This is a genomic window from Shewanella marinintestina (genome assembly GCF_023283845.1).
Taxonomy (GTDB): domain Bacteria; phylum Pseudomonadota; class Gammaproteobacteria; order Enterobacterales; family Shewanellaceae; genus Shewanella; species Shewanella marinintestina.
Window position 1 is genome coordinate 57,672 of record NZ_JAKILC010000018.1, and the last position, 56,704, is coordinate 114,375.

A 56,704-nucleotide genomic window follows, 5' to 3' on the forward strand; every position below is an offset into this window, starting at 1 on the left:
CACTGGTTTTGTTCGGCTTCGATTTTGCTGGCATCTACAAACCAAGTGGTATAACGGCCTTTAGATGAGCCTGTTATCGCTGATTTTTCACGCCAAAACTCGGCACCGAACCAACTTGGCTCGATATCTGATGGCGTGTGCTGGCAATATGCGATGCTGCCTTGAGATGTTTTTTTAAACTTCATAGGTAGAATTGTAAGTTAAACCGTGGAACCTGCAGGCATTCTACATTAAGATCGGTAGATTGCGCCAAATAACCTTCGAGCACTAATGAGCTTATCAACTTCAAGTGACAACCAGAACCCTAAATCAACGAGCATAGACTTAAGTAATGCTGAGTCGCTATGCCTTTTAAGGCTGTCTGCTATTGGTGATGTGTGCCATGCGGTTGCTATGGTGCAGGCAATTCAGCGCCGTTACCCGCAACTCAAAATTACTTGGATTTTAGGCAAAGTTGAGTACCAGCTATTGCAACACCTTGAGGGAGTTGAGTTTGTTATTTTTGATAAGTCTCAAGGCTGGCGTAGTTATTTTAATCTTAAGCGAGCGCTTAAAGGGCGTAAGTTTGATGTATTGCTGCATATGCAAATTGCTTTGCGTGCAACCATCGCCTCTTTAGCTATCCGCGCCAAAATTCGTATTGGTTTTGATCGTTTCAGAGCCAAAGAAGGTCAATGGTTAGTAACTAATCATGCCATTGAACCACAAGCTACACCGCATGTGTTAGAGGGCTTTATGGGGTTTGCCAAGGCGGTGGGAGTGACAGATTTGGCTCCAAGCTGGAATATTCCGGTACCAGCTACAGACACTGAATTTGCCAAAGCACTCATCCCAGATGAAAGCCAAGTATTGGTGATCTGTGCCGCCGCAAGTAAAGCTGAGCGCAATTGGCTATCAGAGCGATATGCTGCAGTGGCTGATTATGCAGTGACTAAAGGCTACCGAGTAATGCTATGTGGTGGGCCGACAGCTCTTGAAAAAGAATTAGCAGAGAAAATCCAAGCTGCCGCTAAGTCAGTCCTAGAAAATCAAGTCGGGAAGACATCCTTATTGCAATTGCTCGCCATCCTTAAACAGGCAAGCGTTGTGTTAGCGCCTGATACAGGGCCGGCGCACATGGCGGTAACCCAAGGTACGCCAGTGATAGGTTTATACGCCCACTCAAATCCAGGACGAACGGGCCCATATACCAGCCTTGACTCAGTTGTCAGTGTTTACGACAAAGTGATTCATGAGCAGAAACAAGGTGAAATCCCTTGGGGGACTCGTGCTAAAGGGGAGCATTTAATGGCTCGGATTGATGTTAATAGCGTGATTGCTGTATTTGAAAAGAGCCGTACACGTCCATAAATGTGTTGGGATTTTAGTTTTCCGTTACAATAAGCAACGATTGTGCGAGTTTTTATTTGTTGAATGATTACGCCGTTACGGCTGAATTATAAGAGAGTTGATGATATGCCATCTGCGCCAGTTTTTCTTTTTATTCCTGTATCTTCTAAAGAAGGTATTGGCGAATATATGCGATCAATGATAATTGCCAATGGTGTTAAAAAGCATTGGCCGGATGCCGTTATTCATTTTGCGTTAAGCAAACATGCGCCGTATGCGCAGTCATGTCCTTTTAATACTTTTATCTTAGAAAATTCAGCGACTAAGCAAGTTAAAGCTGTGAATGATATTGTTTCAGAACTAAAGCCTGACGTTGTCATTTTTGATGCATCGGGTCGTAAAGCACAGTTAAAGCATGCGCATGAATCCGGTGCCAAAGTTATTTTTATTAGCCAACATCAGAAAAAACGTAGCCGCGGGCTTAAGGTTGGTCGTAGCTTAGTGACTGATAGTCACTGGGTCGTGCAGCCGGAGTTTGCAATTGCGCCATTATCAGTATTCGAACGATTCAAGTTATGGCTAATTAACCGACCTCAGCCATTAGTTACGGGCCCTATATTTACTAACCCTGATGAAAGCCAAAGAGGTGCATTGTTAGCAGAATATGATTTGGCTGATAAGGCTTTTGTATTATTTAGTGCTGGATCCGGTGGGCATAAGTGTAACCAAGGTTATGCTGCAGATTTATTCCTAGATGTTGCTCTTTATGTGAGAGATCACCACAAGCTGAAGCCTGTAATTGTATTTGGGGATAATTATCCCAAGGAGTTACCTGAGATAGAAGGTGTGGTGTGTATACGATCACTCGCTAACGCGGACTTTATTAATTTGGTGAGCAGTGCCAAAGCCGCGGTATTAAGTGGTGGTGGCACTTTGTTACAGGCAGTTGCAATGCATGTTCCTACGCTTGGGATTGCCGTAGCAAAAGATCAACCTCCACGAGTAAAGGCCTGCTTGGACCGCGACGTTATCCTATCATCGAATTTAGATTTTTCGGAAATGTGTGGGGGGGTTGATCAATTATTAGCTCCAGCAGAGCTTGCGCGACTAATCAATAAAACGAAAGAAATTGACAGTGTGAATGGCTTAAAAGTCAGTATTGCCGATATTTCTCGTTTGTTAGAGGAAAAATAAATGGCTAATAAACGGATTGCTATCGTTATTGACAGCTTAGCTGGCGGTGGCGCAGAAAAAGTTATGCTTACGCTAGCAAACGAGTTGATAAAACAGGGACACGAGCCACATCTATTAGTGCTATTTGATCACTGTGAACATCATATTGAAAAGAATATTCCAATACACTTTTGTTTTGATAAAAAGCAAGATAAATACCTAGATAGCTTTTGGAACATCAAGAAATCAGCGCAGCGCTTAGATGAATGGATAGGAAAGGTAGAGATTAAAACTGGTAAGTTTGACCTATTTATCTCTAACTTAGATAAAACCAATTTATTGATGTCTCATTCTAAAGTGAGTCCTTTATATTTCGTGGTGCATTCTTCAATTGAAGAGCCGTTAAAGCGTAATAAAAAGCTAGGCCCCTTTGCCTACTTTAAAATGCTACGAGCTAAAAAAGCGCTAACAGGCAAACACCTGATAACGGTATCTGAAGGCATTAAGCAGGAAATTGAAAAGGTTGGTCGTATTGTTCCAGCCTCGATCACTACTATTTACAACCCTTTTGAAATAGAAAAGATTGAGCAACAAGCTCAAGAAGAGGTAACAGGTATACCCGAAGGTGATTTCCTTATCCATGTTGGGCGTTTCGCTAAGCCTAAACGGCATGATGTGCTTTTTGAAGCCATAAAATTAATGAAGCATGATATTCCTTTGGTTCTACTTTGTAATAACCCTAAAAAAGCGACAAGAGTAGCTAAGAAATTGGGCGTGCTCGATAGGGTGATTATCCCGGGGTTTCAGCAAAATCCATATCCTTGGATTAAGGCGGCCAAGTTAATGGTGCTGAGTTCAGATTACGAAGGTTTACCTACTGTTTTAATCGAGTCTTTAGTGTGTAAAACACCCGTCGTCAGTACTAACTGCGACCATGGCCCTAAAGAGATTCTTACAGGAGATTTAGCTCACTACCTTGTTCCTCGTCGCGATCCAGAATCTTTGGCATTAAAGATTGATGAGGCGCTAGAAAGTTATCCGCAAATTAGTAATATTGACCTACTGAAGCAAGTGGATGCACATCAAGTCTGTTTGTCTTATTTAGATTTAATTAACCTGAAATGATGATTCATTTTTGGCTTAGCTGTATTAAAAAGGTGTTTTAATGGATTTGTCTGCGCCTAAATTCTTATTTCTTCCAGTCTCCTCTGCAGAAGGTTGTGGAGAGTATATGCGCTCATTGATTATTGCTGATGGGATTATGGATAAGTGGCCGAATGCGACAATACAGTTTGCGATTAGCCAAGAAGCATCTTATGCGACGGAGTGCCCCTATTTCACTCATATTTTAAAAGATACGCCGACCAAATTGGTTGATGAAGTGAATGCTTTGGTGAGTGATTTTAAACCTGATGTCGTTGTTTTTGACGCCTCAGGGCGTAAAGCACAGATGCAACATGCTAAAACAATCGGTGCCAAGGTTGTTTTTATTAGCCAGCATAAGCGTAAACGAGCGCGAGGCATGAAGATTGGTCGAGCTAAGGTGACAGATAGTCATTGGGTTGCTCAACCTGAGTTTGTAATTGGGCCAATAAGTTGGCTGGATAAGCAAAAGCTACAATGGACTAAGTGCGCAGAGCCTATTGTAATTGGTAGTGTCTTTACTGCTCCTGATCTTATTAGAAAAAATGAATTACTAACAATGTATGGGTTGCAGAACCAAGATTATATTTTATTTAATGCAGGCTCGGGGGGCCACAAGGCTGCAACTGAGTTTGCTGCTGATGTTTTTTGGACTGAAGCAAATAAAGTAGCACAGCAAACCGGAATGAAATGTGTGATGGTATTTGGCTCTAATTACCCATATGCATTGCCGACATCTGATTCGGTTATTACTATCAAGAGTTTGGCTAATCAAGATTTTATTAGTTTACTTGAAGGAGCAAAAATAGCTGTTTTAAGTGGTGGAGATACATTATTACAAGCCATTAGCTTGGTTAAGCCCGTTGTAGCTGTTGCTGTTTCGAAAGACCAGCCTAAGCGGATTAAAATCTGCGTAAAGCACAATTTAGTCGTATCGTCTCAGCTTAATGAAAATATTTCCGAAAAAACGATGATGTTATTGAATGCTGATAACTTGCCTGCTTTACCGGCATTAGTACCGTCAAATGGTCTAGAATTAGCGTTGAAAGAATTATCCCGATTGCTAGCTTAATATTGAAGTTAGCAATTTATTTGAGGCGTTTGTTGATAAAAACAACGTAAGTAAAAAATGAATCGTACTAAAAAAATCACCCTAAAACACATGAGCAAGCTTAAGAAAGCCAATGCTAAACTGCAAAATAGTAATAAGCCTAAATACATTTCTAAGGCAGACAGAGCTAAGTTGGAGGCTTTAGAGGCTGAAAGTCCTGTGCAAATAGACAGCGAATAGGTTGTTTATTGCCCGAAAAGTCATTTTTCATGATCCAGATGCCATAATTCCGACACGGCTAATATTATTTACCCTAATGAATATGCCAGAATAGCCGGCTAATTTTGGTTTTGTAGGTTGTTTACTACAAAACCTAACGGATAGGAGTTTCATGAATACTGTATATTCAATCGGAGAACTAGAATCGTTTTTGGTCGCCATCTTGGTATTGTTTATCGGCCACACAGTCAATCGTCACGTTCCTTTTTTCAAAAAGTACAATATCCCAGAGCCCATTATCGGCGGCCTGGTTGTCGCAGCTGCTATCACAGTGCTTCATTTTCAGAATATTACCTTAGCGTTTTCACTGCCAATGCAAAATACGCTGATGCTGATGTTTTTCAGTACGGTTGGCCTTGCTGCCAGTTATAAACTGCTAGCCCGCGGTGGCAAAAAGGTCTTCATTTTTCTTGGTATTGCGTCAATTTACATCATTTTACAGAACGCGGTAGGTGTGAGCTTGGCAACTATGCTTGGCTTAGATCCCTTAATGGGTCTGGTTGCTGGCTCTATTACACTTTCAGGTGGGCATGGCACTGGCGCTGCGTGGTCGCAAACATTTGCAGACCACTACAATATGAACACCCTAGAGTTTGCTATGGCTGCTGCCACATTTGGACTAGTCATGGGCGGTATTATTGGTGGACCAGTAGCGCAAAAGTTAATTGATAAGAATAAGCTAGAGTCGTCATATGGTATTGGTGGCAACCACCATAAAGACCATCCAGATTTGGTGACCTATGATCAGCTTGAAGAAGATAACGTTACCGCTAAAAGTGTACTAGAAACCCTGTTTATAATTATGTTGTGTGTGGCGGGTGCCAGGTGGGTAGGGACTTTAGTTGCAAGCTTTGATATCAGCTGGTTAAAGATGCCTGATTTTGTCTATGCGTTATTTCTTGGGGTAATAATTACCAATCTAACAGAAATGACTCGTGGCTATAAGATGAATAACGAGTGCGTTGATATCTTAGGTACGGTGGCGTTGTCGTTGTTCTTAGCAATGGCGCTGATGAGCTTAAAGCTGTGGGAAATTTTTGATTTAGCCATTCCGCTATTGATTATTTTGATGGTACAAACTGTTGTTTTAGCTTGCTTTGCTTACTTTGTAACATTTAGAGTTATGGGCTCAAACTACGACGCAGCAGTTATGGCGGGCGGCCATTGTGGCTTTGGTATGGGGGCAACACCTACTGCAGTGATGAACATGGGGGCATTAGTTTCTCGTAATGGTCCGTCACCACAAGCGTTTATGGTTGTGCCTATCGTTGGTGCGTTCTTTATCGATATCGTTAACTTAATTGTGTTGCAGGGCTATATTGGTTTTATTCTATAAACCGTCAGTAGTCCAGAGAGAAGGCACGCTTAGCGTGCCTTTTTTGTTGTTCATTTTGGCTTAAACTAGATGGCGTCCGCCATCAATTTTCAAACTTTGTCCGGTCATATACTGACTATCAAGCAGGTACTTCACCGCTTTTAACGCTTCAGCTTCACCGCCTTCTTGCTGTATAAGCGCTTTTTTAAGTGCCTTTTGCTTATAGTGAACATCGTCATCGAGATTAAACATCAACATAGCAGGGGCTATGCTGTTGACCTTTATCTTAGGCGCCAGTTTGGCAGCAAAAGACAAAGTTAAGCTATGCAATGCTGCCTTACTCGCGGCATAGGCCGCGTGCTTCTTACTCCCTTTATCAACGACGTAATCGGTAATGTGAATGATATCGGCAAAAGGGGAAGCGTTATTGTGCAACAACGGCGTTAGCGCCTGATTAATGGCGTAGGGCGTGCTAGCGTGAATACGCATCATCTGTTCTATTGTGGCTAACGGATTGGCGTGATCAGTATCTGGTAGCCAGTCAGATGCATTATGGATAATGGCTCTGAGACTAGGGTATGACTGTTTGATGTTTGTTATCAGCTGCTCGGTTTGCTCTGGCTGATAAAAATCACAACTGTATAGTTGTACCCCCAGAGCTTCTAGTTGCTGCAACTCAGGGCGCAGGGTGCGATAGGTACCGATGACTTGATAGCCTTCATTAGTCAAATGAGTTGCTAAATAAAGCCCGACACGCTTACCAACACCGGTAATTAAAATTGTTTGCGCCATGTATTACCTATTTTGTCTGAGAAATTCACTACGGGTTGATGGATCGGATTTAAAACTTCCGCCTAGCGCAGTGGTTTGGGTTTGTGATTGGGTATCCATAACACCGCGAGATTTCACGCAGTAGTGAGTAGCATTAATGCTTACAGCCACATCATCAGTCCCAAGCAAAGTTTGCAAGGCCACCATAACCTGCTTAGTTAAGCGTTCTTGCACTTGGGGGCGCTGAGCAAAAAATCGCACGATACGATTGATTTTAGATAAGCCGATGATGTTATTTTTAGGGATATAGGCCACACTCGCTAAACCATCGATGGTAATAAAGTGATGTTCACAGGTGCTGACAACGCTAATATCACTTATTTTGACCATTTCATCGACACCCATCTTATTTTCAATTTGGGCTATTTTCGGAAAGTTAGCGTAATCAAGCCCAGCAAAAATCTCATTTACGTACATTTTGGCTATTCGATGTGGGGTCTCGCAAAGGCTATCGTCCGTAAGATCCAACCCTAGAGTGGATACGACCTCCGTCATTAAGCCTTTAATACGTTCATATTTTTGTTGGTTATCCATATCGGATGGAGTCAATGGTGTTTCCAACCCTTGAGAGATCAGGGCATTTCGTACTTGATCTGCTTGTGATAAATCCATAAGTACCTCCTAGCTTATGCTTGAATTTTTTGTGTGTTAGTCACGGTGATATTCAAGACTGAGCGATACTGAGTCGGCAAAACGTAAGGCGTGTGGCTTATCTACTGTTACGCGAGCAAACTGCACCCACGCATGATCACGGCTAATATCTAAAATGTCTGATACCAGCTTTTCTAGCAGTAGAAAACGACCTTCCTCCACATGTTGAATCACTGCTTTGGTGATTCTCTTATAGTTAAGTGCTTCTTCGACATTATCTTCGCGAATTGCGTTTTGAGCTGGGTAGTGAATCTCTATATTTATCACCACATCCTGCATTTTTTGTCTTTCTTCTAAGTTGAATCCAATAAAGGTCCGCAGACGTAAATTGGTTATTTTGATGATCGCATTGCTGGTGGTCATAGGCAGTCCTTTTCATTTAACTATAGGCCAGAGTACGCAATATTCAGTAATTTAGATCATCTGTTACCGTTTATTGCTCAGTAGTAAAGATCTAAATCGCTTGTTGATGCGTACTTATTTTTACTATTTAGGCTGAGATAAATGCAATGAAAAGTGAGAAAACAATTTGGCTAGGTTTAGGATACGCAGGATTGTTGCCCTTTATTATCACCACAGTAATGAGTTGGGCTGGCTGGGTGACACCTTGGCTGGATCCTAAATTTGCATTTATCAGTTACAGCGCCACCATTTTGAGTTTTTTGGCCGGTACGCTCTGGGGCCGAGTTCTGTCTTTGTACGCCAGCAATAACATCGGCAACTTGCTTATCTTAAGTAATCTTTATGCATTGCTGGCGTGGTTTTCATTATTGTTAGCGGTTCCTGCTGTGGGATTGGTAACTTTGTCTTTCGGTTACTTTAGTTTGCTTAGCATCGAAAAAAACTGTCAAAACTTACCTGTCGATCAAGAGTATCGCCGTATGCGAGTGAGGTTGACTAGCGTGGCACTGTTGACGCATTTTTTGATGTTGATAAATATTCTGTTTGGAGGGTAAAGATGAAATTAAGAATATTCTACGACTCATTGTGTCCGCTTTGTGATGCTGAAATGCAGCAGATAAAAGCACTCGACCATAACGATGATATTGAGCTACAAGATCTCAATCAAGATGACTTTTCTGAGAAATACCCCTATATCGATTTTATCCTCGCTAACCGTATTCTGCATGGTGAACTGGCTGATGGTACCTTAATCAAAGGCTTAGATGTGACTTACGAGGCGTGGGCTGCTGTAGGTAAGGAACGCTACGTAAAATTACTAAGGTGTCCACTGTTTAAGCCCGCAGCTGATCTCGGCTACCGTTTTTTTGCCAAACATAGATACCGCATTTCTTACCTTTTAACCGGAAAGCAGCGTTGTGAAGGGGGGACTTGCCCGCGTTAATTTCAGGTTCGACTAGAATTACTTTTGACTGTGATGCAATCAATAGCCCGGTTCATTCGTTATAGCTATTGAACATCTTACCAATCAAAAGGATTACTAACATGAAATCGACTAATACGGCAGTTGGTGCAACGGTGGCGGGTATTCTGGCGGCGAGTATTTCAATCGGCGCCCAAGCTGTGCCCGATCAGCCTAAAGAGTGGGAAAAGTGTGCAGGCATTGCAAAAGCTGGCGCTAATGATTGTGGTGCGTTAGATGGTAGCCATGGTTGTGCAGGGCAAGCCAAAGAAGACAATATGCCTACAGAGTGGGTGTACGTTCCAGCGGGCACCTGCGACAAAATAACCGGTGGTGAAGTTAAAGCGGTTAAACCGGCTAAAAGCTAGTGCTTAAGTCTGAGATATCGGGTGCAGGCATTGGCCTGCGCTTACCTCATGCGCAACAACTATTGGCCGATGAAAGTATAGAGGTACCGTGGCTTGAAGTGCTTGCTGACAATTGGCTGGTTGCTGGTGGGCTCAATCAACATTTATTACAGGCTGTAAGTGAACGATTCCCTATCGTATTGCACAGTGTTGGTTTATCTCTAGGCGGCCCAAACCCGCTCGATGTTAATTACCTGCAACAAATCAAAACGCTTAAACAGCAAACCGGTGCTCACTGGTATTCTGAGCACGCCAGTTTTTCTGGTAACGAAACATATAAAGTGGCAGATCTATTACCATTGCCATACACCCAAGAAGCTGTGATGCATATTAGCCAAAGGATTAGGCAAACCCAGGATTTTATGGGTGAAAGGATTTTATTAGAAAATGTGTCTACCTATATGAGTTGTCGTTACAACGAGCTTAGTGAAGGGGAGTTTATTGCTGCAATCGCAGCAGAGGCGGATTGTTATTTGTTGCTCGATATCAATAATGCCTTTGTCACTAGCGTTAACTTACAGCAGTCAATGTCGTCATTTTTGCAGACAATCCCAATCGAGCGAGTTAAGCAGATCCATCTTGCAGGATTTCACGATAAAGGGGATTACTTGCTGGACGCTCATAACCACCCTATAGACCCTAAAGTTTGGGCGGTATTTAAGTCTTATATTAATCAACATGGGGCCATACCTAGCATGATTGAATGGGATAGTGATTTGCCAACGCTAGCGCGATTACTACAAGAGCAGCAAGTTGCTGCAGGCATCTTGCGAACTGCAATTACGTCCGGTATTAGAGATAACAACGCTGGTGATGAACAATGCGCCTAACAGATTGGCAGTCGGCATTTATCGATGCTCTGGAGTCGAAAGGAAATGCTAACAGGTTAAATCAGCTTGTTAATGAGCGGGAGCTAAAGCGGGTAGATATCTATCGCAATAACACCTTCCAAGCGTTAGTGGGAGCCTTACAACTGGTGTTTCCCGTTTGTAAAGAGGTGGTAGGTGACATCTGTTTTACGCAGTTCGTTAAAGGTTATTGTCAACAATATCCGCTCAAGGATAGTAATTTAAATCGTTATGGTCGGGATTTTCCCCGCTGGCTAGCTGATGAAGTTAGCCAGCACTCAGCCTTTGTAGATTTGCCATATTTACCTGAACTGGCCGAGTTGGAGTGGCAAATAAATCAAAGTTATTACGCCATGGATTTGCCCACTTTTTTACAAGCCCCGCACTATCATTTAGATGCGTTGGCTGAGCTTAGCGAAAAAGTGCAGCAGCAAGCGATACTGTTGCTGCGGCCAGATCTGGCACTACTGAGCTGTCAGTACCCAGTGCAACAGGTATGGATTAGGCATAAAGAGTTACAAGGTATAGAAACTCCTGCAGGGGAGCCTTGTCATTATCTACTAGTCCATCGCGACCGATTTAAAGTTAGCTTGAGTGCTACAACTCAAGCAGAGATGCAACTGTTACAAGCAGTACAAGCAGGGCAAAACCTAGCGCAAATTACCCATTCCGAGCACGATATCAGCTTGTTGCCTAAGTTGATTGGGCGTCAGTGGATTTGTGGTTTCTATTTACCTACTCCTCAGAAGTCGGAACGTTAACATGGACAGAGAGTTGCTGCAGGCGCTGTATCGCTATTGTTACTGTCTAACGGCTCACTCCTCTCAAGCTGAAGACTTACTGCAAACCTCTATCGAGCGTTGGATCAAATGTCGAGCTAAACCAGCAAATCCACGAGCTTATATTAGAGCGATTATCCGTAATCAATTTATCGATGACTGCCGTAGGTTAAAGGTGGTGGACTTTGAATCATTAGATGAAAATGCGCCAGCATTGCTGGATGAAAGGTGTTTAGAAGAGATTTTTATTCAACATGACTTAATTGAGCATTTGTTTGACAGGCTAAATGCTGCAGAAAGAGAAGTGCTTTACCTATGGGCCGTTGAGGGGTTTAGCACCGCAGAGATTGCAGAAGATTTGGGACAACCTAGAGGCAGTATATTGTCGCGCTTACATCGTATTAAATTAAAGTCAGTTGCTTTAGAGCTAGATCAATCATCAAAGTTGGTAAGGGGGCAGACGAAATGACTAACAAACCTGATACCCCTGAAATCAATTTTAAAGCCAAGATAAAGCAGCATATAGAAAACCAATCATTAAGTGACAGCGGCATTGCAAGAGTGGAGGCGCTACTGACTGATATTGAGCAAAGTGAGCTTTTATCTGTAGGCATAAAAAACGGCGCTAAAAATTGCGATAATAAGAATACTCAAGCTGATACTGCTGCTGAGTTAGCAAATGAGCCCAGAAATAGAGGTTGGCATAGTTATCGATCAAAGCCGCTGCTGACAGTGGCAGCAAGTATTTTTTTATTGATAGTACTGGGTGCGCAGTTTTATTCGCATATTATTTGGCAATCGAAATTGGGGAATCCTTTTGGTAGCGCTAAGTCATCGTTGATACGGCAGACAATGGATTGGAAGATTGCCGAGGAAGTGGCAAAAAACCATATCAAGATGAAGCCATTAGAGGTGCAAACGCAAAGGCTATCCGATTTACGAGATTATTTTATCCAATTAGATTTTAAATTGGTTAGCTCAAGACTAATAACTAACAATAGTCAGATGTTGGGGGGGCGTTATTGCTCTATTCAAGGTTTGACAGCTGCGCAAATCCGCTTTGTCGAACAAGATAAAGCCATTACCTTATACGAGGTGCAATATGACCAAAGCTTATATGGCAAGCTGCCAATGATTGAAGCGGGTGATAAGCCCATTGAACATATTGTTAGGGGCGTCTTAGTGTCTATTTGGGTTGAAAAGGGCTTATTGATGGCCTCGGCTCGTTCAATTGAGTAACCGCTTTACTAGAACATTTAAACAGGGGCTGAGGCAATAGTGTTAAAGCCCCTGTTAAAATAAGACCTGTTCATTATTCTATTGTTGTGCAGCACCTGTATCTCTGCGGTATAGCTGCCACTGCTCGATTTGCTCTCCACTCGGTAAGGTACAAATGCTAGTGGTTAAGTCCACAGTACCACCTTGTTCGATACAGTTTTTAGTTGCCGGGTTCGGCAAACCGACCTGAGGCTTATGTTCTACGCTCGTTGTTGCTGCTTCTGTTCTTTGTGGATGATCTTTACGATACAAGGTCCACTCCTCTATACGTTCGCCACTTGGTAAGCTGCAATAGCCTACTTCACCCTGAGCTTGCTTCTCAATATCCACTGTTCCGCCTAGCGATACGCAGTAAGTTGAAGCGGGATTGGCAAGCTGAACTTGGCTTTTGACTTCTACTGAGTCTACCGGTTCTTTAGGGGCGGGATTACAGCCAGCTAGCAGTAGGATGGCTGTTGCGATAGCAGTGATTTTTACATATTGAGTTTGTAGTATACGAGTATTCATTAGCGACTCCGTGCGAGTTTTAGCAGGCTTGATATTAGGTTGATAATGTTACTAACGTAATAACAGCCTAAAAGGGTTATTCCATTGAATATTAATTTACGGAAGCTTTTTCTCGAGTTCAAGTCAGTCGTTGTAACCCATTTGTCTTAACTGTAAGTATAAAAATTGAAGTTTATTATGTTTATTCGCTATAACGACTTCACCGTTCTCTTTGGATAATTATTCTTTTTTATAGCTGGTTAGTAATATTTGGTATTGACGTAATAGGTTTTTGCGATATATCCAATCGATAAAGACCGCTTCTTTTAACTGACAATATCGCTCAAACTGTTTTTGGGCAGAAAGAGCGTACGTTGTTAATTAAGAGAATACTCATGGAAATAGTAAAAAAAGCAGGCTTCGCCCTATCACTGGGTTTAGTTGCTGTTAATGCCCAGGCTGACACCTTAACTCGTGATAATGGTGCTCCAGTTGGAGATAACCAAAATTCAATTACGGCAGGTAGTCATGGCAGCGTATTGCTACAAGACGTCCAATTAGTCCAGAAGCTACAAAGATTTGCGCGAGAAAGGATCCCTGAGCGAGTCGTGCATGCTAGAGGAACTGGTGTTCATGGCGAGTTTGTTTCTAGCAGTGACTTGAATGAGTTGACCCAAGCAGCACCATTTGCGAAAGAAGGCAAAATCACACCGGTTTTTGTTCGATTTTCTACAGTTATTCATTCAAAAGGCTCTCCTGAAACACTGCGTGACCCTCGTGGATTTGCTACACGTTTTTACTCCGAACAAGGTAATTGGGACCTAGTGGGTAATAACCTGCCCGTTTTCTTTATTCGAGATGCGATAAAGTTTCCCGATATGGTGCATTCACTAAAGCCATCGCCAATTACTAACCTTCAAGATCCAAACCGTTTCTTTGACTTTTTTAGTCATGAATCGACGGCTACTAACATGCTAACGTGGGTTTATACCAACTTGGGTACCCCTTCTAGCTACCGAAAAATGGATGGCTGGGGAGTACACGCTTACAAGTTCATTAATGATGAGCATCAAGTTAAATACGTTAAGTTTCATTGGAAAAGCCAGCAGGGGGTTGAAGGCTTACGCCCAGATGAAGTAGTTAAAATTCAGGGGCAAAACTTCAATCACCTAACAGAGGATCTGTATAGCGAGATCAATCAAGGCAACTACCCAAAGTGGGATCTTATGGTCAAGGTATTGCGCCCAGAGGATCTCAACAAGTTTGATTACAACCCGCTTGATGCAACAAAGATGTGGCTAGATGTGCCTGAAACCAAAGTCGGAACTATGACGTTGAACCGCGTACCGACCAACTTCTTTCAAGAAACAGAACAAGCCGCTTTTGCACCTTCTAATTTAATTCCCGGAATTGAACCGTCAGAAGATAAGTTACTTCAGGGACGTATTTTCTCTTACGCCGATACACAGCTTTATCGACTAGGGGCTAATTTGTCTCAGCTACCTATTAACCAGCCTAAAGTGCTGGTGGCTAATCATAACCAAGAAGGGGCGGCTAACTATGGTTACACAAGCTCTGATGTGAATTACCAGCCAAGCAAGCAGTTAGCGTTAGTTGAAGAACCGCGATACCGCGCAGTGCAGACACCGCTTTCGGGCACTGTGCAGCAAGCTGTGATAGCTAAGCAAGATAACTTTACTCAAGCAGGTGTTTTGTATCGTAGTTTGAGCAAACAAGATAAGCAGGATCTGATCACTAATCTGTCGGGTGACTTAGGTAAGGTGCAAGACACCGATGTTAAGCATCAAATGCTGAGCTACTTCTATCTGGCCGATAAAGATTTTGGTAAACGTTTAACCCAATCTGTATCGGGTGATTTAGGTGAAGTGAAAAGGCGGGCCAATATTTAACCGTCATTAATACCTATAGGGCTGGTGTTAACTATTTTTAAAAAAGTCCCGTGAGGCGCGTGTTGCTCTGTTCTGCCCAGTTTAGAGTGCGTCTTGCGGGCAACCATAATACCGATAACTCAGTTGATAATGGTGATTCATCGGCAGTCTATTGGGTTTAGGTCTGGACTATGGAGATCTAGTTTATGTATCAGTATTTTTCAGTGAAACAAAATCTTGCTTTGGTTTGGCTGACGCTTGTAGCCATTTTTTTTAGCACCAGTGATGTGCTGGCCAAGTCTACAGTTACTGTTCAGCCTAGTTTGGCAGACAAGTATGTTGGCGTAGATAAGGCTGTTACGACAGAAGAACGCAGTGATTTAGAAGAGAAGTATCAACTTGGCTACACTCAGCTTTTAGTGAATTACTTTTTCGCGGCCGCAAGAACGGGCGACGTTGAAGTGCTAGCTCATTTTGTTGACTCAGGGTTTCCAATTGATCAGCGTAATAGCGAGAGTTATACCGCTCTAATGGTTGCGGCTTATCATGGGCAACAACAAGCTACTGCAGTCTTATTGGAGCAAGGAGCCAATGCATGTTTGCAAGATAAGCGTGGCAATACTGCTATTATGGCAGCAGTTATTAAGGCTGAATTTGAAATTATAACGCAACTATACCGCCAAGAGTGCGAAGCTGGGCTAACCAATAAATCGGGAATGACGTTAGAAGAGTTTGCTAGATACTGGGGGCAAGGAGATAAGCTTAAGGATGCGAGCATCGCAGCAAAAAAACAAACGCAACCTTAAGGCTGCGTTTTTGATTTATCTCGTCGGTGGATATAGGAAGACCCCGACGGGTTAAAATAAAACTAAGTGGTTAGCCGCATACCTTACATTGTGGCATCTTCGGTAGTTTCATTTCGCGAAATTCCATGGTCATGGCATCGATCATCAAAATACGTCCCGCTAAGGTTTTCCCCATATTGGTGATCACTTTAATGGCTTCTACCGCTTGGAGACAACCAATCATACCCACCACAGGTGCCAATATGCCTGATTCAACACAGCTAAGCTGTTGCTCACCAAATAGTTTACTGAAACAATGATAGCAAGGTGTGCTGTCTTGATAGTCAAATACAGTGACCATGCCTTCCATACGAATTGCGGCTGCTGAAATCAACGGTTTTTTATGCTTAAAGCAACTCTGGTTGAGTTGTTCCCGCACTGCAACGTTATCGGTGCAATCCATAATGATGCTGTGCTGCTCTACAAGCGCTTCGATTTCATGATCATCGAGAACTGCGTTGATAGTATTAATTTCGATATGTGGATTTAGCGCCGTTAAGCTCTGTTGCGCTGAATCGACCTTTGCTTGGCCTACATTGGCATCTTGATGTAAAACTTGTCTCTGTAAGTTTGAGATCTCAACGGTGTCAAAATCCACTAAGGTCATTGAACCTGCACCAGCCACAGCTAGATACTGGCTCGCTGCACAACCTAAACCGCCAGCACCAATGATCAATACCTTGGCTTGCTTAAGCTTTTCTTGGCCGTCGAAATCCATCGATTTAATCGATATTTGGCGGCTGTAACGTAAAATCTCAGCGTCAGATAATATTTCATCCGTTGCCGGTTGTTCGGTAGACATCAATTGGGTCTCTTCAACTAAATCAGTACAGTGTTTGCGTTAGCAAAGCACACCATTAAAAGGTTCTACAGTGACTTGAGCACCATTACTTAGGCCATCACAATCTTGCGCTAAGATAATAAAGCAATTTGCCAAGGTCATTGAGGTCAGCATGCCTGAGCCTTGGCCACCGGTAATTGCGACTTCAGCTTCACCTGCTGCGTTATAACTTAAAATGGCACGTTGGTATTCTACACGACCTGCGTGTTTGCGGATCTCGCCTTTTAAGGTTGCCGTTAGAGTTACTGGTTTTGTTTGTGGTAAGCCCTGCATTTTGGTTAATAATGGCCATACTAGTTTATAGAATGTCACCATTGAAGATACTGGATTCCCCGGCAGTCCGCAGAATACGGCGTTACCTAAGTGACCAAAAGCAAAAGGTTTGCCTGGCTTAATAGCCAGTTTCCAAAAAGTAATTTCACCCTCTTCGTCTAAAATCTGCTTAGTGTAATCAGCATCACCAACTGATACACCGCCAGATGTCAGCACCATATCGGCACACTCTGAGGCAGTCTTAAAGGCTTGGCGAATGGCTTCTTTGTCGTCTTCAATAACGCCCAAATCGATCCATTCAATATTGCCACGGCTCAGCAGACCTTGAATACTATAGCGATTAGAGTCGTAGATCTGGCCTGGGCCCAGTTCGCTGCCAACAGGGCGCAGTTCATCACCGGTTGAGAAAAATGCCACTTTAACAATACGTTTAACACGTAACTGGCTAGCGCCGATAGTTGCCAGTACGCCCATTTCTGCGGCACCAATTAAGGTGCCAGCGGTTAATACTTTGGTGCCACTTGTAAGTTCTTCACCACGGTAGCGTACATTGGCACCCAGCTCTTTAGGGGCTTCAATACTGATTTGGTCACCATCAGCACTGACTTTTTCTTGCATCTGCACAGTGTCATAGCCACTTGGTAGTGGTGCGCCAGTCATTATACGAACGCAGCCACCTGCAATGCACTTACCTGTAAAAGGGTGACCCGCAAAAGACTGGCCAATAAGTTTTAGCGGAGAACCTGCATTAAGATCGGCAAAATTAAAGGCGTAGCCGTCCATCGCAGAGTTGTTAAATGGCGGGAGATCAATATGTGAGGCAAGATCTTCGGCGAGAACTCGGCCTAACGCTTGCGGTAATGTCACGACTTCAGAGTCTGTGATTGGCTTAACTTGTTCTAATAGTTTAACGATAGCCTGATCGGGATGCATGAGGCTAGGTTGAGAACATGGATCTGCATGAGTCTGCATCTATCTATCCTTGGGACGTTAATCGGAACGTTAAGTAAAAACGAATATAGTGCATTATGCCATGGTGATTACAGATGGCTATGATCTGCGCGGCAGTTTTTAAACACAATTAAAATAGAATAGTCATTAATGGCAATCATTAAGTTAGGGCTATTTGAAGTCTAACAAGCGCCTTAAGTCTGATTTAACTGACTTTTTTGTTAAAAAAGATCGTAATCAAGGTAACTTGAAATGCTGTAAATGAAAACTATTATTATTTAATTAACAATCACTTAAGTAAATTTTATTGCAATTATTAACTAGCTTGATAACAATGTGCGATAAACCGAAAGCATTAAGGATTTGATATGTTGGCCCAGAAGATGATTGACCAGTTAAATGACCAGATCAATATGGAGTTCTTCTCCTCTAACCTTTACCTGCAAATGAGTGCATGGTGTGAAGATAAAGGGTTTGAAGGTGCAGCTAAGTTCATGCGCGCTCATGCTGACGAAGAGATGGGCCATATGCAGCGTTTATTTACTTACGTGAGTGAAACAGGTGGTATGCCATTACTAGGGACGATTGAAGCTCCGCAAGCTGAATTTCCGTCATTGCTAGCGCTTTTTGAATACACTTATGAGCATGAACAATTAATCACTAAGAAGATTAATGAGCTTGCTCATGCAGCATTCACTAACCAAGATTACTCAACTTTTAACTTTTTACAGTGGTATGTGTCAGAGCAGCATGAAGAAGAAAAGCTATTTAAGTCTATCGTAGATAAAATCCGCCTAGTGGGTGAAGATGGTAAGGCGCTATTCTTTGTTGATAAAGACTTGGCACAAATGGCTGTTGAAGAATCAGCAAGCGTAATGACTAGCGCTGCAGAGTAAGCGTTAGCTTTTGTAAAAAATAGCAGCCACTGGCTGCTATTTTTTTATCTATGGTTGTATTGCTACTGCACTACTGCTAATCCAGTTGGCAAGGTTAAGTAGTCAAACGGTTTTGCTTGTTGTAAGTGCGCTAATAGCTTAATGCTTGGTAATGGCTTGGACATTAAGTAGCCTTGGGCATAGTCACAGCCTAAAGCATTCAAGAATCTCCATTGTTCAATTGTTTCAATCCCTTCTGCGACTAGAGGCAAATCGAGATTTTGCGCCATCATTACAATTGCTCTAATCAGTTTTTCGTCTGACGGATCGATAAGTATTTTATCAATAAAGCTTTTATCTATTTTGATGACGGAAATCGGGCATTTAGTTAGATAGCTTAATGCTGAGTACCCCGTGCCAAAATCATCAAGATAGATCTCTACGCCTAGTTCCTTGATCGCTTCTAAGACTTTTAGGCACATAGGTTTATCTTCAATGAGTATGCTCTCGGTAATTTCAATATGTACATATTGCGCGGCAATTGCGTGCTGCATTAATGCATCATTGAGTACATCGTAAAAACTAATACCTTTGGAGTTTATACATTGGCGGCCAGATACATTTATGGCCATATTAATCATTAACCCTTGGCTATGTAGCTGATTCAAGTCGGTTAGGGCTTGATGTAAGATCCATTCGCCCAAGGGTTCAATTAGTCCGGTTTCTTCTGCAATGGGAATAAAGTGTTCTGGTGAAATTAAGCCGTACTCAGGATCTTGCCAGCGAATTAACGCTTCAACACTGGTAACTGCGCCGCTACGCATATCGACGATAGGTTGATATTCAAGGTGAAACTCTGATTGCTTTACTGCTTTGCGGAGTCGTTGCTCAAGCTGCATTCTTGCGAGCATTTCAACGTTCATTTCTGGGGAGAAATACTGGTAATGCGCACGACCATCACGTTTAGCTTGGTACATGGCGGTTTCAGAGTTGTGCAATAGCATCTCAATGTCTTGACCATCCTCTGGGTAGAAGGCAATACCGAAGCTAGATGAAATATTAATTTCTTTGCCATCTAATATGAAGGGGCGAGATAGGGCGTCGCTGAGCTTTTGTGCTAAAGGCTCTGCACCTACACTTGTATTATTAAGTGGTGCGATGACAATGAATTCATCACCGCCAATGCGAGCAATAGAGTCTTGAATACCAAGTACGGCTTCCAATCTGGTTGCTGATTGTTTTAGTATTTTATTGCCAGCAGTATGACCATGTAACTCGTTGACGTACTTAAATCTGTCTAAATCGATAAAGAAAATAGCGACTTGAGTATTTTGTTGAACAGCTGCATCTATTGCATGTTGTAAGCGCGAAGAAAATAAGTGTCGATTGGGTAACTTTGTGAGTGAATCGTAATTACTCTTATACCAAATATCTTGCTCATACTGCTTGTTATTACTGATATCTAAAAATAATCCAATATGTTGTATCGTTTCATTGTGGCTATTTTTGACCGCCGTTATTTTTAGGTATTCAGGATATATTTGCCCGTCTTTGCGTTGGTTCCAGATCTCACCTTCCCAGCTACTATTATCTGACAGTGATTGCCATAGTTGTTGATAAAACTCTGGCGTGTGGTGCCCTGAGCTTAAAATACTAGGCTTTTTTCCTTTTACATCTTCAAGGTTGTAACCGGTGATCTTGGTAAAAGCTGGGTTAACTAGTTCAATGCAATTATTGGCATCAGTAACCATAATGCCTTCAGCTGAGTGGCTGAATACGGCTGAAGCTTGGTGTAGTGCGCGTTTGGACTTCATTCGCTCTGACATCATTTGGTTTATGGCCTTTGATATTTGAGTCAGTTCGTCGTTGCCATTTAGTGCGAGGTTGAGTTCTAAATCTGGATCTTTTGCTAGCTTTTCAACATCGTCAACTATGCAGGTCACAGAATCTATAAGATTGTTAGCAATGCTTCTACCTAATAAAAATACTAAATAGAAAAATAGCATTCCAGTAAATAAGCTGATGTAGAGATAATAAATAATCTGCTGTTTTTCTATCTCATTCTGACGGGCAATTTTTTCAGTCAGTTGTAGGTTGAGCTGATGTAGCTTATCGATGGCCACACTAGCAGATTGCCACCAAACTTGGCTGTTAACGACAGGGACTTGTCGTTGCAGTCGATATAAACTGCTATGTAAGGCCATATCTAAGCCTAGGAACTTGAGAGTTACATCGGCTTTAGGTTGACCAGTTTCTTCAGCATGAAGCACAAACTCCTGATAATTTTCAGCTGTTTGTCGTAGGGTATTAACTAAGAGCTGTTGGTTGGGGCTGAGTGTTTGATTGTGGCTTAAACTTTCTAAGGCAGCTTGCAGCGTAAAGTAGTTTTTCTTAAAACTTGCCAAATAGTCAGGGTTTAGAGTGGTCAAATAACCGTTAAAATTGTAATTAAGCCCGCCATAGCCAACTAAATCACTGATGAGTTCTGCTTGCTTTACTAAATGAATCTGTTGTTTTAGTTGAGCTCGGTAATCGGAAATTTGTTGTATTTGAGGGCTATTTAATAATTGACTGAAATTATCACGGTTATCGAGTGTCATCATAGTGAAAGCGTTTTCAGCAGCGTTATCGAGCTGAAGGCTGATTTGAGTCACTCGTTCGAAATACTCAGGTTCTAATATAGGTGCAGATAAAAGCTGATTAATTAATCCTCGCTCTTGGCCTGCTAACTCCTGCACCTTTAGCATATTAACTAAGTCAGATTGCACTAGTACTTGATAGGATTTATCGCTTTTAAAGCGCAGCTGCGACACAAAATTAATCAGGTTTAAGGTCTGTTGCGAATAGAAATCAAAAAATTCAGGGGTATTAAGTTTAATGATATCTTGCCGAGCAGCATCTAAATTCCGTCGCTCTGCGCTGGCTTTGCTGATGAGTTCTTGTAGAGCGTTAAACAGGTTTATATCGCTTTTAACGGTATTTATAGTTTCTTCAAGTGACGAGTTTACTAGTAACTGTTGAAATGCTTTATCAGTAGCAAGCCACTGCTGTTGAAGCTCCTGTTTATACAGAGTACCGCTGCTGCTATGGTAGCCCGCTGAGAGTCCACGCTCTTTTTGTAGTTCAAAAATCACCTTTTCTATACCCAAGGTAACTTGAGTTGTTAGCACGTTTGCCGATGCATCCTGATATTGCTTTAGTAAGGTCGCCGCGCTAACAATCGCAAGCAATACCAATATAAATACAGGTAAAGCTGCAGATAGAAGGAGTTTACTCCTTAAGCTTAATCGGCTTAATACGGATTGCATTCAGCGTTGACCCTCCACAGGGTATGGTTATGGCAGGGCTATGCCGTACTGATGAAATGTAAAAGAAAAGCGCGATGAATAATAACCATATAAAACCAAAGCTGTCCTACTTAATTAACTAAAGTCTAATCTAGGTCACGATTTTTAACGAATATATCAATTGTGTTTTTAATCAAGAGTTTGATTGATGTAGTTCTGGATTTTGTATGCAAGATCGCCTTAATTAGTTGACGATTAACCTAAAAAAAAACGGCAGTGATTACTATTAATCATTGCCGTTATTGCACAGGTGTTACGTATTACTGACTATTACGGTAAGCCACGATATCTTCAATCGTCAGTACTGGCATATCGTGTTGCTGACCAAAGTCGATAATTTCTGGCAAGCGCGCCATAGTGCCATCAGGTAATGTCACTTCACATAACACCCCAAAAGGTCTTAAGCCGGCAAGCTTCATTAAGTCTACCGTGCCTTCAGTGTGGCCGCGACGTTCTAATACTCCGCCTGGACGAGCACGTAAAGGGTATACATGGCCTGGACGAGCTAAGTCATCAGGTTTAGCGTTATCTGCAATCGCAGCCTTAATCGTGGTAACACGATCAGCCGCTGAAACACCGGTAGTGACACCTTGTTTGGCTTCGATACTCACTGTAAATGCGGTGCCGTACTGGCTGTTGTTGTCGCTGACCATTGGCGGCAGTTGTAACTGCTCGATTCGTTCGTCAGTTAAACAAAGACACACAATACCGCTGCACTCACGAATAAGCAGCGCCATTTGTTGGTTGGTAAGCGTTTCGGCTGAATAGATAAGATCGCCTTCATTTTCTCGATCTTCATCATCTACGACTAGTACACCTTTGCCTTGGCGTAGTGCCGTTAGTGCAGCGTTAACACGTTCGATTGGATTGCCATAAGCGGCAAGTAAAGACTGATTCATGGATAACATCCTTAAAATACGACATTGGGTTGACCAGAATCAGGGCGTACAGAAAATGGCACATACCTATAGCCAAAGGTGGCATTAAGGGATGCGCATAATAAGATCAACGCAGAGCCCCATAAAGCCAACCATAGCTTAAGGTTCTCTGGTTTTTTCTTATATTCTCTTTCATCCGGACTCAGTGTACTGACTTACATCAATACTCATTACCGTCGGCTCTGGAGTAGGTACAACCTTAGAAACGACGGGCGTCGTAGTTAAGGTCTGTTTACCAGATCTGCTGACCCTAGTTGATATTCAGCGCTATTTATATAGCGTAAACTAGGCGCTCGCGGGCTTTTATATGGTGATTTATCACTAAATAACTTACCGCCGGTGGGGAATTACACCCCGCCCTGAGAATTATCCCGGTTAATGCTCATTCAAGGGAAGAGTCATTAACCAAGTGGCGCTATGTTGCCCCTTATTGAATAAAATGACAAGCTGACGTGGCAAAATGGCGCGCTAGCGCAATAAACGAACAAAAATATCGATTAAAGTGTACTAACACTTCGCGCGTCAACTCCACGCGATATGACTATTTGGATGTAATGATATGACCTCGAAACTCCCAGTAATGCCACCTCAAGCGGCTAAAGTGCCTCACAGCATGACACTTCATGGCATCACGCGCGTTGACGATTACTACTGGATGCGGGATGACGAGCGTAAAGCTGACAATGTTATCGCCCACTTAAATGCGGAAAATGCCTATACCCAACAAGAGTTCCAGCCGTTTGCTGCTCTTAAACAACAGTTGTTTGATGAGCTGGTGGGACGTTTAGATAAAGATGAATCTAGTGTGCCTTATTTTTGGCATAAGCACTGGTATTACCGTTATTACAAACAAGGCTTTGAGTATCCGATTGTTGCCCGTAAAGCAGAGCTTGATAGTGATGACGAACAGATCATGCTTGATGTGAACGAACGCGCCGAAGGAGAAGACTTTTATGGTCTAGGCCAAGTGTCGGCCAGCCCTGATGAAACTAAGCTGATCTTCGCTGAAGACCTACTGAGTCGCCGTATCTACACCTTGTATTTTAAAGATCTAACCAGCGGCGAACTATTACAAGATAAGCTCGAAGGCACTGATGGTGGTGTGGTTTGGGCTAACGATAACCAACATGTTTTTTATATCGCTAAAGATCCACAAACCTTACTTGGTTATCAGGTGTTCCGCCATCAGTTAGGTACGCCGCAGTCTGCCGATGTTTTAGTGTATGAAGAGCAAGACGATGCGTTTTACATTGGCTTAGGTAAGTCACTAGATGAATCTAGTATCGAGCTATATGCCGAAAGCACAGTGACCAGTGAAGTCAGCGTGCTTGATGCCAATCAACCTTTAGGTCAATTTGCGGCTATTTTGCCAAGAGAAGAAGACCATGAGTATTCAGTTTCTAAGCTAGGTAACAGTTACTACATACTGACTAACTGGCAAGCGACTAACTTCCGTCTAATGAAAGTGGATATCGCTCAAGCAGCAGATAAGAATGCTTGGCAGGACGTTATTGCCCACGATATCAATTCGCGGATTGAAGATGTGTTGCTGCTAAATGACTATATGGTGGTGCAAACTCGCGAGCGTGGTATTAGCCGCATTCGGGTTTATCCGTTTAATGGCCAAGCATCATTTGAGTTAGCCTTTAATGATCCCGCCTATGTGGTTGGCTTTGATGTTAACCCAAGCCAAAGTAGCGATAAATTACGCCTTTATTATTCGAGCCCAACCACACCAGAGTCGGTATTTGAATATGCTCTAGCGCAGCCTAATGAGCGTAAATTGCTAAAGCAAGAGCAAGTGCTGGGTGAGTTTAATGCCGATGACTATCAAGCGGAGCGACTTTTTATTGAGGCTCGTGATGGTAAACAAGTGCCAGTAACTTTGGTGTACCGCAAAGCCTTATTCAATAAGGATGGTAGCAATCCTTTGTATCAATACGGCTATGGCTCTTATGGTTACACTATAGAGCCTGACTTTAGTTCATCAGTATTGAGCTTACTCGATCGCGGCGTGGTGTATGCCATTTCTCATGTTCGGGGTTCAGAGATGCTTGGCCGCGCTTGGTATGACGACGGCCGCATGTTGAATAAGCAAAATAGCTTTAACGATTTTGTTGATGTAACCAAAGCCTTGGTCGCGCAAGGCTATGGCGCTCGAGATAAGGTCGTTGCTGCTGGTGGCAGTGCAGGTGGTTTGCTAATGGGTGGGGTGATTAATCAGGCACCAGAGTGTTACTTTGCGGTGGCTGCCCATGTACCGTTTGTGGATGTGGTCACCACCATGCTTGATGAGTCGATCCCATTAACCACCAATGAGTATGACGAGTGGGGTAATCCTAACGAAAAAGCTTATTTTGACTACATGCTTAGCTATGCACCTTATGACAATGTCAGCACTCAGGCTTATCCGCATTTGTTGGTGACAACAGGTTTGCATGACTCACAAGTACAGTACTTTGAGCCAGCTAAGTGGGTTGCCAAGCTACGTGAATATAAGACAGACAGCAACATGCTGTTGTTTGATACTGATATGGAATCGGGTCATGGCGGTAAGAGTGGTCGTTATCGCCAATATGATGATACCGCCAAAGAGTACGCTTTCTTTATCGGCTTGTTAGGCTTAGATGCTGAGATAATTAAACAATAGCGCTAAGGGGTAATGTGGCTAAAGTTATCGATGCTGCAGAGCAATGTACAGAGGTGTTAGCAGCTGCCAAGGTACAAGGTAAAGCTAGTGCAGTGAAACAAAGCACGACTAAAGTAAATACAGCATTGTGGTTCCTGTATATGGTGCGCTGCGCTAAAGGCCAGCTATATACCGGGATCACTACGGATGTGGCTCGGCGCTTTAGCGAACATCAAAGTGGTAGTGCTAAATCAGCCAAGTTTTTACGCGGCAAAGGGCCATTAACCTTGGTTTATTCTGAAACCGTAGGCAGCCATTCTGATGCACTAAAACGAGAAATCGCACTTAAGAAATGGCCCAGGGCGCAGAAGCTAGCCCTTATTGCTGCAGTCGAGTGAGCGATAGTTGTTGTATTGGCTTGAATAAGAATGGCGTAACTAGTTTGTTTAACCAAGCGAGCTTACGCCATTTGTTTAAGTGCTGTGATGAAGCTATTCAGCGTATAAACTGGTAAAAAACCGGTCTTTCCTCGGAAGATAGTAGTCATCATAATCTACCGAGAATGCAATGCTGGTTGCTTTGCCTTTTAGTTCGTCTCTAGGCACAAAACCATAAACCCGAGAGTCGGCGCTATTACGGCGGTTATCACCCATCACCAGGTAGTGATTATCTGGCACAGTGACAGTATTAAACTGGCTCAGTTTATCGCTAGCCGCTTTTTCAATGCGAATATCGTGGATTAAGCCAAATAGGTTTTCTTTGGCGAGCAACTGCTGAGTGTCGTTCGATATCACGGCATAGTCTAAGGCTTGATCATTAATAAACAGTATTTCATTACGTAAGCTCACCGTATCACCAGGTAGGCCGATAACACGTTTAATTAAGCGTTTGTTGGCCGCAACCGATTCAAATACCACTATTTCGCCGTGATTAGGTTGACCAGTTGCTAGGATGGAAACATCAGTAAACGGCACTCTAAGATCATAAGCCATTTTATTTACGACGATGCGGTCGCCTTCTTTGATAGTCGGTTGCATAGAGCCTGTTGGTACCGAGTACCAATCAGCAACAGCGCTTCTGAAAACCGACATCAATAGAATGAATAGCACTAGCTGACGATTAGTTTTCCAAAGCTGTTTGAGTTTATTCATAAAGGCCTCGACTTAATGGGGTGGGCAGGGCACTACAGCAGGTAAATAGATAAAATGTTAGTTCGATCTGTCTTGCTGCTGTAGTGCCTGCGCCGGGAAGATGTTTGCTGTTATGTCAGTGTTTAATGCATGCTGACAGAGCCGTTGATGTTATCAACACTAAGGTCGCCAGAGCCAGACTCGATAATGCTTAGGCCAAGGGTGTTTTCAACGTCGATATCACCGGAACCATCATCAATTACAACTGTGCCATTTACATTCGCAACGCTTAAGTCACCAGAGCCGTCGTCAATATGGGTGTCGCCACCAATTCCCTGCAGACTAATTGAGCCAGAGCCATCTTCAAGGGTTAGCTTGCCTGTGGTGTTGCTAATATCAACTGAGCCTGAACCATCTTGGATATCGAGATTGTTACCGCCTTTAATCCACACATCACCTGAGCCATCATCGACTTTGATGTTAGCGGCAACGCCTTTGATTTCGATATCACCTGAGCCATCATCAATGTCTAACATCATGCTGCTAGGAACTTGAATGGTAAGGTCAATATAGGGGGAGCGCTTAAAGTTAATACTGCTGTCAAAATCAGCCACTAAGGTTGCGGTTGAACCATTCTGCTTGAGGCTGAGATTAGTGTCGATATCGCCATAGGTATAGATATCAGCAGTTACTTTAATTTGAGTTAAGCCATCAACACCTTGAATATTGAGATCTCCAGCACCAGTTTCGGCGACTAAAGTTTCAATTTGGTTAGCATCGACCTGTAATTGCTTTTTTTGATGATTTAGGGGGCCTGAACTGGTGCCGTTAACATTAATAATGCAGCCAGAAAGTGACATAGCGATAACGCCGGCAAGCAAGGTAGATGTTAGTTTCATCGGGTAACGTCCTTTTATTATTTTTGGTTGGCAGCATGGCAAGCTGCTTAGTTTTGATATTGATGAATAAGCAGAAAGCGTGCCAATAGGTTATCTGATTGTTTTAACTATGTTATCTTTATTTTTTGTTAGGCAGTGATTGTCGATAGTGGTGAATTAGCTTATTAATTTACGCTGAACGTTTATTTATTAGTGAAATTACTCAATGACTTATATGTGGCTTAATCGTGGGTGCTAAACCGTAAACATATAAGGTAGAAATCTTAGGGACGACCAAATATGGATTATTTATCGGTTAACCAGCAAAGCTGGGATAAGCGGGTGCAAACCCATGTGACTTCTGAGTTTTATGACGTTGCAGGCTTCTTACAAGGTAAAAGCTCGCTGCAAGAGATCGAGATGGCGCAACTTAATGTCGTTGGCAAAAGCTTATTGCATCTGCAGTGTCATTTTGGTCTCGATAGCTTGTCTTGGGCAAGAATGGGAGCAGAGGTCACTGGTGTTGATTTGTCTCCCGCAGCTATCACTCAAGCCAAGTCGTTGGCTGAGCAAGCGGAGCTAACGGCTGACTTTATCTGTAGTGATGTTTATAGCGTGCCCGAGACGGTCAAAGGCGAATTTGATGTGGTTTTCACTTCATACGGCGCCATCGTTTGGTTACCGGACCTTGATAAGTGGGCACAGGTTATCGCCAGCAAGTTAGTGGCTGGTGGTCAGTTTTATATGGTGGAGTTCCACCCTGCTCAAGCCGTATTCGAGGGCTATAACTATTTTCATCAGGATGCGCCAGATGTTGAAGATGAAGCGACCTATACCGAAAATGCCAACGACGACACCCATACTTTTATAAGTTGGCCGCACTCGTTAGCAGACGTGATTAATGCATTGATTAAGGCTGGGCTCGAGATCAATCGTCTCGATGAATACTCTTTTAGCCCATACAAGTGTTTTGCGGACTTAACTGAAGAAACGGTAACAGTCGAGTTAGCTGGTGGACGGCAATCATGTAAGCGCTACTTCGTTGAGCATAAAGGCCAGCGACTACCGTTAACCTACTCAATATCGGCGACGAAGAAAGCTATATAAAGCTTAGAAATAAAAACAGCGCTTAAAGCGCTGTTTTTTTTATGAGTAGCTGAGGGTTATTGATTGCCCCTTAATACAGGGTACTTCAAATATTGATTGTCGTAGTAAGGGCAGCGCTCATAAAACCAACGCAGACGGGCTTTAGGGTCAGCAGCAAATGCTTCGTCACTCAGCGCTTTATCAAACTCGGCCTGTAAGCTTGGATCATTGGCTAACATTTGCTGGGCCAAAGGCTCTACCGCATAATTTTCAATGTACTCGGTGCGAGTAAAGATAGGATTGAAAAAGCCCCATTGAAATAGCGAGTCTGGCGATTGTGGCTCTAATAATAAGATGGCGAGATCGCCTAATGGCTGCTTGGTATCAATGCGCACAGTGCCAGCTGGCAAAGTCATATTGATCGATTCTTTTTGCACTGTTGCGTTGACGCGCTGACGACCTTCGTAATCTTTGGTGGCAAACTTCGGCTCGCTAAACTGATATTGCTGCAAAGTTTGTTGCTGCGGTTTAGTCAGTGTCGTCATGCGTACTCCATGTACGCTTAAGCGTTCTATCACCTCTTGCCATTGCGGTGGAATGTAATAAGCCGCTGGGCGGTTGATGGTTACATCCGCTTTAGTGCCACCAATAACCGGCAGGTTAGGGTAGAGTTTAGGCTCGCCATTCCAACGCACAATCTCATTCCCACTGATGGCACTTTGTTCTAGCGTATAACCTATGCCTTTAAAGTCCCAGCCTTGTGCTTGCTGCTCTTGTTGCCATGACAAAGTCACTCGAGGCGAATAGCGATATTTATCTTGTTGAATAGCTGAGGTGAGCTTTGTACTGTCATCTGCAATTGCTTTCAGACTCGACTCGAGCATTACATAGGTGCCAAGTACACGTTGCTTATAAGGCTTAAGGCTATGATTTTCAATTAAGATAGTCGGCAGGTGGCGGGCATCGCCGTAACCGTTAGAGAACCTAGGACTGGCATTCCACAATGACATACCTTTAGTCATATCAGTGTTATCAATGGCAAAAACTAATGGCCCCGGAACATGGCCTTGCTCAGTAAGCGCAGACTCGATGCTTGGGCGATAGCGATTTTCTAACCATTGGTAGATAGCGGGGCTTTGTCCCTCGGCAAGGTTATAGCCAAAGGTAACGTCATATTGATAGTCGATACCGTCGGTGACATGCACATCGATATACAGGTCTGGCTGCCAAATATTGATGGCGCGCAGCATATGCTGCATCTCAGGTGCATCGGCTTTGGCGTAGTCACGGTTTAAATTGAGGTTTTGCGCAGTGGTGCGCCAGCCCATTTTCACTGGCCCACGTTGATTAACACGGTTATATTCAGTTGAGCGTTCATGACCATCAACACTGAAAATCGGTACAAAAAGCAGGTTGGCGTTATCAAGTAACGAGGCTTTGCCGTTAAATACTATGTCACGCAGTAACATCATCCCGGCATCTTTGCCGTCGATTTCGCCAGAGTGAATACCGGCTTGTACTAACAAGGTAGGCTTGTCATTGCGGGATAAACTTGCTGCATCATCAGCGCCTTCTTTGGAGGCGACAATCATCCAAATATCTCTTCCTTGCGGGCTTTTGCCTATGCTCACTTTTTTAAGCATATCGCTCTGGGCAATCAACTTATCTAGCCAGATAAAGGTTTCCTCATAACTAGGGCTAGTTTTAAGGCCATTTTGCTCAAAAGGCGTTGCCCATTGTGCATCTGCTGCAACGACAAGCGATTCGCTTTCACCTTGCCAAGGTTTGGTCAGCGGCAAAATTGCATCGTTCACAAAGGTGGTTGCTCGCTGAGGTGTGCTAGCGGGCATTGGTTCTGCGGCTAGGCTGAAGTTGCTTGTGCTGGCAGCCACTAAAGCAATAGCTGATAAGGGGATTAAGCGCATTGTAAGGTACCCAATTTAGAGATCAGATTTGAATTATTATGAGTCAGTTATATTTAATTAAAGCTGGGTCAAGTGCAATAGAGGAACTGTTTCTAAATATGCGCAAAATATCAGACTTGATGAGGTTACACTGAGGGTTTTAGTGACAGGTCTTGGTTGGTGCTTTTAAGTTTTAAATAGAATTGACGCGCACTGCACGCCAATTTATCACTTAGATTGGGCTCACTTCTACTTCTGTTTCATCTTCAAAAATCGCTTCAATGGGTATCGCAAATAATCGAGCGATTTTAAAAGCTAAAGGCAGGCTTGGGTCGTACTTGCCTTTTTCAATGGCATTGATGGTTTGGCGTGATACTTCTAGCTTTTCTGCTAAGTCTGCCTGGGTCCAGTCGCGCTCGGCTCTAAGCACTTTCAGACGGTTTTTCATCGGTAGTTAATCCTTCCTTTAATAATACCTACCATGTAGGTCAAGGCCATCAATGCAATGAGATAAGCGGCATTGAGAGGAGGCACAATAGCGCCATTTTCTAAAATTGAATAGCTGGAAAAACTAATAATTGTTACACCTACGGATAAAGCCAAAGCATCTAACTGCACTTTTCGCTCCATTTCATCTAGCTGGATTAAAAAGTGACGATAACTAACCAACATGGCGATACCAATTAGTGTATGTAGGCTAAATGTGCCGATAATGAAGATACTATTAGGCTGTTCACCTTTAGTTAGATAAGTGCTGAGCATTAAAGTGCCCGCCCACAACAGAGCGAGTAAGTTTACGCGGTTAGCATTTTTTAAATCGCGCTTGGGTAATCCTTTAGCACATATCGCATCGAGTATCTTCATGTTGCTGTTCCTTGTATTTTGATTAGGTGTTTCATTCAATGTAAATCAAGCTTGACTTAAAACTTAGTTTAGTATTTGAGAGGAGTCAAGCTTGCTTTACTTTAAGTTTATGAGACTTTACATGATGTGGGCAAGGAGTAGGGCTGGATAAATATTTAATTTTTATTATTTTCTCAGAGCACTTCTAGCCTCGAACTAAACAAAAAATCCCAGCCTAAGCTGGGATTTTTATGGGCAAAACGAGTCTCGTTCAATACAACAGGTTGGCTGTTGCCTGAGAATTATTGACTATGCGTTTGGGCCGGCGTCTTTAATTGAATCTGGTACCTGGTACTTTTCAAAGTTTGCTTGGAAGCTTTCAGCAAGGTGCTGTGCAAACTCAGCATATTTAGCTTTATCTTCCCAAGTGTTAATAGGGTTAAGTAGTTGGCTATCTACGCCAGCTACGGCAACGGGTACGTGTAAGTTAAGTTTTTCTAGGTACTCAGTTTCAACATCTTTTAGCTCACCCGACACAATAGCATCGACAATGGCACGAGTGGTTGGGATATCGAAACGCTTACCAATACCGTGTGGGCCGCCAGTCCAGCCTGTATTAACTAGGTAAACTTGGCTACCGAAAGACTCGATACGTTTCATCAGTAGCTCAGCGTAAACACCTGCTGGGCGAGGGAAGAAAGGTGCGCCAAAGCAAGTCGAGAAGGTTGACTGAATTGCTGCTGTTGAGCCCATTTCAGTTGAACCCACTTTAGCTGTGTATCCCGACAAGAAATGATAAGCCGCTTGCTCTTTGGTTAGCTTAGATACTGGTGGTAAAACGCCAGACACGTCACAGGTTAAGAACACCACTGCATGCGGCTCTGCACCGCAGTTATCGAGTTTACGTTGGGCGATATGCTCAAGCGGATAAGCTGCACGAGTGTTTTCAGTCAAGCTAGAGTTGGTATAGTCAGGTACGCGATTGTCATCGGTAACTACGTTTTCAAGCACGGTACCAAAGCGAATTGCATCCCAGATAACAGGCTCGTTCTTCTGGCTTAGGTCGATACATTTGGCGTAGCAACCGCCTTCAATATTAAACACGCCGCCTGGTGCCCAGCCGTGTTCATCATCACCGATAAGGAAACGTTTAGGGTCAGCTGAAAGGGTTGTTTTACCTGTACCTGAAAGACCGAAGAACAATGTAGTGTCACCATCAGCACCGACGTTTGCCGAGCAATGCATCGGCAGTACGCCTTTAGCTGGCAGTAAGAAATTCTGTACAGAGAACATCGATTTTTTCATTTCACCAGCGTATTTAAGGCCTGCAAGTAGTACCTTACGTTCAGCAAAATTGATAATAACCGTAGCGTCAGAGTGAGTGCCATCACGCTCAGGTACACATTCAAAGCCTGGAGCGTTCATGATCTGCCAAACAGGCTTGTCTGCTTCATTAAACTCTTGTGGCACGATGAATAAGTTACGTGCAAACAGTTGGTGCCAAGCATATTGAGTGGTGACTTTAACTGGTTGGTAATGCTCTTGGCTTGCACCTACTTCGAGTTCAGATACGAAAGTATCCTTGTCGGCTAGGTAAGCTTCAACTCGCTCCCAAAGAGCGTTAAAAGCAGCGGCTTCAAAAGGCTTGTTAACCGGTCCCCATTCAATATCGGCTTCTGAGCTTGGCTCTTTGACGATAAAGCGGTCATTAGGAGAGCGACCAGAGCGTTCCCCTGTTTTAGCGACTAAAGCTCCGTTTGCAGTTAGCTCGCCTTCACCACGAGCTAATGCAAGCTCGACAAGTTGGCCAGTTGAAAGGTTTAGGTACTCGCGGTTTGATCCATCCGCCATAGGTAAGGTCTCCATCTTTGAGGTCATAGTCAGTTGCTGATCTTTAATGCCAGCTTAATTTATTAGCGATTGTAACTTATGCAGCCACGAATATGTGTTCTTGATCAAAAAAAACGCGAAAAAGTGATTTTTAGCCACAACTGCAGACATGATATTTTGTTAGATGCAGAGGAAAAACTGAAATTTGGTTATAAAAAAAGCGCCAACTAAGGCGCCTTTAAATTAACTAAGCGGTAAGCTTACTGAGTCACATCGTTGCTTGGTGCGTTCGCGTAGATAGCTTCGATATCGATAGAATCAAAAATATACTTACTATTGCAGTATTCACAGCCCATTTCGACTTTGCCTAGTTCAGCAATAATTGCGTCGACTTCTTCTTTTGAAACGGTACGGATAGCTTTAGCACTGCGTTCTTTCGAACAGGTACATTTGAAAGTAACGGCAACAGGTTCGTATAGACGCACTTCTTCTTCGTGATACAAGCGGTGCAATACTTCTTCAGCTTCAAGGGTAAATAGCTCTTCTTGTTTAACGGTTTCAGTCAGAATTGATAAGTGATCAAACTCTTCGTTGTGATTACCGTCAGTTGGCAATACTTGTAAGAACATACCTGCTGCTTGTTTAGTATCGGCAAATAGCTTGATCTTAGTGGGTAACTGCTCTGACTGATGGAAGTAATCTTCTAAACATTCGGCTAAGGTATCTTTTTCTAAACCGACTACACCTTGGTAACGCTCACCGTCATTTGGAGTTAGCGTGATAACCATGTAGCCCTTACCAAACATTTGCTGCAGGCTTGCATCGTCAGCGATTTCTCCTTCCCAGCGTGATACGCCGCGAAGTTGCTGCAGGTTATTACCGTTAATAACTGCAAGCGATACAGGACCATCACCTTGTAGCTGGATGCTAATGTCACCGCTAAACTTTAACGTTGCAGTTAATAGTGATGTTGATGCCATTAGCTCGCCCAATACTTTTTGAATAGCTAATGGGTATTCGTGAGCAGCAATCACTTCTTGGTAGCTACTTTCTAGTTGTACTAATTCGCCGCGAACGCTGGCATTTTCAAATAAGTAGCGGTATAGGTTGTCTTTATTCATGGTTTCGGTCATTACATTTTCCAATTTTTAGCTCGCTTTAAAGCGCATAATTTGACGACGTTGCTTCTTATCTGGCTTCTGTTCCGGAGCCGGATTATTAAGAATATTCAAACGTCGTTGCTCGGCATAGGTTGCTCGCTTCGCTATGCTTTGCGGTGTCTCTTCATAAAGGGTTTGTGCTATAGACCCTTTTTGGCGATATTCTGATAATTGTTTTATGACGATCTCTTTTTCGTCATGTCCTTGCCTTAGTTTAATAGTGGCACCGACTTCAGCAAATTTACTCGATTTGGTTCGTTGGCCGTTGTAGTGTACTTTACCACCATTAATCATCTCTTTTGAGATGGCACGGGTTTTATAAAAACGTGCGGCCCAGAGCCATTTATCAAGCCTTACTTTAATAGCTTGTTGCTCGTTGTCGTTCATGAGCGACTCCAATGGTAAATTAACTATTAGTAAAGTAGGGGTAACTTCACAAGCTCAGCAAGAATATACAAAACTTTACGCTCTAGCTGGCAAAATAGTGGCAAGCTTCACACCCTTTTTAGGCGCGTAAAGTTAGCATATTTGACCAAATATCGCCAACATTGCTGCTGTTATGGGCTTGTTGCAATAAGCTGTGTGGGTTAGCATGAACCAGGTTTTGCAAAATTACTATAATCAGAACAGAGACCTGTACAGAGGGTCCACATAAATATGGATTTATTAGATAAATTTTTAACTAAAGCGGCCGGAGTGCCTCAAAAGCCAGTGAGTACGGCTGCGTTCAGTATTGGGCTGCTTATCGCTCTGTATTTGCTCGCGCAGATCACCTGGAAACTTGTGCCCGATAACTCAGCTTCTACGCGCTGGGCACCTACCCCTGTCACCACTAATTCTAGCGGTCAAGTTAATGTGCTTGGTTTGCAGCAACTCTCTTTATTCGGTAAACCAGATGCTGAAGGTGCTAAACCTAAAGCGGCGCCGGTTGAAGAGATTATTACTGATGCGCCTAAAACCTCACTGTCGATTCAATTGACTGGTGTCGTAGCATCGACAACGGAAAAGAAAGGTTTAGCGGTCATTGCTTCAAGTGGCAGTCAAGACACCTATAGCTTGGGCGACAAAATAAAAGGGACTTCAGCTTCATTAAAAGAAGTCTATGCCGATCGCATTATTATCACTAATAGTGGCCGTTACGAGACCTTGATGCTTGATGGCCTTGAATACAACACTAATGGCGCGGCTAATCAACACCTGCAAAAAGCCAAGAGTGCATCGAAAGGTAAAACTATCGATAACCGCCAAAACCGTGCGGTGGCAGCTGAGCTGAGTCAGTCGCGGGAACAAATCTTGGCTGATCCAAGCAAAATTACTGATTACTTATCGATCTCACCAGTTAAAAGTGGCGGTGAACTTGCGGGTTATCGTCTCAATCCAGGGAAAGATCGTGAACTGTTCAAGCAAGCTGGGTTCAAAGCAAACGATTTAGCTAAATCAATTAATGGTTATGACCTAACGGACATGGGTCAAGCATTAGAAGTGATGGCTCAATTACCAGAGATGACAGAAGTTGCCTTAATGGTAGAGCGTGATGGCCAGCTAATAGAAATAATGTTTAGTCTGCCAGAGTAATTTGAGCAGAAATAACAATAAAATTTGCAGTGATACCCATTGGTATTTGCAGCAACGAAAGGGTTTAGGGGAAGTATAATAATGAATAATAAGCGAATTAGACGCAGACTAATCGCCGGTATGGTTATGGGGGCTTCTCTGTTAGCGCCTCAACTTGCTTGGTCTGAACAATATGCGGCTAACTTTAAGGGCACCGATATTCAAGAGTTTATCAATATTGTTGGTAAAAACCTGAATCGGACTATTATTGTCGACCCGACGGTTCGCGGTAAAATCAATGTACGTAGTTACGATCTACTTAACGACGAACAATATTACCAATTCTTCCTAAACGTACTGCAAGTTTATGGTTATGCCGTTGTCGAAATGGACAACAACATCATTAAAGTTATCAAGGATAAAGATGCTAAAACTGCTTCTATCCGTGTAGCGGATGATAACGCGCCAGGGCTTGGTGATGAGATGGTCACCCGTATTGTCGCACTTTATAACACTGAAGCTAAACAACTTGCGCCTTTATTACGTCAGTTAAATGATAATGCCGGTGGTGGTAATGTGGTTAACTACGATCCATCTAACGTATTGATGATTTCTGGCCGTGCCGCTGTGGTTAACAAGTTAGTTGAAATTGTTCGTCGTGTTGATAAACAAGGTGATACAGCGGTTGAAGTGGTTAAGCTTGAGTTTGCCTCTGCGGGCGAAATCGTGCGTATCGTTGATACTCTTTACCGCTCTACTGCTAATCAAGCACAAATGCCGGGTCAAGCACCTAAAGTGGTTGCCGATGAGCGTACCAATGCCGTTGTTGTTAGTGGTGATGAGAAAAGTCGCGAGCGCGTAGTTAAGCTGATTAAAAAGCTTGATGCTGAGCAAGCAAATACGGGTAACACCAAAGTTCGTTATTTACGTTACGCCAAAGCGGAAGATCTGGTTGAAGTATTAACCGGTTTTGCTGAGCAACTTGTTGATGATAAAGGCACCCCACAAGCGGGTAGTGGCAGCAAGCGTCGTAATGAAATTAATATTATGGCGCACACAGATACCAATGCCTTGGTGATCAGCGCTGAGCCAGATCAAATGCGCACAATCGAAAGTGTCATTAATCAATTAGATATCCGTCGTGCACAGGTGCTTGTTGAAGCGATTATCGTTGAAGTGTCTGAAGGAGATGACGTTGGTTTTGGTGTGCAGTGGGCAACTGAAGGTGGCGCCGGTACTCAGTTTAATAACTTAGGCCCAACCATTGGAGAAATTGGTGCCGGTATTTGGCAAGCACAGGGTGAAGAAGGTTCTACTGTTTGTAATGACGGTACCTGTACCGAAAACCCAGATACTCGTGGCGATATCACCTTGCTAGCGCAGGCCCTTGGTAAAGTTAATGGTATGGCTTGGGGCGTGGCAATGGGTGACTTTGGCGCGCTGATCCAAGCTGTTTCGAGCGACACTAAGTCAAACGTACTTGCTACACCATCTATCACTACCTTAGATAACCAAGAAGCGTCTTTTATTGTTGGTGACGAAGTTCCAATTCTTACCGGTAGTCAAAACTCAAGTAACGGTAATAGCAACCCTTTCCAAACCGTTGAGCGTAAAGAGGTGGGTGTTAAGTTAAAAGTAGTCCCTCAAGTGAATGAAGGTAATGCGGTTAAGTTAACCATTGAACAAGAAGTGTCAGGTATTAACGGTAAAACAGGCGTTGACGTAACCTTTGCAACTCGCCGTTTAACCACCACTGTAATGGCGGATTCAGGTCAAATCGTTGTGCTTGGTGGTTTGATTAATGAAGAAGTACAAGAGTCAGTACAGAAAGTGCCTTTCTTAGGCGATATTCCAATTATTGGTCACCTGTTTAAGTCTTCTTCAAGTGGTAAAAAGAAGAAAAACTTGATGGTATTTATTAAGCCAACGATTATCCGTGACGGTATCACTATGGAAGGCATTGCTGGTCGTAAGTACAACTACTTCCGAGCATTGCAGCTTGAGCAGCAAGATCGTGGCGTTAACTTGATGCCAAACACTGATGTACCAGTATTAGAAGAGTGGGATCAAGAAGCGTATCTGCCTGATGATGTTAACGAAGTACTTAATCGTTACAAAGATGGTAAAGGCTTAGATACTAAGATGCGTCAAACAGATCCAACGTTGAAGAGCATCTCAAATAGCAAAGATAGCGATGCTGAAGCAGCGACAGATAAAGATTCTGCCGATGAGTGAAAATCAAATACCAGCCGATGAAGAGCTAGCTAAAGTTTCAAATGAACTTGGGTTAGTATCTGAAGAAGAGGCCGATCAGGTCTTTCATTCAAGCAGCAAAGAACGTTTGCCGTTTGCTTTTGCTCATCGTTTTAAGGTGGCATTAGCACCTGATGAAAATGAAGAACTATCGTTATACCATGCGCAAAGTACGCCGCTAAGCGCGCTACTTGAAGTTCGTCGTTACTGCGGCAAAGAGCTGCCACTGATTAAGCTAGAAGACGCGGCATTTGAGTCTCGCTTAACTCAAGCTTATCAGGCTAATTCGTCAGAAGCGCAGCAGATGATGGAAGATATCGGTAACGAGATGGACTTGTTCACGCTTGCCGAAGAGCTGCCGCAGACAGAAGATCTGCTTGAAGGTGATGATGATGCACCGATTATTAAGTTAATCAATGCCTTGTTATCTGAAGCTATTAAAGAAGAAGCCTCTGATATCCATATTGAAACTTACGAAAAGCAATTAGTCGTACGTTTCCGTGTGGACGGTATTTTGAAAGAAGTACTGAAACCGAATCGTAAGTTATCATCGTTATTGGTATCACGTATTAAAGTGATGGCGCGCCTAGATATTGCTGAGAAGCGTGTGCCACAAGATGGCCGTATTTCACTACGTATCGCGGGTCGTGCAGTTGATGTACGTGTATCAACTATGCCATCGAGTCATGGCGAGCGTGTAGTGCTGCGTCTATTAGACAAAAATGCCGGCAACTTGGATTTAGAACAGCTTGGTATGACCGAGTCAGTGCGCCATAAGTTCGATGAGCTTATCCGCCGCCCGCACGGTATTATTTTGGTGACCGGCCCAACAGGTTCGGGTAAGAGTACGACCTTGTATGCTGGCCTGACAGAGCTAAATTCAAAAGACACTAACATTCTAACGGTTGAAGACCCGATAGAATATGAACTCGAAGGTATTGGTCAAACCCAAGTAAACACTAAGGTTGATATGACGTTTGCCCGTGGTCTACGTGCAATTTTACGTCAAGATCCAGATGTGGTAATGATTGGTGAAATTCGAGATCTTGAAACTGCACAAATCGCGGTACAGGCATCGTTAACTGGTCATATGGTTATCTCAACCTTGCACACCAATACCGCTTCGGGTGCGATTACTCGTTTGCAAGATATGGGTGTTGAACCTTTCCTTGTGTCTTCAAGTTTGCTTGGTGTGCTTGCGCAGCGACTTATTCGTACCTTATGTCCAAGCTGTAAAGAGGAGCACACGCCCGATGATCGTGAACGTGAGTTACTCGGCATTACAGCTGACGACCCACGGGTGATTTTCCGTGCAAAAGGTTGTCAGGCTTGTGGCCACAATGGCTACCGTGGTCGTACTGGTATTCATGAATTATTGGTTGTTGACGATAACGTGCGCGAGCTGATCCACACTGGTCGCGGTGAGCTTGCGATTGAAAAGTATATTCGCCAGTCAGTGCCGAGTATTCGTCATGACGGTATGAGTAAAGTGCTTGCGGGTAAAACCACCCTTGAAGAAGTGCTGCGTGTCACTCGAGAGGAGTAAGCCATGCCAGCATTTGAATATAAAGCGTTAGATAAAACCGGCAAACAGCAAAAAGGTGTGGTTGAGGCTGATACTGCCCGTCACGCTCGAACTCAGCTCAGAGAGCAACGTTTAATGCCATTGGAAATTACACCAGTGGTAGAAAAAGAAAGTAAGGCTAAATCTTCGGGGTTGAGTTTTCTTAAGCGTGGAATTTCTACCGCTGAGTTAGCACTGATCACTCGTCAAATCGCTACCTTAGTCGCAGCAGGCTTACCTGTCGAAGAGGCACTAAAAGCGGTTGGACAACAGTGCGAGAAAGATCGTCTCGCCAGTATGGTTATGGCTGTACGTTCGCGTGTTGTTGAAGGTTATAGCCTTGCTGACTCTATGGCAGAATTTCCGCATATTTTTGATGAGTTGTACCGCGCGATGGTGGCATCGGGTGAAAAGTCAGGCCATTTAGAAGTTGTGCTTAATCGCCTTGCCGATTACACCGAGCGCCGTCAGCAACTTAAAAGCAAAATGACCCAAGCAATGATTTACCCAATCGTGCTTACCGTTGTAGCCATCGGTGTGATTGCTATCTTGCTTGCCGCAGTAGTGCCACAGGTAGTTGGTCAGTTTGAGCATATGGGACAAGAACTGCCTTGGACTACCGAGCTACTAATTGCATCGTCAGATTTTATCCGTGATTACGGTCTAATTGTATTAGGTGTGATTGTTGGATTGTTCTTTATGGCTAAGCGCTTGCTGGTTTCGCCGAAAAATCGCATGAAATACGACAGTATGTTGTTGCGTTTGCCTGTGATCAGCAAGGTCAGTAAAAGCCTTAATACCGCCCGTTTTGCTCGTACGTTAAGTATCCTAACTGCCAGCTCTGTGCCACTGCTTGATGCTATGCGTATTGCTAGCGACGTACTGGTCAATGTAAGAGTGAAAGCGGCTGTAGAAGATGCAACATTGCGAGTGCGCGAGGGCACAAGTTTGGGCGCTGCTTTGGCCAATACCAAACTTTTTCCGCCAATGATGCTCTATATGATTACCTCTGGTGAAAAAAGTGGTCAACTTGAGCAAATGCTTGAGCGCGCCGCGGATAACCAAGACCGGGAGTTTGAGTCTAATGTGACGATTGCTCTTGGGGTGTTTGAACCTATGCTGGTTGTTAGTATGGCCGCAGTGGTTCTATTTATTGTTCTAGCTATTCTTCAGCCAATTTTGGCGCTGAATAATATGATTAGTGGTTAATACTCACCGCTAGCGGCAACGCAGTTGTCACTTGGGGTATGAGATTTTTAGTTTAAGGAATTTGTTAATGCAAACACGTAATAAGCAAAAAGGTTTTACCCTTTTAGAAGTCATGGTGGTTATTGTTATTTTGGGGATCTTAGCTTCTATGGTGGTACCTAACTTAATGGGTAACAAAGATAAAGCTGACCAACAAAAAGCAGTTTCAGATATCGTTGCATTAGAAAATGCGTTGGACATGTATAAGCTAGATAACAGTGTATATCCAACAACAGAGCAGGGTCTTGAAGCATTAGTGCAAAAGCCAACTATCTCTCCTGAGCCACGTAACTACCGCGCTGACGGTTATGTTAAGCGTTTACCACAAGACCCATGGCGCAATGACTACCTGCTACTGAGCCCAGGTGAAAACGGTAAGTTAGACATCTTCAGTTCAGGCCCAGATGGTCAACCTGGTACTGAAGACGATATTGGTAACTGGAACCTCCAGAACTTCCAATAAGATGATCTTGCCGCGAACTAACTTAGCGCGCCAAACCGGCTTCACCTTAATGGAGGTGTTGCTGGTTGTTTTGCTTATGGGGCTAGCGGCAACGGCTGTCACCCTAGGTATGGGCGGTGCAGGTAAAGAAAAAGCACTTGAGCGCACTGCACAGCAGTTTATGCTCGCTACTGAAATGGTGCTCGACGAAACAGTTCTTAGTGGCCATTTTGTCGGTATTGTGGTTGAAGACACTAGCTACAAGTATGTGTATTACGACGAAGGTAAGTGGAAACCGCTAGAACAAGACCGTTTGCTGGTTGAGCGTGAAATGGAGCCAGGTGTTGAGCTTGTTCTAGTTCTTGACGGTTTACCTTTGGTGCAAGAAGACGAAGAGCAGGACTCTTGGTTCGATGAGCCTCTGATTGAAAAGTCAGCTGAAGATAAGAAGAAGTTTCCTGAACCACAGATTTTACTTTTCCCAAGTGGTGAAATGAGCGCATTTGAATTGTCATTTGTAAGCGAAGACGAGTTACAAAAAGATATCGAAGTGATGGTCGTTGGTGACGCACTTGGGCGCTTGCGCATGGGTTTTGAAGATGAAGAAGTCTTATAACCATGTCGATTAAGCAAAAAGGCATGACCTTGCTAGAGGTGATCGTGGCATTAGCTGTGTTCTCTATTGCAGCTGTGTCGATCACCAAAAGTCTCGGTGAGCAGATTGCCAATATGCCGATTTTAGAAGAGCGCACTATGGCGCAATGGGTGGCACATAACCAAATGGTTGATGCCCGTTTAGATCCTAAATTCCCTGAGATTGGTCGTAAAGACGGCCAAGTAGAACTGGCCAATCAAGAATGGTATTGGCGTAAAGAGGTCATTAAAACGACCGATGATAATTTTAGAATGATCCGCATTAGTATTAGCGACGATGAACGGTTTTCGCGAACTATTGCTGAAGTGAGTAGTTATGTACTTAAAGCGGATTAAGTCGGTGCGCGGCTTTACGCTGCTTGAAATGCTTATTGCGATAGCGATTTTTGCCATGTTAGGGCTAGCCGCAAATACAGTACTGAGCACTGTGATGAAAAACGATACCGCTACCCGAGAGTTTGCCGTTAAATTAAAAGCGATGCAGCAAGGTTTTGGGATTATTGAGCGTGATTTAAATCAGATGGTAGCGCGTACACCTAGATTGCTTGAGGGCGGTCGTGGCACCACCGTATTTCAAACTGGCAGTAATATGCTCGACTCGGAATCAGAGTCATTAGTGTTTTTTCGCTTAGGTTGGTTAAACCCAGACGGTTTATTGCCGCGAGGCAGTTTGCAGTCGGTGGCTTATGTGGTGATGGACGGCAAATTACAGCGTTGGTATTACCCATATCCTGAGCCTGAGTTTGGCGCAGAACCAATTAAAACTATGATTATGGATAAAGTCATTTCAGTTGAGTACGCGTTCTTTGCCGATGATAAATGGGAGCGTAAAACTGACGCGACTAAGCTACCTAAGGCCATCGCAATCGAAATTGAGTTTGAAGACATTGGTAAAGTACAACGTAAGTTTTTAGTACCACAAGGTGCGCTGGCTGGTAGCAATGATGACAGCAACAATGGCGGTAATAATAACGGCGGCAATAACAAGGATAATGACGACTCTAAGCCCGATGACGGCAATGCTAACGAACAAGGCGGAGGAAAGTAATTATGCCTTCTAAGCAGCGTGGTGTTGCCCTTATCGTAGTTTTGTTGATTGTGGCTATGGTGGCAATTATAGCCACTAACATTACCTCCCGTAATCAGTTGTCAGTTAGACGTACTTTGAACATGGCTCAGTACGACCAAGCGTTTTGGTACGCCATTTCAGCTGAAGAGATCGCCAAGAAAGTACTGAAACAAGATTTAGAAGATTCGGATACCGTGCATTTGCAGCAATACTGGGCTCTTGCTGACGTTATTTTTCCAGCTGAGAAAGGGGAAATAGCCGGCAAAATTAGTGATATGCGTTCATGTTTTAATGTGAATTCATTGTCGGCACCGAGTGAGAAAGTTGAAAATGGTCAACCTAAAATGCCATTGCCGGCGGTGCAATTTAAAGGTTTGTTAGTTGCGCTGGGGATGGATGAGTTTGCTGCTGAGAGACTTGCACAAACCGCTAAAGACTATATCGATGAAGATACAACTGCTGGACCTTATGGCGCGGAAGATGCTGAGTACGAGTCGCGTAATGTACCGTATCGTGCGGCAAATACTTTGATGAGTCATAAGAGTGAGCTGCGTGCAGTAATGGGCTTTACCCAGGATATTTATTTAAAACTGGCGCCTTACGTGTGTGCAATCCCGGGTAATACGACTCAGGTATTAAACGTTAATACAGTGCCAGTAGAACACGCTGCGATTATCGCAGGAATGTTCGATAACAAGATTTCTGTCGGTGAAGCTGAGAGCATCATCAATCAAAGGCCGATCGACGGTTATGAAGACATCAATGAGTTTTGGGAAAACTCATCGGTGGCATCACTTGCCGGCGACGCTAAGCTTAAGTCTAGCTTTGGCGTGACCAGTAAGTACTTCCTCCTCGATGCCGGCGCGAAAGTTGATACCGCGGTATTTAGATTAGAAAGCGTGCTTTACGGCGATAGTAAAAAATTAGAAGTGTTATCTCGCCAGTTTGGTGGGCAAAAATAACAACAGTCCTTTAATTGAAATTAGAGAGACTCGTGGAGATAAATCAGTGAGTGAAAGACTATTTATCCGATTAGGGCAAACCGCTGAGCAATCATGCTCTTGGCTCGTTTGGTCTGAGCAGGAACAAGAAATTATAGGTTCTGGCGAACTTAGTAACGCCAGTGCACTATCGACTCTTACTGAAAGAGCGGGTAATCGCGGTGTAGACGTATTAGTACCAGCATCAAGCATTACGCTAACCGAAGTCGATCTACCAGAAAAAAGCCAACGCCAAGCAATTAAAGCGCTGCCATTTATGCTGGAAGAAAATTTAGCGCAAAATGTTGATGAGCTGCATTTTGTGACTGGCCCCCGTAATGGCGATGCCTTAAGTATTGCAGTGGTTGCACATGAGCAGATGCAAATGTGGATCGAGTGGCTTAGCGATGCAGGGCTTAAAGCTAAGTGTATTGTTCCTGATTGTTTAGCGCTGCCGCTTGCTGATTGCGACTGGGCGGCAATGACGCTGGGTAAAGAAGTATTGCTGCGCACTGGCGCAGGCAGTGGTGTTAGCCTGAGTCAAAACTGGCTCAACATGGCATTACCTCAGTTATTAACCGCTGACGCACAAACTACAGTAGCTGGCTATACAGAGCTGCAACTTGCTGGAACCGAGGTAAAGACTCAGCCGCTAGATTTACCTATGTTGGTGCTGGCTAAGGGCTTACTCAATGCGCCAATGAACTTACTATCAGGCGTTTATAAGCCAAAGAAAGAATACGGTAAGCACTTATTATTATGGCGCAATGCCGCTATCGCATTTGCTGTTGTGGTGGTATTGGCATTGGTCAATAAAGGCTTAAATATCCACCAAATGAATACCGCAGCTGATGAATTACAAGCGCAAAGCGAGCAAATTTATAAGCAGGTTGTACCGGGTAGCTCACGGGTGGTTAACCTACGCTCACAAATGGGCAGTTATGTGCGCACCTTACAAGGTGGCGGCAGTGGTAGTGAGTTCTTTGTCATGCTTAGCGGCATGCAAGAAGCGTTTGCACAAGTACCTGCACTTAAGCCAACGACGCTGCGTTTTGACAGTAATCGTAGTGAGATTCGCATGCAGGTGACGGCTAAAAACTACGAGCAAATTGAGAAATTTAAAGAGATCATTGCGGGCTCTTATACCCTTACCGGTGGTGCCATGAATAGTGGTGAGTCAGAAGTCACCAGCACCTTAACCATAAGGAGCAAATAAGATGGAAAACTTTAAAGCTTGGTGGAATGGCTTAGTTTTGCGTGAAAAGCAGATGGTTTCTGCCTGTGGTGTGGTGTTAGTTATTGGTATTTTGTACTGGGGTGTTTGGACCCCGATAGCCAATTCTGAAGACGAGGCGCAGCGTAATCTAGAAGGTCAGCAAAGCACGCTGAACTACGTTAAGCAAACCGCCAACCGTATTGCAGGCCTAAAGCAAAGCGGCAGCAGTAATGCGTTCAGAGGCAGTTTAAGTGCTGCAGTTAACCAAACCGCAGGTGCATTTGGGTTAGAGATCACCCGTATGCAGCCTCAAGGCAATAAAATTCAAGTATGGATGGACGAAGTGCCATTCGATACGTTGCTGAACTATCTTAACGAGCTGGTGCAAAATAAAGGCTTGTCTTTAGAGAGTTTAGACTTAGCTGAATCAGATACTCCTGGTTACGTTAATGTGCGTCGTATTCAGCTGTCGAAATAAGGTGTTGTGGTGAAATTAGCAAAGAAGATAGCGTTAGGCTTTTTAATCTACTTAGTATTTTTAGTGGTGTTGTTTCCGGCCAGTATGGCGGTAAAGCTGGCTCCATTGCCAAGTAATGTCACAATTAGTGGTGTATCCGGTACTATTTGGGCGGGTAGCATCGATATGCTTAACGTGCAAAAGCGCCAAGTTGAGATGATTACCTGGGATCTAAATGTACTATCGCTGTTTACTGGCACGGTTAAAGCTGATGTAGTGATTGGCAGCCGTGCTAGCGCGGTTAATGGTAAAGGCACTATCGCCTATTCAATGTCGGGGCTCGATGCCTCAGGCTTAAGATTTGAAGCGCCGAGTAGCTTTTTATTAGGACGTACTAACTTACCTTTTAGAACCAAAATTAATGGTGACCTAAGTGTGCTAGTTGATACGTTTGAGCAAGGTTTGCCTTGGTGTGAGCAGTTATCTGGTAAGTTGTTTTTAAACCAAGTGAATGTCACTAACCAGTTTGGTAAATACCCTCTGGGGGATATTGCGCTAGGCCTAGCATGTCTTGATGGCAAAGTAGAATTGACCACAGATGAGAAGCTAAATGGTTTAGGTTTGGATGGCACAATTGTTCTGGCGGATCAAAAAATGGTGCAAGTTAACGCCAAAATCCGCGAAGTGAATACTCAGCCTGATGACTTGAAAAAGGCCTTATCTTTCTTAGGTAAAAAGGATAGCCAAGGTTATTACCCCATTACTTATCAAGGCCGATTACCTATCTAGTTAGCTTAGCTTTGATAGACTTTTAAAAAGGCGCTGTATCAGCGCCTTTTTTGTCGTTGATGGTCTACTTTTGCTGCAGTAACTCATCAAACAAGTGGTGATAATCTTCAATCGCAGGGAAATCATCAAACACCTTATTCGGCTTTTGGCTGTCTGGATTAGCAATACCAAGCTGATAACCGACACCAGCGAGCTTTGCCGCCGCTAAAATGGCTTCGTTATCATCAATAAACAAACAACGGCTAGGCTCAAGATTGAAACGCTTAAATAACTGTACCCAAAACTCGGGGTGCTCTTTTGGATAACCGGTTTCATGGCTGGATATCATCGCGTCGAGGCCTAGGGCTAAATCGGTATGCTCTAGTTTTAATCCTAGATTTTTAGGGTGGGCATTGGTAACCAAAATGCGAGATTTGCCCGTACGCTGTAAAGCCTCAAGAAAAGGCATGCTGTCTTGGCGCATCTGAATGCGTTCAACCAGCGTGCGGTGCAGCGCCATAATATCTAGCCCCATTTGCTGCTCCCAATACTCTAGGCAATACCAATTAAGGGTGCCTGCCACATTGTTATAGCATGCTTCAACCCAATCACTAGCCTCTTGCAGTGAGATATTGCGTTGTTCGCTGAGTACTTTAGGGATCAACTGCACCCAAAAATGATTATCGAAATGCAGGTCTAAAAGCGTACCATCCATATCGAGCAAAACGGTGTCAATTTCTGTCCATGGAAACATAGTTAGCTGATCCTAGAAAATTCATGTTGTAGATTGGGTGAACAATAGTAAGATTATACTGAATTAAATGACAAGTCGGCAGCGGCACTGGGATGTGTATGACTAAAAAAAATCAGAAACCGGAAATTTTGCACGCTGAAGTCGTTGCACAAAGCCGACTGTTTCAAATCGAACAAGTGCATCTAAGATTTTCTAACCAGGTAGAACGCCAATATGAGCGTATGAAAGGTAATAATCGTGGTGCGGTGATGGTGGTTCCTGTGCTTAATGGCAATCAACTCTTGCTTGGGCGAGAATATGCTGCAGGTACTCATAGCTATGAGCTGGGCTTTCCTAAGGGGTTAATTGATCCGGGTGAAGAAGCCCATGAAGCGGCTAATCGAGAGCTTCAAGAAGAGATTGGCTACGGCGCTAAAAAGTTAACTCATTTAATGGAGTTAAGCCTAGCACCGGGTTATTTTGCCAGTAAAATGCAGATTTTTATTGCTGAAGATCTTTATGAAAGTCGTTTAGAAGGCGACGAGCCAGAGCCGATTGATATGGTGGCTTGGCCGCTAGCAAATTGGCAAGATTTGTTGAATGAAGAAGATTTTTCCGAATCACGTAGTGTAAGTGCTTTATTTTTAGCGCAAAAACATCTACAACTAAGTTAGTCAAATCGACGTAGGTCATGGGTATTAGGCTGTTGGAGTAGTTATGAAGCCAGAGAATTATGTAGATCAAGTCATTGAAATTGCCACGCTTGCAGGTAAAAAGATCCGCGATATTTACCAAAAAGGTGAATTTGAGCGTGAGATCAAATCTGACAATACACCTGTGACCTCTGCAGATCTCGCTGCCCATGAAATTATTACCCGCGCGCTAACAGAATTGACGCCAGACATTCCTGTTCTTTCAGAAGAAGATGCTGACATCCCCTTTGCGGACCGCTGTGACTGGCAACGCTATTGGTTAGTGGATCCACTAGATGGTACCGGTGAGTTTATCGCTGGCAGCGGTGACTTCTCAGTGATTATCGCGTTAGTAGAACATAATCGCCCGATTATGGGCGTGGTATATGCACCGATGACTGAAGTTTGTTATTACGGCATTGCAGGATTAGGTTCTTACAAGCGTAAAGACGGCATAGAAGTGCGTATTAGTAGTAAACAGCTAACCAATGACTCTGATTCACTGCGCTTAGCAGTCAGTCGCCGTCAAGATCCGCAATCTGTGATTAAGCTATTTAATCAAGATAAACACTGCGAATTAGTAGTATTGGGTGGCGCAGCATTAAAGAGTTGCCTAATTGCTGAAGGTCGCGCTGATTGCTACGTACGTATTGGTCCTACGGGGGAGTGGGATACAGGCGCTGCGCAAATTATTGTTGAAGAGGCGGGCGGTCAAATTATGGATCTTAACCTGCAGCCATTAACTTATAATGAGCGTGAATCTTTAGAAAACCCTAACTTTATCGTGGTGGGATCTCCTGCTTTAGAATGGGATCAAATCTTAATCAATGAATGATGCGGTTGATTTTTTCCTTGCGACTAAATCAGACCTAATCGCAATCGATGCCCTCGAACAGCAATGTTTTGCTGGGCATAGCTACCCTGATTTTTTCTTTAGACAGGCATTAGATTGCTGGCCTAACGGCTTTTTGATCGCTAAAGATAGCCAAGGCTCTGTGCTCGGCTATCTGTTAGCATCGACGAGTGCAGAAGTTGATACTCACTGGGTTCTATCCGTTGCTGTCGCCGATACTGCTCGTGGTCAGGGCATTGGCGGCCAGCTAATCTCAAGACTGATCAGCACCTTACCGGCCGAGGTTAACTATTTGCAGTTAACCGTTGCACCAGACAATCCAGCTAAAGCGCTATATGCTCGCCATGGTTTTATTGAACATGGCTTTGAGGCTGACTATTTTGGTAAAGGTGAGCCGCGGTTATTGATGCGCTTTGCGAAAGCGGAGAACACCTAACCCTGATGTTATTGAGCCGGCGCTTCTTACCTTATTTTGTTACTCAATGCCTTGGCGCATTGAACGATAATGTATTTAAGAATGTGCTGCTGCTCTTAGTCGCTTATTCCCAAGTTGATGAACTTCCCATCGACGTTAATTTATTTGTCAATTTGGCCGCAGGTCTATTCATTTTACCTTTCTTACTGTTTTCCGCCCATGCAGGTCAAGTTGCTGACTATGTTGATAAATCCGCACTGATCCGCAGATTAAAATTACTAGAGTTAGTGATCATGTCGTTCGCGGTATTTGCGATTGTTAGTCACAGCTACATGGTGATGTTGTTACTGTTATTTTTAATGGGTGTACAGTCGGCATACTTTGGGCCGGTAAAGTATTCTTTGTTGCCAAGAGTACTTGATAACAGTGAACTCGTGTCGGGTAATGCATGGGTTGAGATGGGAACCTTTCTGGCTATCTTAGCGGGAACGATTTCTGCAGGATTGATAGTTGCTAGTGACAATGCGACTTATTGGGCGGCAGCCAGTGTATTTATCTTGGCTTTGATAGGAGCGTTAACAAGCTGGTTTATTCCAAGCATTCCTGCCCATTCACTGCAAAAACCGCACTTTTCTATTGTTAGGGCAACATTTGCCAATATTAAAAAGGCACGTCGCACACCGGGTATTTGGGTCGCGATTTTAGCCATTAGTTGGTTTTGGTTTGTCGGTGCAACTTATCTGACGCAATTCCCTAATTTTGCACGTATTACCTTAGCTGCTGACCCTACAGTGGTGTCCTTGCTGTTATTACTGTTTTCGGTGGGTATCGCTGCCGGCTCTTTTGTTTGTGAACGGCTGTCTTGTCATCAAGTTGAATTGGGTATTATGCCGCTAGGTTTAGCCTTGTTGGCAGGCTTTGGTATTGACCTGTACTTTGCGATCCCTGCTAAACCTGAGCTAGCAGCACTTTATAATCTACAAAGCTTTATTGCCGAAGCTGACCATTATCGACTGATGCTTGATCTGTTTATGATAGGGGGAGGCGGTGGTTTATTTATAGTGCCCTTGTATACCTACATTCAGGCACGGGCAAAAGATGGCGAGTGTGCCCAAGCGATTGCCAGCAATAATATTATCAATGCGTTGTTTATGGTGACATCAGCAGTATTTGCCATGGTTATTTTGAATGTTTTTCAGTGGCAAATTGAGCAACTATTTTTACTCTTAGCTGTGGGTAATGTGCTGGTTTTATGTTGGCTGTTGTTGGGGTGGCCTGAGTTACTGTTGAGCATGAGCAGTTATTACTACCGTAGGTTTAAACATAAAGTGAGCTTAGACGACCCTAACGCTTTGCATAAGCAAGCTAAGTTGATTGTGGTGACTGATAACCTAAGTTGGAGTGACATGATGTTACTTTACGGCAGTTTTACTCACCCAGTACATTTTACCGAGGGCATGATTCAACGGCTGAGTCTCAATCGTTTTTATCGTCGCGCAGTATTGTGCATTAGCTATTTGGCGAGCAGCGTAGACGATGCTACAGATAATAATGCTACAACGAAGGATGCTAGTACTGAAAGTTATGAGGCTGCAGAGCTTGATATCGACAGTGTCATTTGCGTCAGTGCTGTGCAGTTAAAGCAGGTTCAAGCAGAGCTAAAAGACTACACTTGTGTCACAACCAAGCTGTCAGTTAAAGCTGATGGAGCAAAGCGATTAGTTTTAGAAATACGCCCACTAACAGCAGGCTAATTAGTAAAAATTGCCAGCTGTTAATGAGGTAATAAATGCTTTATTGGTTATCTAGCCATTGGTGCATAGCCTGATGATCACCTTTAAAGATAATTCGTTCGGCCTTTTTATCGATTTGGTATTGATACATTGGGTCGTAGTATTTGACCAATAGCAATTCAATCCATTCTAAGTGTGCGCTGGTATCATTTTGGCTTTGCTGGATAGCTAAGGCGTTAGTGATAATAGCTTGAAACTCATCATGCTGCTTATTGCCAAGGCGCTTTTTAATTCCTGTAATGCTTTGGGCTAGGTATTCTGCAAAAGCGGTAAACCCTTGCTCTTCGCCTAATCTCTGAATATAACCACTATGCATTTTGTGTACATATTCGTTTAACAGGCGCGCTAAGCGAGCGTCTAAAGATTCTTCTAATACCAATACATTGGCAGTCTGCATACCAGCATAAAATGCTTGAGGCAGGGCTGAGCGGCCAATTAGGTAGCTTTCATCTTCTAGTAGCAAGTGTTTAGCTTCACTGTCTTGATGCTTTAATAGCGCAACAGCGAGTGCATTTTCAAAGTTGATTTGGCTTGGTTGCCCTTCATGGTAGCGACCAAAGCTAGAGCCTCGATGATGCGCAAGTCCTTCAAGGTCAACCGCCTCTTTGCGTTTGAGAAGAAAGTCGGTTTTACCACTACCAGTAATGCCGCTTAAGATCAGCATAGGCTTTACACTCGGTGCTGCGTCAATAGTTTCAATTAGAAACTGACGCATCGCCTTGTAGCCACCTTCGATAAAAGGGATATCTAAGCCCGCTTCTTTAATCCATTGCTGGGTTAGCTGAGAGCGCAAACCGCCACGAAAACAATAAATGTAACCGTCAGGGTTTTCGCTAAAAAACTTAACCCAAGCAGCGATTCTTTGCTGTTTCACATCGCCATGAACAAGGGAGTGCCCCAGTTCGATAGCGGCTTGTTGGCCTTGTTCTTTATAGCAGGTGCCAACTAAACGGCGCTCTTCATCTTCCATAAGGGGATGATTAACGCTGGCTGGGAAGGCTCCTTTGTCAAACTCGACAGGCGCGCGGGCATCCATAATGGGATGATCGCTAACGAGAATGCGGCGATATTCGCTTGCGCGCACTTTATTGAGTGACATTAAATCAGCTCCACGGTTTTACCCGCATTGTTTTCAATTAGCTGACCAATACAGATAGGTTCAATACCATTTTCAGTTAGCAGAGTGGTAAGTGCAGCTTCGCCTTCTTCAGCTACCGCAATGAGTAGACCACCGCTGGTTTGTGGATCACAAATAATCGCTTTTTGCTCTTCAGTTAATGTTGGTAAGTGCTCACCGTAACTGTCGAAGTTTCTATGGGTGCCACCAGGGATACAGCCTAATTCTAGGTAGTGACGTGCGTTTGGCAGCAATGGCAGTAAGCTCACATCAATTTTAGCACTAAGGTCGGCACCGTGGCACATTTCAAGTAAATGACCCGCTAGGCCGAATCCCGTTACGTCAGTTAATGCGTTAACTTGGGGGATCTTAGCGATTTTAGGGCCGAGAATGTTCAATTGGCACATGGCTTCAGCTGCTGTGTTTAGATCTGCATCGGCAAGCTTTTTCTGTTTTTGTGCTGTGGTTAAAATGCCAATCCCCAGCGGCTTAGTCAGGTAAAGTTTGTCGCCAGCTTTAGCGGTATCGTTTTGCTTGAGCTCTTCTAATGGAATTTGTCCAGTAACGGCCAAACCAAAGATTGGCTCTGGCGAATCAATACTGTGGCCACCGGCTAGCATAATACCTGCATCGGCACAGGCTTTACGACCGCCATCAACCACTTGCTGTGCCACTTCTGCTGGCAGTTTATTTACCGGCCAGCCTAAAATCGCAATCGCCATCATAGGTGTACCACCCATGGCGTAGATATCGCTAATCGCGTTAGTGGCTGCAATGCGACCAAAGGTAAATGGATCATCTACTATCGGCATGAAAAAGTCAGTGGTGCTGATAATACCTGTGGTTTCGTTTAGCTTATAAACCGCAGCATCATCGCGAGTCTGGTTACCTACTAGCAGATTCGGATCATCAAAAACGGGTAACTGGGTGGCAAGAATCGTGCCCAGCACTTTTGGTGAAATTTTGCAGCCGCAGCCCGCACCGTGACTATATTCGGTAAGTTTGATTTCTGAATCTGACATGAGCTTAAATCGCCCTAAAAAGGTAAGTAGCCGATCATAATAGACCCATACCCCAGTGACTTCAATCAACCGCAAGTACAAGTTGAGACTTGAGGCTTATCCTGCAGAGAATAATTAACCTAATCGGGCTTTTTTGGCCCGCAAATAAAAAGCCGCTCTAGTGAGCGGCTGTTTTGATAGGTATTAATGCTGGTTATTAACCAAAGCTTGCAGTAAGACTGTGCCAGCTTTTTTGTTGTTGCTTAAAGCGCTGTTTTAACTCTTTAACTTGGCTAAGTAGATGCTTATCAGCAAGTTGTTGTCGCTTAGCTTCGATCAAGGCTTTTTTAGCGGCGTAATAGTCAGCAAGATGCGTTTTAAGCATCTCATACTCAGCTTGAAGCTTGTCGATTATCTCTTCGCTATTAGGTAAGTGTGCCACTTTATTTTGTGTGCGCTTAAGTTGCATTTGCAGGCGCGCATGTTCAATGCGTTCTTGTGGCACTATGCGGCGGTTATCAGCTAGCCCCGCTAATGCTAAACCATCAATTAGCCACTTAGTTGGGTCGTATTGCCACCAGTGAATACCATTGCGGTAGTCATTTTCAAAAATATGATGGTAATTATGATAGCCCTCGCCATAGGTTAACAGTGCTAAGAAGCCATTATCGCGAGCGGTATTTTTATCTGTATAAGGCTGTGAGCCCCAGATATGCGCTAAAGAATTGATAAAGAAGGTGCAGTGATGCACGACAACTAAGCGTAACAATCCGGCTAACAGTAGCATGCCGAGAATGTCGCCATTTAACCAGCCCAATAGTATTGGTAGGCCAAAGTTCATAAGCAGCAATAGTGGAAGGTAATACTTGTGTTGCCACATGACGATTTTATCGTTCTGTAGATCACGCACGTTTTTATAATCATGGTAACGCTGGGATTGATATTCGCGCAGCATCCAGCCTATATGGCTGTACCAAAATCCCATCTTGGCTGAGTAAGGATCTTTGTCGTTATTATCAACATGTTTATGGTGAACTCGATGATCAGAAGACCAGTGTAGCGCACTGTTTTGCAGGGCTAGGGCGCCGCCAAGAGCGTATAGGAATCTGATTGAAGCGTGGGCTTTATAGGTACGGTGAGACCACAATCTGTGGTAACCACCGGTAATAGATAGGCCGCTAGCAAAAGCGAGCACAACAAAGGCTAGCCATTCGATAGCTTCAAATCCATAGGCTATTCCGTACCAAGGCACTAATATGACGGCAGAGGCAAATGTGATGGTGAACAGACTCACATTCATCCAGATGATTGGAGGTTTTTTCATTATAGTTCTATCTCTCGTTGAGCGTACATCTGTACGCTAATTTAACTTGGATAGTGATCTTGGTCAAGTTTGTTGATGCTGCGTTTTGTGTTAAAAAGCGGTATTATTCAAGGAATAATTTTTGTAAGTAGGTTCAAGATGGGCATTAGAGCACAACAAAAAGAGAAAACGCGGCGGGCACTTGTCGATGCGGCATTTAGTCAATTAAGCGCTGAACGTAGCTTTTCTAGCCTGAGTTTGCGTGAAGTTGCACGTGAAGCCAATATTGCTCCCACTTCTTTCTATCGCCACTTTAAAGATATGAATGAGCTGGGCTTAACCATGGTGGATGAAGGTGGTTTAACGCTTAGACAAATGATGCGTAAAGGGCGTCAACGTGCTGAGGCGGGCGGTAGTGTTATTCGTATTTCTGTTGAAACCTTTATGGAAGTTCTTGAATCGAACCCAAACGTTTTCCGTATTTTATTACATGAGCGTTCAGGAACATCTGCACCTTTTAGGGGCGCAGTAGCTCGTGAAATCGAGCACTTTATTTCTGAATTAGCACATTATACCGAAGCGACGGCTAATCGTGCTCCCGAGTTAGCTCACGCACAAGCTGAGGCGTTAGTGACATTGGTGTTTAACGCAGGTGCTGCAGCACTGGATATGAAACGCGCGGATCGTAAAATTCTGGCGGATCGTTTAGTTATCCAGCTGCATATGATTGCTAAAGGCGCAGAGGCCTTACAGCATAAAAAAGAGCAGAAGTAATCGAATGATTAAACGAAAAACGGCATCCTAAAGGATGCCGTTTTTTTTGTTGGACTGGAAGCTTATTTCTTTTCAAGAAATACACCAGACTCCATATGGTCGGTATATGGGAACTGATCAAATAATGCAAAACGAGTGATGTTATGAGTTTTGCTTAGTTCAGCTAAATTGTCGATCAAGGTATGCGGGTTACAAGAGATGTAAACGATACGCTCATAACCTTGTACCAATTTTACTGTGTCTGCATCTAATCCAGCGCGAGGTGGATCGACGAAAATGGTATTACAGTTATAGCTATCTAAATCGATACCTTCTAAACGTCTAAAGCTACGTTTTTTCGCCATCGCTTCAGTGAAATCTTCAGCTGACATGCGAATGATCTGCAAGTTGTCTACTTGGTTAACTTTAATGTTGTACTGGGCAGACTCAACAGAAGGTTTAGCAAGTTCAGTTGCTAATACACGGTCAAAGTTTTGTGCTAATGCAATAGAGAAGTTACCGTTACCGCAGTAAAGCTCTAGTAAATCACCAGTGCTATTTTTGGTGACATCAATAGCCCATTCAAGCATCTTAACTGACACTTTACCGTTAGGTTGAGTAAAGCTATTTTCAATCTGGTGGTATTGCAACTGCTTGCCGGCAACATTAAGTGACTCAACCACAAAGTCTTTATCTAAAATGATTTTTTGCTTACGAGCACGGCCAATCAAATTCATATTAAACTGAGTGCTTAATGTTTGCTTGAGGATTTTAGCTTGTTGCTCCCACTCGCTATCAAGTTGTTTATGGTAAAGCAGCGATACTAAGATCTCACCACTTAGGGTTGATAAGAAATCAATCTGGAATAAACGATGGCGTAAAATGGTGTTTGGCTTTAATAGTTCAACTAAAGCAGGCATCATTTTATTGATCAGTTCACTGGCAGGCAGAAACTGATCGCAGCGAACTTTGCTATTTAGCTCTTTATCGAACATATAGTAGTAAAGATCTTCGCCTTCATGCCAAACACGAAATTCAGCACGCATACGGTAATTAGCAGGCTCTGAGCTAAATGCTTCAAGCTCTGGAGTGTCAAAATCAGCAAATAACTGAGTTAACTTGACGCGCTTTGCTTCGAGCTGCACATCATAGGTTGTAGGATCCATTGCTGCTAAATTCATATCTTGATCACCGTAGGCATTAAATTAGGGGCGGAATATTATACTAGATAGCTGGGATGTCCAGTTTCTCGCTTCCGATTTTACCTAGCTTGTGGGAAAATTCTAAAGCAATATAGTTAATCCTGCTGCTCGATCGTATATTTGAGCGCGCACCTTTATACAAACTGATGTCATTTTATCTTATAGCGGAGAATACTTTTGTCGGGACCTATTCTAATTTTTGATTCGGGTATTGGTGGTCTATCTATATTCGATGAAATCAGAAAAGCACTACCAGGCCAAAGTTACTGCTACCTATTTGACAAT

General features: G+C 43.5%; 59 protein-coding genes and 1 riboswitch (2 of these 60 only partly in view). Of the genes, 37 read left to right on the forward strand and 22 right to left on the reverse strand.

Annotated features, from left to right (window positions below; genetic code table 11):
* Window positions 1-185, reverse strand: the beginning of a protein-coding gene (locus L2747_RS17310) for a 3-deoxy-D-manno-octulosonic acid kinase (RefSeq protein WP_249000257.1). Its footprint begins 547 nt before the window's first position; 185 of the gene's 732 nt are visible here — the first part of the coding sequence; its start codon is at window positions 183-185; its stop codon lies off the left edge, out of view.
* Between the two features lie 85 nt (window positions 186-270).
* On the opposite strand from L2747_RS17310, the gene L2747_RS17315 reads away from it, so the two are divergent.
* From L2747_RS17315 to gltS, 6 genes are all read left to right on the forward strand, one after another.
* Window positions 271-1,350, forward strand: a complete 1,080-nt coding sequence (locus L2747_RS17315) for a glycosyltransferase family 9 protein (RefSeq protein ID WP_249000258.1) — start codon at window positions 271-273, stop codon at window positions 1,348-1,350.
* Window positions 1,351-1,455: 105 nt separating this feature from the next.
* The gene (locus L2747_RS17320; protein ID WP_249000259.1) at window positions 1,456-2,523 is read left to right on the forward strand and encodes a glycosyltransferase family 9 protein; all 1,068 of its coding nucleotides are present in this window, start codon (window positions 1,456-1,458) and stop codon (window positions 2,521-2,523) included.
* Window positions 2,524-3,627 (forward strand): glycosyltransferase, encoded by a 1,104-nt coding sequence (locus tag L2747_RS17325; RefSeq protein ID WP_249000260.1) that lies wholly within the window; start codon window positions 2,524-2,526, stop codon window positions 3,625-3,627.
* Between the two features lie 40 nt (window positions 3,628-3,667).
* The gene (locus L2747_RS17330; RefSeq protein WP_249000261.1) at window positions 3,668-4,717 is read left to right on the forward strand and encodes a hypothetical protein; all 1,050 of its coding nucleotides are present in this window, start codon (window positions 3,668-3,670) and stop codon (window positions 4,715-4,717) included.
* 57 nt (window positions 4,718-4,774) lie between these two features.
* Complete coding sequence (locus L2747_RS17335) at window positions 4,775-4,936, forward strand: DUF2986 domain-containing protein (RefSeq protein WP_249000262.1); 162 nt, start codon at window positions 4,775-4,777, stop codon at window positions 4,934-4,936.
* A gap of 151 nt (window positions 4,937-5,087) precedes the next feature.
* Complete coding sequence (gltS, locus tag L2747_RS17340; protein ID WP_249000263.1) at window positions 5,088-6,311, forward strand: sodium/glutamate symporter; 1,224 nt, start codon at window positions 5,088-5,090, stop codon at window positions 6,309-6,311.
* A 60-nt stretch (window positions 6,312-6,371) separates the two neighbouring features.
* Here the strand turns inward: gltS and folM are convergent, their stop codons facing one another.
* From folM to folX, 3 genes are read right to left on the reverse strand one after another with little or no spacing between them, the layout of a single operon-like run.
* Complete coding sequence (gene folM, locus L2747_RS17345) at window positions 6,372-7,082, reverse strand: dihydromonapterin reductase (protein WP_249000264.1); 711 nt, start codon at window positions 7,080-7,082, stop codon at window positions 6,372-6,374.
* Between the two features lie 3 nt (window positions 7,083-7,085).
* Window positions 7,086-7,733, reverse strand: a complete 648-nt coding sequence (gene folE, locus L2747_RS17350; RefSeq protein ID WP_249000265.1) for a GTP cyclohydrolase I FolE — start codon at window positions 7,731-7,733, stop codon at window positions 7,086-7,088.
* Between the two features lie 36 nt (window positions 7,734-7,769).
* Window positions 7,770-8,135, reverse strand: coding sequence for a dihydroneopterin triphosphate 2'-epimerase (gene folX / locus L2747_RS17355; RefSeq protein WP_249000266.1), 366 nt, complete (start codon window positions 8,133-8,135; stop codon window positions 7,770-7,772).
* 146 nt (window positions 8,136-8,281) lie between these two features.
* Here folX and L2747_RS17360 point away from each other — a divergent pair, with 146 nt between their 5' ends.
* The 7 genes from L2747_RS17360 to L2747_RS17390 all read left to right on the forward strand — a co-directional run bounded on the left by L2747_RS17360 (window position 8,282) and on the right by L2747_RS17390 (window position 12,408).
* The gene (locus L2747_RS17360; protein WP_220780920.1) at window positions 8,282-8,728 is read left to right on the forward strand and encodes a DUF3429 domain-containing protein; all 447 of its coding nucleotides are present in this window, start codon (window positions 8,282-8,284) and stop codon (window positions 8,726-8,728) included.
* A 2-nt stretch (window positions 8,729-8,730) separates the two neighbouring features.
* Window positions 8,731-9,117, forward strand: coding sequence for a thiol-disulfide oxidoreductase DCC family protein (locus L2747_RS17365; protein ID WP_249000267.1), 387 nt, complete (start codon window positions 8,731-8,733; stop codon window positions 9,115-9,117).
* Window positions 9,118-9,218: 101 nt separating this feature from the next.
* Window positions 9,219-9,503 (forward strand): BufA1 family periplasmic bufferin-type metallophore, encoded by a 285-nt coding sequence (locus tag L2747_RS17370; RefSeq protein ID WP_249000268.1) that lies wholly within the window; start codon window positions 9,219-9,221, stop codon window positions 9,501-9,503.
* A complete protein-coding gene (locus L2747_RS17375; RefSeq protein ID WP_249000269.1) occupies window positions 9,503-10,372 on the forward strand; it encodes an MbnB/TglH/ChrH family RiPP precursor modification enzyme in 870 nt (289 codons plus the stop codon). The genes L2747_RS17370 and L2747_RS17375 overlap by 1 nt, the downstream gene beginning before the upstream one ends.
* Complete coding sequence (locus L2747_RS17380; protein ID WP_249000270.1) at window positions 10,363-11,151, forward strand: HvfC/BufC N-terminal domain-containing protein; 789 nt, start codon at window positions 10,363-10,365, stop codon at window positions 11,149-11,151. The genes L2747_RS17375 and L2747_RS17380 overlap by 10 nt, the downstream gene beginning before the upstream one ends.
* A 1-nt stretch (window position 11,152) precedes the next feature.
* Complete coding sequence (locus tag L2747_RS17385) at window positions 11,153-11,638, forward strand: RNA polymerase sigma factor (RefSeq protein WP_249000271.1); 486 nt, start codon at window positions 11,153-11,155, stop codon at window positions 11,636-11,638.
* On the forward strand, window positions 11,635-12,408 hold the full coding sequence (locus L2747_RS17390) for a hypothetical protein (RefSeq protein ID WP_249000272.1): 774 nt from the start codon (window positions 11,635-11,637) through the stop codon (window positions 12,406-12,408). The genes L2747_RS17385 and L2747_RS17390 overlap by 4 nt, the downstream gene beginning before the upstream one ends.
* 78 nt (window positions 12,409-12,486) lie before the next feature.
* On the opposite strand, the gene L2747_RS17395 is transcribed toward L2747_RS17390, so the two are convergent.
* A complete protein-coding gene (locus L2747_RS17395; RefSeq protein ID WP_249000273.1) occupies window positions 12,487-12,954 on the reverse strand; it encodes a DUF333 domain-containing protein in 468 nt (155 codons plus the stop codon).
* Window positions 12,955-13,328: 374 nt separating this feature from the next.
* Here L2747_RS17395 and katE1 point away from each other — a divergent pair, with 374 nt between their 5' ends.
* Entirely contained in the window at window positions 13,329-14,843 is a 1,515-nt protein-coding gene (gene katE1, locus L2747_RS17400; RefSeq protein ID WP_249000274.1) for a catalase KatE1, read from the forward strand.
* A gap of 185 nt (window positions 14,844-15,028) precedes the next feature.
* Window positions 15,029-15,628 carry an ankyrin repeat domain-containing protein gene (locus L2747_RS17405; protein ID WP_249000275.1) on the forward strand — a complete coding sequence of 200 codons (600 nt, stop codon included), beginning with the start codon at window positions 15,029-15,031 and terminating at the stop codon, window positions 15,626-15,628.
* Window positions 15,629-15,698: 70 nt separating this feature from the next.
* Here L2747_RS17405 and moeB read toward each other — a convergent pair whose 3' ends face one another.
* Both moeB and moeA read right to left on the reverse strand, forming a co-directional pair.
* On the reverse strand, window positions 15,699-16,469 hold the full coding sequence (moeB, locus tag L2747_RS17410) for a molybdopterin-synthase adenylyltransferase MoeB (RefSeq protein ID WP_249000276.1): 771 nt from the start codon (window positions 16,467-16,469) through the stop codon (window positions 15,699-15,701).
* A gap of 39 nt (window positions 16,470-16,508) precedes the next feature.
* Window positions 16,509-17,753: a molybdopterin molybdotransferase MoeA gene (moeA, locus tag L2747_RS17415; protein ID WP_249000277.1), complete on the reverse strand. Its 1,245-nt coding sequence runs from the start codon at window positions 17,751-17,753 to the stop codon at window positions 16,509-16,511.
* Window positions 17,754-18,100: 347 nt separating this feature from the next.
* Here moeA and ftnA point away from each other — a divergent pair, with 347 nt between their 5' ends.
* Window positions 18,101-18,628, forward strand: a complete 528-nt coding sequence (gene ftnA / locus L2747_RS17420; RefSeq protein ID WP_249000278.1) for a non-heme ferritin — start codon at window positions 18,101-18,103, stop codon at window positions 18,626-18,628.
* 62 nt (window positions 18,629-18,690) lie between these two features.
* Here the strand turns inward: ftnA and L2747_RS17425 are convergent, their stop codons facing one another.
* Both L2747_RS17425 and ribB read right to left on the reverse strand, forming a co-directional pair.
* A complete protein-coding gene (locus tag L2747_RS17425; protein WP_249000279.1) occupies window positions 18,691-21,915 on the reverse strand; it encodes an EAL domain-containing protein in 3,225 nt (1,074 codons plus the stop codon).
* A gap of 299 nt (window positions 21,916-22,214) precedes the next feature.
* The gene (ribB, locus tag L2747_RS17430) at window positions 22,215-22,853 is read right to left on the reverse strand and encodes a 3,4-dihydroxy-2-butanone-4-phosphate synthase (RefSeq protein WP_249000280.1); all 639 of its coding nucleotides are present in this window, start codon (window positions 22,851-22,853) and stop codon (window positions 22,215-22,217) included.
* Window positions 22,854-23,012: 159 nt separating this feature from the next.
* Window positions 23,013-23,263: riboswitch (FMN riboswitch) on the reverse strand.
* A 188-nt stretch (window positions 23,264-23,451) separates the two neighbouring features.
* On the opposite strand from ribB, the gene L2747_RS17435 reads away from it, so the two are divergent.
* Both L2747_RS17435 and L2747_RS17440 read left to right on the forward strand, forming a co-directional pair.
* A complete protein-coding gene (locus tag L2747_RS17435; protein WP_249000281.1) occupies window positions 23,452-25,542 on the forward strand; it encodes a S9 family peptidase in 2,091 nt (696 codons plus the stop codon).
* A gap of 92 nt (window positions 25,543-25,634) precedes the next feature.
* Window positions 25,635-25,919, forward strand: coding sequence for a GIY-YIG nuclease family protein (locus L2747_RS17440; protein WP_371986218.1), 285 nt, complete (start codon window positions 25,635-25,637; stop codon window positions 25,917-25,919).
* A 93-nt stretch (window positions 25,920-26,012) separates the two neighbouring features.
* Here the strand turns inward: L2747_RS17440 and lepB are convergent, their stop codons facing one another.
* Both lepB and L2747_RS17450 read right to left on the reverse strand, forming a co-directional pair.
* Window positions 26,013-26,672, reverse strand: a complete 660-nt coding sequence (lepB, locus tag L2747_RS17445; RefSeq protein ID WP_249000282.1) for a signal peptidase I — start codon at window positions 26,670-26,672, stop codon at window positions 26,013-26,015.
* A 122-nt stretch (window positions 26,673-26,794) separates the two neighbouring features.
* Window positions 26,795-27,550, reverse strand: coding sequence for a DUF4097 domain-containing protein (locus tag L2747_RS17450; RefSeq protein WP_249000283.1), 756 nt, complete (start codon window positions 27,548-27,550; stop codon window positions 26,795-26,797).
* Window positions 27,551-27,829: 279 nt separating this feature from the next.
* On the opposite strand from L2747_RS17450, the gene L2747_RS17455 reads away from it, so the two are divergent.
* On the forward strand, window positions 27,830-28,636 hold the full coding sequence (locus L2747_RS17455; RefSeq protein ID WP_249000284.1) for a class I SAM-dependent methyltransferase: 807 nt from the start codon (window positions 27,830-27,832) through the stop codon (window positions 28,634-28,636).
* 56 nt (window positions 28,637-28,692) lie between these two features.
* Here L2747_RS17455 and L2747_RS17460 read toward each other — a convergent pair whose 3' ends face one another.
* From L2747_RS17460 to hslR, 6 genes are all read right to left on the reverse strand, one after another.
* Window positions 28,693-30,540 carry a M14 family metallopeptidase gene (locus L2747_RS17460; protein WP_249000285.1) on the reverse strand — a complete coding sequence of 616 codons (1,848 nt, stop codon included), beginning with the start codon at window positions 30,538-30,540 and terminating at the stop codon, window positions 28,693-28,695.
* A 211-nt stretch (window positions 30,541-30,751) separates the two neighbouring features.
* The gene (locus tag L2747_RS17465; protein ID WP_249000286.1) at window positions 30,752-30,967 is read right to left on the reverse strand and encodes a helix-turn-helix transcriptional regulator; all 216 of its coding nucleotides are present in this window, start codon (window positions 30,965-30,967) and stop codon (window positions 30,752-30,754) included.
* The gene (locus tag L2747_RS17470) at window positions 30,964-31,383 is read right to left on the reverse strand and encodes a hypothetical protein (RefSeq protein WP_249000287.1); all 420 of its coding nucleotides are present in this window, start codon (window positions 31,381-31,383) and stop codon (window positions 30,964-30,966) included. The genes L2747_RS17465 and L2747_RS17470 overlap by 4 nt, the downstream gene beginning before the upstream one ends.
* A gap of 288 nt (window positions 31,384-31,671) precedes the next feature.
* The gene (locus L2747_RS17475; RefSeq protein WP_249000316.1) at window positions 31,672-33,213 is read right to left on the reverse strand and encodes a phosphoenolpyruvate carboxykinase; all 1,542 of its coding nucleotides are present in this window, start codon (window positions 33,211-33,213) and stop codon (window positions 31,672-31,674) included.
* 239 nt (window positions 33,214-33,452) lie between these two features.
* Entirely contained in the window at window positions 33,453-34,313 is an 861-nt protein-coding gene (gene hslO, locus L2747_RS17480; protein WP_249000317.1) for an Hsp33 family molecular chaperone HslO, read from the reverse strand.
* Window positions 34,314-34,340: 27 nt separating this feature from the next.
* Window positions 34,341-34,739, reverse strand: coding sequence for a ribosome-associated heat shock protein Hsp15 (gene hslR, locus L2747_RS17485; RefSeq protein WP_249000288.1), 399 nt, complete (start codon window positions 34,737-34,739; stop codon window positions 34,341-34,343).
* 270 nt (window positions 34,740-35,009) lie between these two features.
* On the opposite strand from hslR, the gene gspC reads away from it, so the two are divergent.
* From gspC to L2747_RS17545, 12 genes are all read left to right on the forward strand, one after another.
* Window positions 35,010-35,927 carry a type II secretion system protein GspC gene (gene gspC / locus L2747_RS17490; RefSeq protein ID WP_249000289.1) on the forward strand — a complete coding sequence of 306 codons (918 nt, stop codon included), beginning with the start codon at window positions 35,010-35,012 and terminating at the stop codon, window positions 35,925-35,927.
* A gap of 81 nt (window positions 35,928-36,008) precedes the next feature.
* Complete coding sequence (gene gspD, locus L2747_RS17495) at window positions 36,009-38,141, forward strand: type II secretion system secretin GspD (RefSeq protein ID WP_249000290.1); 2,133 nt, start codon at window positions 36,009-36,011, stop codon at window positions 38,139-38,141.
* Entirely contained in the window at window positions 38,134-39,705 is a 1,572-nt protein-coding gene (gene gspE / locus L2747_RS17500; protein WP_249000291.1) for a type II secretion system ATPase GspE, read from the forward strand. Before gspD ends, gspE begins: the two co-directional genes overlap by 8 nt.
* 3 nt (window positions 39,706-39,708) lie before the next feature.
* Entirely contained in the window at window positions 39,709-40,932 is a 1,224-nt protein-coding gene (gene gspF, locus L2747_RS17505; protein WP_249000292.1) for a type II secretion system inner membrane protein GspF, read from the forward strand.
* Window positions 40,933-40,999: 67 nt separating this feature from the next.
* Window positions 41,000-41,434 carry a type II secretion system major pseudopilin GspG gene (gspG, locus tag L2747_RS17510; protein ID WP_202723570.1) on the forward strand — a complete coding sequence of 145 codons (435 nt, stop codon included), beginning with the start codon at window positions 41,000-41,002 and terminating at the stop codon, window positions 41,432-41,434.
* Between the two features lies 1 nt (window position 41,435).
* Window positions 41,436-42,029, forward strand: coding sequence for a type II secretion system minor pseudopilin GspH (gene gspH / locus L2747_RS17515; RefSeq protein ID WP_249000293.1), 594 nt, complete (start codon window positions 41,436-41,438; stop codon window positions 42,027-42,029).
* Window positions 42,030-42,031: 2 nt separating this feature from the next.
* A complete protein-coding gene (gene gspI, locus L2747_RS17520) occupies window positions 42,032-42,403 on the forward strand; it encodes a type II secretion system minor pseudopilin GspI (protein ID WP_249000294.1) in 372 nt (123 codons plus the stop codon).
* On the forward strand, window positions 42,384-43,115 hold the full coding sequence (gene gspJ, locus L2747_RS17525; protein ID WP_249000295.1) for a type II secretion system minor pseudopilin GspJ: 732 nt from the start codon (window positions 42,384-42,386) through the stop codon (window positions 43,113-43,115). Before gspI ends, gspJ begins: the two co-directional genes overlap by 20 nt.
* A gap of 2 nt (window positions 43,116-43,117) precedes the next feature.
* Window positions 43,118-44,098: a type II secretion system minor pseudopilin GspK gene (gene gspK / locus L2747_RS17530; protein ID WP_249000296.1), complete on the forward strand. Its 981-nt coding sequence runs from the start codon at window positions 43,118-43,120 to the stop codon at window positions 44,096-44,098.
* A 46-nt stretch (window positions 44,099-44,144) separates the two neighbouring features.
* Window positions 44,145-45,332 (forward strand): type II secretion system protein GspL, encoded by a 1,188-nt coding sequence (gspL, locus tag L2747_RS17535; RefSeq protein ID WP_249000297.1) that lies wholly within the window; start codon window positions 44,145-44,147, stop codon window positions 45,330-45,332.
* 1 nt (window position 45,333) lies between these two features.
* Window positions 45,334-45,810, forward strand: a complete 477-nt coding sequence (locus L2747_RS17540) for a type II secretion system protein M (protein ID WP_249000298.1) — start codon at window positions 45,334-45,336, stop codon at window positions 45,808-45,810.
* 9 nt (window positions 45,811-45,819) lie between these two features.
* On the forward strand, window positions 45,820-46,578 hold the full coding sequence (locus tag L2747_RS17545) for a type II secretion system protein N (RefSeq protein WP_249000299.1): 759 nt from the start codon (window positions 45,820-45,822) through the stop codon (window positions 46,576-46,578).
* Window positions 46,579-46,642: 64 nt separating this feature from the next.
* On the opposite strand, the gene yrfG is transcribed toward L2747_RS17545, so the two are convergent.
* Window positions 46,643-47,311, reverse strand: a complete 669-nt coding sequence (yrfG, locus tag L2747_RS17550) for a GMP/IMP nucleotidase (protein WP_249000300.1) — start codon at window positions 47,309-47,311, stop codon at window positions 46,643-46,645.
* 98 nt (window positions 47,312-47,409) lie between these two features.
* Between yrfG and nudE the strand changes: the two genes are divergently transcribed.
* From nudE to L2747_RS17570, 4 genes are read left to right on the forward strand one after another with little or no spacing between them, the layout of a single operon-like run.
* On the forward strand, window positions 47,410-47,964 hold the full coding sequence (gene nudE, locus L2747_RS17555; protein ID WP_249000301.1) for an ADP compounds hydrolase NudE: 555 nt from the start codon (window positions 47,410-47,412) through the stop codon (window positions 47,962-47,964).
* 43 nt (window positions 47,965-48,007) lie between these two features.
* Window positions 48,008-48,817, forward strand: a complete 810-nt coding sequence (cysQ, locus tag L2747_RS17560) for a 3'(2'),5'-bisphosphate nucleotidase CysQ (protein WP_249000302.1) — start codon at window positions 48,008-48,010, stop codon at window positions 48,815-48,817.
* Window positions 48,810-49,271, forward strand: coding sequence for a GNAT family N-acetyltransferase (locus tag L2747_RS17565; protein WP_249000303.1), 462 nt, complete (start codon window positions 48,810-48,812; stop codon window positions 49,269-49,271). The genes cysQ and L2747_RS17565 overlap by 8 nt, the downstream gene beginning before the upstream one ends.
* 5 nt (window positions 49,272-49,276) lie before the next feature.
* Entirely contained in the window at window positions 49,277-51,004 is a 1,728-nt protein-coding gene (locus tag L2747_RS17570; RefSeq protein ID WP_249000304.1) for an MFS transporter, read from the forward strand.
* A gap of 40 nt (window positions 51,005-51,044) precedes the next feature.
* On the opposite strand, the gene mnmH is transcribed toward L2747_RS17570, so the two are convergent.
* The 3 genes from mnmH to L2747_RS17585 all read right to left on the reverse strand — a co-directional run bounded on the left by mnmH (window position 51,045) and on the right by L2747_RS17585 (window position 54,485).
* Window positions 51,045-52,142, reverse strand: a complete 1,098-nt coding sequence (gene mnmH, locus L2747_RS17575; protein ID WP_249000305.1) for a tRNA 2-selenouridine(34) synthase MnmH — start codon at window positions 52,140-52,142, stop codon at window positions 51,045-51,047.
* Window positions 52,142-53,182 (reverse strand): selenide, water dikinase SelD, encoded by a 1,041-nt coding sequence (selD, locus tag L2747_RS17580; protein WP_249000306.1) that lies wholly within the window; start codon window positions 53,180-53,182, stop codon window positions 52,142-52,144. Before selD ends, mnmH begins: the two co-directional genes overlap by 1 nt.
* A gap of 196 nt (window positions 53,183-53,378) precedes the next feature.
* Complete coding sequence (locus L2747_RS17585) at window positions 53,379-54,485, reverse strand: acyl-CoA desaturase (protein ID WP_249000307.1); 1,107 nt, start codon at window positions 54,483-54,485, stop codon at window positions 53,379-53,381.
* A 138-nt stretch (window positions 54,486-54,623) separates the two neighbouring features.
* On the opposite strand from L2747_RS17585, the gene fabR reads away from it, so the two are divergent.
* Window positions 54,624-55,238, forward strand: coding sequence for an HTH-type transcriptional repressor FabR (fabR, locus tag L2747_RS17590; RefSeq protein WP_249000308.1), 615 nt, complete (start codon window positions 54,624-54,626; stop codon window positions 55,236-55,238).
* 62 nt (window positions 55,239-55,300) lie between these two features.
* Here the strand turns inward: fabR and trmA are convergent, their stop codons facing one another.
* Window positions 55,301-56,398 carry a tRNA (uridine(54)-C5)-methyltransferase TrmA gene (trmA, locus tag L2747_RS17595; RefSeq protein WP_249000309.1) on the reverse strand — a complete coding sequence of 366 codons (1,098 nt, stop codon included), beginning with the start codon at window positions 56,396-56,398 and terminating at the stop codon, window positions 55,301-55,303.
* Window positions 56,399-56,596: 198 nt separating this feature from the next.
* Here trmA and murI point away from each other — a divergent pair, with 198 nt between their 5' ends.
* A protein-coding gene (murI, locus tag L2747_RS17600) for a glutamate racemase (protein WP_249000310.1) crosses the window boundary here: on the forward strand, window positions 56,597-56,704 show its beginning. Its footprint extends 696 nt past the window's final position; the window shows 108 of its 804 coding nt (coding positions 1-108); it begins with the start codon at window positions 56,597-56,599; its stop codon lies beyond the right edge, outside the window.

Excerpts from the sequence above, each read along its gene's own strand:
- L2747_RS17395 (WP_249000273.1), bottom strand. The coding sequence starts at position 12,954 with ATGAATACTCGTATACTACAAACTCAATATGTAAAAATCACTGCTATC.
- gltS (WP_249000263.1), top strand. The coding sequence starts at position 5,088 with ATGAATACTGTATATTCAATCGGAGAACTAGAATCGTTTTTGGTCGCC.
- L2747_RS17585 (WP_249000307.1), bottom strand. The coding sequence starts at position 54,485 with ATGAAAAAACCTCCAATCATCTGGATGAATGTGAGTCTGTTCACCATC.
- ftnA (WP_249000278.1), top strand. The coding sequence starts at position 18,101 with ATGTTGGCCCAGAAGATGATTGACCAGTTAAATGACCAGATCAATATG.
- L2747_RS17470 (WP_249000287.1), bottom strand. The coding sequence starts at position 31,383 with ATGAAGATACTCGATGCGATATGTGCTAAAGGATTACCCAAGCGCGAT.
- L2747_RS17455 (WP_249000284.1), top strand. The coding sequence starts at position 27,830 with ATGGATTATTTATCGGTTAACCAGCAAAGCTGGGATAAGCGGGTGCAA.
- L2747_RS17320 (WP_249000259.1), top strand. The coding sequence starts at position 1,456 with ATGCCATCTGCGCCAGTTTTTCTTTTTATTCCTGTATCTTCTAAAGAA.
- L2747_RS17540 (WP_249000298.1), top strand. The coding sequence starts at position 45,334 with ATGGAAAACTTTAAAGCTTGGTGGAATGGCTTAGTTTTGCGTGAAAAG.
- L2747_RS17335 (WP_249000262.1), top strand. The coding sequence starts at position 4,775 with ATGAATCGTACTAAAAAAATCACCCTAAAACACATGAGCAAGCTTAAG.
- selD (WP_249000306.1), bottom strand. The coding sequence starts at position 53,182 with ATGTCAGATTCAGAAATCAAACTTACCGAATATAGTCACGGTGCGGGC.
- L2747_RS17380 (WP_249000270.1), top strand. The coding sequence starts at position 10,363 with ATGCGCCTAACAGATTGGCAGTCGGCATTTATCGATGCTCTGGAGTCG.
- trmA (WP_249000309.1), bottom strand. The coding sequence starts at position 56,398 with ATGAATTTAGCAGCAATGGATCCTACAACCTATGATGTGCAGCTCGAA.
- hslO (WP_249000317.1), bottom strand. The coding sequence starts at position 34,313 with ATGAATAAAGACAACCTATACCGCTACTTATTTGAAAATGCCAGCGTT.
- gspC (WP_249000289.1), top strand. The coding sequence starts at position 35,010 with ATGGATTTATTAGATAAATTTTTAACTAAAGCGGCCGGAGTGCCTCAA.
- L2747_RS17475 (WP_249000316.1), bottom strand. The coding sequence starts at position 33,213 with ATGGCGGATGGATCAAACCGCGAGTACCTAAACCTTTCAACTGGCCAA.
- folE (WP_249000265.1), bottom strand. The coding sequence starts at position 7,733 with ATGGATTTATCACAAGCAGATCAAGTACGAAATGCCCTGATCTCTCAA.
- L2747_RS17365 (WP_249000267.1), top strand. The coding sequence starts at position 8,731 with ATGAAATTAAGAATATTCTACGACTCATTGTGTCCGCTTTGTGATGCT.
- lepB (WP_249000282.1), bottom strand. The coding sequence starts at position 26,672 with ATGAATAAACTCAAACAGCTTTGGAAAACTAATCGTCAGCTAGTGCTA.
- folM (WP_249000264.1), bottom strand. The coding sequence starts at position 7,082 with ATGGCGCAAACAATTTTAATTACCGGTGTTGGTAAGCGTGTCGGGCTT.
- L2747_RS17385 (WP_249000271.1), top strand. The coding sequence starts at position 11,153 with ATGGACAGAGAGTTGCTGCAGGCGCTGTATCGCTATTGTTACTGTCTA.
- hslR (WP_249000288.1), bottom strand. The coding sequence starts at position 34,739 with ATGAACGACAACGAGCAACAAGCTATTAAAGTAAGGCTTGATAAATGG.
- L2747_RS17405 (WP_249000275.1), top strand. The coding sequence starts at position 15,029 with ATGTATCAGTATTTTTCAGTGAAACAAAATCTTGCTTTGGTTTGGCTG.
- L2747_RS17460 (WP_249000285.1), bottom strand. The coding sequence starts at position 30,540 with ATGCGCTTAATCCCCTTATCAGCTATTGCTTTAGTGGCTGCCAGCACA.
- L2747_RS17570 (WP_249000304.1), top strand. The coding sequence starts at position 49,277 with ATGTTATTGAGCCGGCGCTTCTTACCTTATTTTGTTACTCAATGCCTT.
- katE1 (WP_249000274.1), top strand. The coding sequence starts at position 13,329 with ATGGAAATAGTAAAAAAAGCAGGCTTCGCCCTATCACTGGGTTTAGTT.
- gspD (WP_249000290.1), top strand. The coding sequence starts at position 36,009 with ATGAATAATAAGCGAATTAGACGCAGACTAATCGCCGGTATGGTTATG.
- cysQ (WP_249000302.1), top strand. The coding sequence starts at position 48,008 with ATGAAGCCAGAGAATTATGTAGATCAAGTCATTGAAATTGCCACGCTT.
- L2747_RS17360 (WP_220780920.1), top strand. The coding sequence starts at position 8,282 with ATGAAAAGTGAGAAAACAATTTGGCTAGGTTTAGGATACGCAGGATTG.
- L2747_RS17325 (WP_249000260.1), top strand. The coding sequence starts at position 2,524 with ATGGCTAATAAACGGATTGCTATCGTTATTGACAGCTTAGCTGGCGGT.
- gspG (WP_202723570.1), top strand. The coding sequence starts at position 41,000 with ATGCAAACACGTAATAAGCAAAAAGGTTTTACCCTTTTAGAAGTCATG.
- L2747_RS17425 (WP_249000279.1), bottom strand. The coding sequence starts at position 21,915 with ATGCAATCCGTATTAAGCCGATTAAGCTTAAGGAGTAAACTCCTTCTA.
- L2747_RS17465 (WP_249000286.1), bottom strand. The coding sequence starts at position 30,967 with ATGAAAAACCGTCTGAAAGTGCTTAGAGCCGAGCGCGACTGGACCCAG.
- gspH (WP_249000293.1), top strand. The coding sequence starts at position 41,436 with ATGATCTTGCCGCGAACTAACTTAGCGCGCCAAACCGGCTTCACCTTA.
- L2747_RS17390 (WP_249000272.1), top strand. The coding sequence starts at position 11,635 with ATGACTAACAAACCTGATACCCCTGAAATCAATTTTAAAGCCAAGATA.
- fabR (WP_249000308.1), top strand. The coding sequence starts at position 54,624 with ATGGGCATTAGAGCACAACAAAAAGAGAAAACGCGGCGGGCACTTGTC.
- L2747_RS17370 (WP_249000268.1), top strand. The coding sequence starts at position 9,219 with ATGAAATCGACTAATACGGCAGTTGGTGCAACGGTGGCGGGTATTCTG.
- gspK (WP_249000296.1), top strand. The coding sequence starts at position 43,118 with ATGCCTTCTAAGCAGCGTGGTGTTGCCCTTATCGTAGTTTTGTTGATT.
- yrfG (WP_249000300.1), bottom strand. The coding sequence starts at position 47,311 with ATGTTTCCATGGACAGAAATTGACACCGTTTTGCTCGATATGGATGGT.
- moeB (WP_249000276.1), bottom strand. The coding sequence starts at position 16,469 with ATGTCTACCGAACAACCGGCAACGGATGAAATATTATCTGACGCTGAG.
- L2747_RS17330 (WP_249000261.1), top strand. The coding sequence starts at position 3,668 with ATGGATTTGTCTGCGCCTAAATTCTTATTTCTTCCAGTCTCCTCTGCA.
- nudE (WP_249000301.1), top strand. The coding sequence starts at position 47,410 with ATGACTAAAAAAAATCAGAAACCGGAAATTTTGCACGCTGAAGTCGTT.
- L2747_RS17450 (WP_249000283.1), bottom strand. The coding sequence starts at position 27,550 with ATGAAACTAACATCTACCTTGCTTGCCGGCGTTATCGCTATGTCACTT.
- L2747_RS17435 (WP_249000281.1), top strand. The coding sequence starts at position 23,452 with ATGACCTCGAAACTCCCAGTAATGCCACCTCAAGCGGCTAAAGTGCCT.
- L2747_RS17565 (WP_249000303.1), top strand. The coding sequence starts at position 48,810 with ATGAATGATGCGGTTGATTTTTTCCTTGCGACTAAATCAGACCTAATC.
- gspJ (WP_249000295.1), top strand. The coding sequence starts at position 42,384 with ATGTACTTAAAGCGGATTAAGTCGGTGCGCGGCTTTACGCTGCTTGAA.
- gspF (WP_249000292.1), top strand. The coding sequence starts at position 39,709 with ATGCCAGCATTTGAATATAAAGCGTTAGATAAAACCGGCAAACAGCAA.
- ribB (WP_249000280.1), bottom strand. The coding sequence starts at position 22,853 with ATGAATCAGTCTTTACTTGCCGCTTATGGCAATCCAATCGAACGTGTT.
- L2747_RS17315 (WP_249000258.1), top strand. The coding sequence starts at position 271 with ATGAGCTTATCAACTTCAAGTGACAACCAGAACCCTAAATCAACGAGC.
- mnmH (WP_249000305.1), bottom strand. The coding sequence starts at position 52,142 with ATGTCACTCAATAAAGTGCGCGCAAGCGAATATCGCCGCATTCTCGTT.
- moeA (WP_249000277.1), bottom strand. The coding sequence starts at position 17,753 with ATGCAGACTCATGCAGATCCATGTTCTCAACCTAGCCTCATGCATCCC.
- gspE (WP_249000291.1), top strand. The coding sequence starts at position 38,134 with ATGAGTGAAAATCAAATACCAGCCGATGAAGAGCTAGCTAAAGTTTCA.
- gspI (WP_249000294.1), top strand. The coding sequence starts at position 42,032 with ATGTCGATTAAGCAAAAAGGCATGACCTTGCTAGAGGTGATCGTGGCA.
- folX (WP_249000266.1), bottom strand. The coding sequence starts at position 8,135 with ATGACCACCAGCAATGCGATCATCAAAATAACCAATTTACGTCTGCGG.